The organism is Rhizobium sp. SAFR-030, assembly GCF_059415005.1.
This window is the reverse complement of record NZ_JBPFDO010000004.1, coordinates 504,069-560,756: the sequence shown is the minus strand read 5'-3', so window position 1 is coordinate 560,756 and position 56,688 is coordinate 504,069. Positions and strand designations below refer to the sequence as shown.

Below are 56,688 nucleotides of genomic sequence, written 5' to 3'. Positions count from 1 at the left end.
CCTTCGGTGTGTTGCGGTTCTTCAGACCGTAGGAGAGGTTCTGACGGACGCTCATATGCGGGTAGAGCGCATAGTTCTGGAAGACCATGGCGATGTCGCGTTCGGCCGGCTCCAGATTGTTGACGACCTTGTCGCCGATGCGGATTTCGCCGCCCGAGATGCTCTCGAGCCCCGCCACCATGCGCAGCAGCGTCGATTTTCCGCAGCCGGACGGCCCGACAAGGACGATCATCTCGCCGTCGTCGATCGGCAGCGAGACGCCCTTGATTGCCTCGACGTTGCCGGCATAGACCTTGCGGACGTCCCTGAGTTCGATTGTTGCCATTACTTTTCAGTCTCCACCAAGCCTTTGACGAACCAGCGCTGCATGAGCACGACGACGAGCACCGGGGGAATGATCGCCAGGATCGCGGTGACCATGACGTAGTTCCACGGGGTCGACGCGTCGGTGAAATCCACCATGCGGCGCAGGCCGATAATGATTGTGTTCATCTCGGCCCGATCGGTGACGAGCAGCGGCCACAGGTACTGGGTCCAGCCGTAGATGAACAAGATGACGAACAGAGCCGCGATGTTGGTCGCGGAGAGCGGTAGCAGGATGTCGCGCATGAAGCGGAACGGTCCGGCATTGTCGATGCGTGCCGCCTCGACCATCTCGCCGGGGATGGTCAGGAAGAACTGCCGGAACAGGAAGGTCGCCGTGGCCGAGGCCATCAGCGGCAGCGTCAGGCCCGCATAGGTATTGAGCAGGCCCAAATCGACGATCACCTTGTAGGTCGGAAGGATACGCACCTCGACCGGCAGCATCAGGGTGACGAAGATCAGCCAGAAGAAGCCCATGCGGAACGGGAAGCGGAAAAAGACGATCGCGAATGCCGACAGGAAGGAGATGATGATCTTGCCGACGGCGATCGCCACGGCAACGACGAAGCTGTTGAACAGCAGTCTTTCCAGGCTCACGCCAACGACGCGTTCGACGCCGCCGTTGAGGGCCTCTCCGTAGTTCTCGAGGAAATGTCCGCCGGGCAGCAGCGACAGCGGCGGACGGATGATGGCACCCGACGTCGCGGTCGAGGCGATGAACGTATAGTAGATCGGGAACGCGACGATCACGATGCCGAGGATCAGCATCAGATGCGCCATGAGCTTGGCGATGGGGCGATTTTCAATCATGACGCGGCCTCAACCATAATGAACACGCCGCTCGACGAAGCGGAACTGGAATGCGGTCAACGCGATGACGATGACCATCAGCACGACGGATTGTGCCGCCGAAGAGCCGAGATTGAGGTTCACGAAGCCGTCGTTGTAGACCTTATAGACCAAGGTTTCGGTCGCCTTTGCCGGGCCGCCGCCGGTCACGGCATGGATGATGCCGAAGGTGTCGAAGAAGGCGTAGACGGTGTTGACCACGAGCAGGAAGAAGGTTGTCGGCGCCAGCAGCGGGAAGACGATCGTCCAGAAGCGGCGGGCACCACGGGCGCCGTCGATCGATGCCGCTTCCAGCAACGACTTCGGAATTGCCTGCAGTCCGGCGACGAAGAACAGGAAATTGTAGCTGATCTGCTTCCAGGCGGCGGCAACGATGACCAGAGCCATTGCCTGGTTGCCGTCGAGCAGCGGATCCCAGTTCACGCCGGCGCGGCGCACCAGATAGGCGAGCGTGCCCATCGCCGGGTTGAACATGAACAGCCACAGCATACCGGCGACGGCCGGTGCGACCGCGTAAGGGATGATCATCATGGTGCGGTAAAAGCCCTTGCCGCGCACCACGAGATCGGCGGCGCAGGCGAGCGCCAGCGCGACGGCCATGGCCAGAAGCGCCGTTGCGATGCTGAAGATCGCCGTCACCTTGAGGGCGTTCAGATAGCTTTCATCCGCAAGGATGGCCGAGAAATTGGCAAGCCCGACGAATGTGCTCTGGAGCCCGAACGGATCCTCGCGCATGGCGGACTGGTAGAGGGCCTGGCTTGCCGGCCAGAAGAAAAACACGACCGTCAGGATGATCTGCGGCGCGACCAGGAAGTACGGCAAGATCCTGTTCGGAAAGACGACGCTTTGCAACGGGGAGCTCCTTGTCTGCGAGTTGGCCGCCCACCGTCAGCGACGACGGGCGGCCAGGAGGATCACTTGCCGATGGCTTGCTTGATCGCTGCATTGCCACGGGTGACGGCCTTGTCGAGTGCGGCCTTGGCGTCCTGCTTTCCGGCCAGCATCGACTCGAACTCCTCGTTCATGATGTCGCGGACCTGCGGCAGGTTGACGAGACGCACGCCCTTGGAGTTTTCCGTCGGCGCCTTGCCCATCATCTGCTGGATCGGCGTCTCGCGGCCGGGGTTCTTGTCGTAGAAGCCCGACTTCTTGGTCTCCTCGTAGGCTGCCGTGGTGACCGGCAGGTAGCCCGAGACCTGGTGCAGGCGCGCCTGGATCTTGGTCTGCGAGAGGAAGTTGAAGAACTCGGCAACACCCTTGTATTCGGCGTCGGTCTTGCCGCCGAAGACCCAGAGGCTGGCGCCGCCGGGGATGGTGTTCTGCGGGCCGCCCGCACCATCCGCATAGGGAAGCTGGCCGATGCCGTAGTTCATGCCGCTCTTAACGATGTCGCCGAGGCCGCCGGAGCTTTCGGTCAGAATGGCGCATTCGCCGGAGGTGAACAGCTGCTTGGCCTCGGAAGTCCGCCCGCCGTAGCGGAAGGTGCCGTCCTTCGCGAGGTCGGCGATCGCCTGGAAGTGCTTGACGAACGGCTCGGCATTGAACTTCAGCGTGACATCGGTGCCGCCAAGCCCGTTCTCGTTGGTGCCGTAGGAGAGGTTGTTCCAGGCGGCGAAGTTCTCAGTCTGGATCCAGGTCAGCCAAGTCGAGGTGAAGCCGCAATTGGCGGCACCGCTCGACTTGATCTTCTTGGCCGCTTCGAACACTTCGCCCCACGTTTTCGGCGGGGCATCGGCATTCAGGCCGGCCTTCGTGAAGATGTCCTTGTTGTAGTAGAGGATCGGTGAGGACGAGTTGTAGGGGAAGGACAGCATCGTGCCGTCCGGCTTCGAGTAGTAGGAAACGATGCCCGGCAGATAAGCCCCCTTGTCGAACTTGAAGCCGCCCTTGGTAAGGACGTCGGCAACAGGAACCACGGCGCCCTGAGCGCCCATCATCACGCCGGTTCCGACGTCGAAGACCTGGATGATCGCCGGTGGCTGCTTGGCGCGGAACGCGGCGATGCCGGCGTTCAGCGTTTCGGGATAGGTGCCCTTGAACACCGGCATGATCTTGTAGTCCGGATGGGCTTCGTTGAATTCCTTGGCGAGCTGCTCGACGACCTCGTTGTTGGCGCCGGTCATCGCATGCCACCAGGCGATCTCGGTCGCCGCCAGAGCGCTCGACGCCATCAGCATCGAAGCGCCAGCCCCGATCACAGATTTGACGATAATTTTCATGGTGATATTCCTCCCTTTCCATGAACCTTCGGATCTTGTCGATCCGTTCGCAGCTGCATCGCACTGCCGTGCAGCCTGCGTTTCCTCGACCGGTCGGCTGTCAGGCCACCCCGGCAATCTCCTTCAGATCTCCCATGCCGCCCGGACCGGCTGCCAGCACTGGCGCCCCCTTGGTCAGCCGCTCTCCCTCGGTGGGGAAGGGCAGGTACCATCCGCCTGCTTCCTTGACCAGGCAATATCCCGCCAGGCAATCCCAGGCGTGCATGTGCGGTTCGAAGTAGCCGACCAGGCGTCCCGCAGCGACATAGGCGAGCATCAGCGCACCGGATCCCAGCCGGATGAAGTTGCCGCCGCGCGACAGGAGATCGGTGACGATCCGGCCTACGGCTTCCGGAGAAGCGTGATGATTGGCGCCGATGCCGGTGACCGCATTGCGCACCGTCTTCCGGTCGTCGAGCAGCAGCACGCGGCCGTTCAGGCGGGCACCGTGACCCTCTGCGGCGGAGTACAGCTCTTCATGGCACGGCACGTAGATGACGCCGATCACCGGCCGGCCGTCGTAGAGAACGGCAACCGAGATGCACCAGTTCGGCATGCCGTGGACGAACGGGCTCGTGCCGTCGATCGGGTCGACCACCCAGGTAAAGCCCGAACTTCCTTCGGCCAGGCCAGTTTCCTCGCCAAGGAAGCCGTCTTCGGCAAACCGTTCGGCGATGCGGTCGCGCAGCAGCGCTTCGACATCGCGATCGGCGATCGACACGACGTCATGCGGGTCGGCCTTGATCTCGATCTCCAGGCTTTCGCGCCGATTAAAGTAGTCGAGCGCCAGCGCACCCGCAGCGCGGGCGACCTCTTCGGCAAGCTGGTGTCGATCGCTGAGCGACCGTTCGTCGAGTGTCATGGAGAAGCAATCCTTCGTAAAGCGGCGGCTATTCGTCGATGATGGCAATGCCCCGGCTCTTCAGGCCGATGGAGACCTGCGTGCCGGGCGGGAGAGGGCGTTCGACGGAGGGGTCGACGATGAACAGCGTTCCGTCGCGCGTCTCCGCTTCGTATTCGATGTGATCGCCCAGATAGGCGGTGTGGCTGATGCGACCGGGATAGGCGGCGGTCTCCGCCGGTTCGAGGGTGATGGCGCTCGGACGGACGGCGAGTTTGGCGCGTCCAGGCCTTGCGCCACGCGCCGGAACCTGATGGCGCAGGCCCTCGATGCTGATCGTCGCCTCGCTGCCGTTGATCTCGATGATGTCGCAGGGCACGACATTCGCCTCGCCGATAAAGTCGGCGATGAAGGTGGAGGCCGGCGCTTCGTAAAGCTCGCGCGGAGTTCCCTGCTGGGCGATCACCCCATCCTTCATGACGATGATGCGGTCCGAGACAGCGAGTGCCTCGTCCTGATCGTGCGTCACGTAGACGGCGGTGAACTGCAGCCGCTGCTGCAACTCGCGGATCTCGGTGCGAACCCGCCGCCGCAGTCTGGCATCAAGGTTAGAAAGGGGCTCGTCGAGCAGCAGCACCTGCGGCTCGAGAACCAGGGCGCGGGCGACCGCGACGCGCTGCTGCTGACCGCCGGACAGTTCCGCCGGCAGGCGCGCACCCATGCCGGCCAGCCCGACGAGTTCAAGTCCGTGCTCGGCCTTTTCGCGTGCTTCGTTGCGCTTCAGTCCCGACGACTGCAGGCCGTAGGCGACATTATCGAGCGAGGTCATGTGGGGAAACAGCGCGTAGGACTGGAAGACCATCGATACGTCGCGCTCGTTGGCCGGCAGCATGGTGACGTCCCTGCCGCCAATCAGGATGCGGCCAGAGGTCGGATGCTCAAGGCCAGCCAGCATGCGCAATGTCGTCGTCTTGCCGCAGCCGGATGGGCCGAGCAAGGTGACGAGCGTCCCAGGCTCGACGGTGAGGGACAGGTCGGGGATGGCGGTGAAGGCCCCGAAGCTCTTGCGGACGTTCTCGAAGACGACGGATCCGGCGTGTGCACTCATGCGAGGTTCTCCTTGGCCAGAGCGGCTGCAGTCGGCGCGGAAAGCCCGGCGACACGGTTTTCGCGGCGCAGGCGGCGTTCTCCGACAAGCAGCTGGAAGGCGACGATCACCGAGATCATCACGACGATCAGCATCGAGGAATAGGCGATGGCGACACCGTATTCGCCATTCTCGACGAGGCCGACGATGTAGGAGGTCGCCATGTTGTACTGGGCGCTGACGAGGAAGACGACGGCGCTGACGGAGGTGATGGCGCGCACGAACGAGTAGACGAGGGCAGCGGTGATCGCCGGCCGCAGCAGCGGCAGGATGACCTTGCGCAGCGTGCGGAAACTGTTTGCCCGCAGCGTCAGCGAGGCCTCGTCGAGGCTCTTGTCGAGCTGGCTCATGGCGGCCACGCCGCCACGCACGCCGACCGGCATGTTGCGGAAGACGAAGCAGGCGACGAGGATCAGCGCCGTACCGGTCATCTCCAGCGGCGGCAGGTTGAAGGCCATGATGTAGCTGATGCCGATGACAGTGCCTGGAATGGCAAAGCTCATCATCAGCGCAAACTCGAAGAACTGCCCGCCGGCGAATTTCTGCCGGACGATGATGTAGGCCGTGGCGAGACCGACGATGGCCGTCAGCGGCGCCGAGATCAGGGCGATCTTCATCGTCGTCCAGAACGAGTTCCAGGCGACGCCCGTCCAGGCAAGCCCGCCATCGCGGACGGTCACCGAGAATGCGCGGGCGTAGTGCTCGAGCGTCAGGGTGTTGTCGAGGCCCCAGGTTTTCACGAAGCCGCCGATGAGGATCATGCCGTAGACGACGAGCGTGAAGATGATCCACGGGATGACCATGGCATGGACCGCAATCGACAGCGACTTCGGCAGCGCGATATGGGCGCCGCTGTCGCCCTTGCCGGTCACCGTCGCGTAGTTCTTGCCCGACAGCCAGAGCCGCTGGGCGAGGAAGGCCGACAGGGTGAACGTCAGCAGGATCATGGCCAGAACCGCGGCGCGTGTCGGGTCGTTCTGGGCGCCGACGACGGCAAAGAAGATCTCGGTCGACAGCACGCCGTGGCTGCCCCCCAGCACCAGCGGATTGCCGAAGTCGGCCATGCTTTCGATGAAGCCGATGAGGAAGGCATTGGCGAGGCCAGGCTTCATCAGCGGCAGAGAGATGTGCCAGAACGTCCGCCAGCGGTTGGCCCGCAAGGTCTGGGACGCTTCTTCCATCGACGGGCTGACGCCTTCGACGACGCCGATCAGCACCAGGAACGAGATCGGCGTGAACGATAGAACCTGCGCGATCCAGATGCCGGTGAGGCCGTAGAGCCAGCGGCTGGGCTCCATGCCGAAGAGGGTCGAGAGCGTCTGGGTGACGACGCCGGAGCGGCCGAACAGCAGGGTCAGCGCCAGGCCGATGACGAAGGGCGGCGTGATGATCGGCAGCACGGTCAAAAGCCGCAGGCCGCGCCTGAAGGGGAACCGCGTGCGCGTCGCCACCAGCGCGAAGGCGAGGCCGAGGATGGTCGAGCCGGCGGCCGTCATGATCGCCAGCCAAAGGGTGCGCCAGGCAATGCCGCAGCGCCCGCCGCCGATCACGCAATCGAGGCTCCAGATCGACGTGTTGACGAAGTTGCGGGAAAAGCCGGAGAGGTTGATCGAGCCGTCGAAGTCCTGGAAGGCGCCGGCGAACATGCTACCGATCGGGTAGAAGACGAAGACTGCTACGAGAAAGATCAGCAACGACACGGTCGAGACGACGAAGGCGTCGCCGCGCATTACGCCACGTTCCGCCAGCCCGAGTGAGAAGATCAGCACAAAGACGAAAGCTGAAAGCACGGCGCCGGCGCCCATCGGCGGCTGCCCGTCAGACAGCTGGCCAAACAGCGTCTCGCTGATCGTCCAGTTCCAGCCGCCGATGCCGATCGTCAGTCCCTGCAGCGCCAGAAAGGCCAGACCGCAGGCGCCGGCCACCGTCAGCAGCCGCGCCCGCAGCAACGGGTCGGCGATGAAGCGGGCCGCGATCGCAAAGGCCAGCGCCACGATGGCACCAAGAATCCAGGGGCGGCCAAACAGGCTGACCTGCAGGATCGCCGGTGCGGTGGACGCGGAGGGATAGTCAGCAAGCCAGCCGAAGGCATAGAAACCCTGCTCGATCCGGTACCAGGGCAGGACGATCATCGCCAGCAGCCCGAGCGCCAGGACGATGTCGATCCTGCGGTTTCGTTTGTCTCTGATCACTGGCGCTCCCGCGGATGAGAAGGGTGAGGAAGGGAGGCCGCCGATCCCGATCCGGAGCGGCGGCCATCAGCGTCGATCAGTTGGCGATCGCACTGATCTCCCGGTCCCAGCGCTCCAGCAGCGCCTTGCGCTTGTCAGCGGCGCCATAGGTCGCGAAGTCGTAGTCGATCATCTTGATGTCTTCGAACCGCGGCGCTTCCTTGGGAATTTCGGCGCTCTTGTTCGACGGCAGCTGGAAGGACTTGGCGTCCTTCATCTTCGACTGCACCGCGGCGGTCAGCGCCCAGTCGTACCAGGCCTTGGCGCTGTCGAGATTGCGGGCGCCCTTGATGATCGACATGGAGCCGATCTCGTAACCCGTGCCTTCGCAGGGCGAGACGGATTTCACCGGAAAGCCCTCGACCGTCTGCGCGACTGCGTCGTGCAGGAAGACGACGCCGATGGCTGTCTCGCCGCGGGCTGCGGCCTTCACCGGTGCCGAGCCGGACTTGGTGTATTGCGAGATGTTGGCATTGAGCTTCTTCAGGTAGTCGAAGGCCTGATCCTCGCCCATCATCTGCACGAGTGTCGCCAGCGCCGTGTAGGCGGTGCCGGAGGAGTTGGGGTTGGCGATCTGGATCTCGCCCTTGTAGGAGGCGTCCAACAGATCGGCCCAGCACTTGGGCTCCCTGAGGCCCTTCTGTTTCAGAAGGTCGGTATTGTAACCCCAGCCGAGCGCGCCGGCGTAGACACCGACCGTTCGGTAGCCGGAGGTTTCCGCCTGCTTCTTCGCCCAGTCCGTCAGTTCGTCGAGCTTCGGCGACTTGTATTCGAGCGTCAGCCCATCGGAGGCTGCCTGGAGATGGGGGTCGCCGGTGCCGGCCCACCAGATGTCCGTTTTCGGATTGCGGGCTTCGGCGCGGATCTTTGCATAGGTCTCGCCTGACGACAGGCGCACCATGTTGACCTGGATGCCGGATTCCTTCTGGAAATTCTGCTGCATCTGCTCGCAGATGACGACGTCGGCCGAGCAGATGAGATTGAGCTCGCCGGCCGCATAGGTCGCCGTTGCATTCGTCGTAAGGCCGGCCGCCAATGCGGTCGCCGCCCAGAGAGCCAAGCGCATGATAATCCTCCCAGGTTATAGCGATGCCTCCACATCGCCCGCTTTGCAAGCGTGTGCAATCGTTTCATGATGGGAGTGGCTTTGTCAACCTCGCCGGCGTCGCCGGGCTTCTCCGGACGCTGTGTGACTGTCATCTTGTTGTTGCACGCGTTTGCAAAACTCGTCATGTCTATGCGCAGGGGAGGACAGGATGAGCCGCAGGGTGTTCGTCAGTGCCAAGGAAGTCGCCGAGCGGGCCGGAGTATCGCGGTCTGCGGTATCGCGGACGTTTACACCTGGCGCCAGCGTCTCGGACGACACGCGCCAGCGGGTCGTCGAAGCCGCCGAGGCGCTTGGCTACCACGTCAATCATCTGGCGCGGGGGCTGATGCGCAACGAGAGCGGCATCGTCTGCCTGATCGTTTCCGAGCTTGCCACCCCCTACCGGTCCAGCCTCATCCAGGCGCTGACCCAGCAGCTGCAGAGCGTCGGGAAGATCGCCATGCTGATCGATACGGATCGCTCCGACGGCAGCGTCGACCAGGCGCTGCGCCAGGCGATCAGCTACAGGGCGGATGCCTCGATCATCCTGTCCGGCATGCCGGACAAGTCGATCACCGACCTCTGTCTGAAAAGCGGCCAGCGACTGGTGCTGATCAACCGCGACGAGGATCGCCCGGGCGCTCTGATGATCAACCTCAATGATGCCGATGCCGCGCGGCGCAGCTTCATCAGCCTGTGGCGGGCCGGCTGCCGGACCTTTGCCTTTGCCAATTCGGCGGCCATGACGCCGAGCCTGATGGCACGCGAAGAGGGCTTCGTTGAAGCCGGCCGCGAACATGGCATCGAGGTGATCATCGAGCGGCTTGGTTCGACATCCTATCGCAGCGGCACGCTGCTGGCGCAGCGCCTGCTGACCGGCGAGCGACGACCGGACGCGATCTTCTGCGCCACCGATCTTCTGGCCTGCGGGGTGATGGATGCCGCCCGCGACCAGTTCAACCTCACCGTTCCCGAAGAGCTCTGCATCATCGGCTTCGACGACATCGAGCAGGCATCCTGGTCTTCCTACAACCTCACCACCTTCGCACAGCCCGTCGGTCGCATCGCTGCGGAGGCGGTCTCCTGGCTCAGCCAGCCGGCACAGGTGAGAACGGATCTTCGCCGCATGGAGGCCGAACTCGTCTGGCGCGGGTCGGTGCGGGGCGGCTGACGCATCAGCGCCCTTCCGTGCCCCGGAGCCCTTTGCCACCCTTCGCTTGAGGGATGATGCTGACGTGATGATCGGCAGACCCGGCAAACATTCAAACCAGGCGGGGAATGAACAAGAAGCAGACCGGAGAGACCGTTACGCAGGAGGTCAAGACCGGCGAAAGCATGATTGCCGTTCTTCGGAAAGGTGCAAAGATGCCAAACGAATTCGACCTCCCCCTCTCGCGCCGCCAGACGCTTCTGGCCGGCGTCGTCGCATCCGCAGCGATGGCCCTCCCGTCGCAGGCGTTCTCGCAAACCCAAGACCCACAGGCACAGAGCCATTCGAAAGGACTTCCGGACATGACCGACAGCTTCGTTCAGACCAAAGACGGCGTGATGATCTTCTTCAAGGACTGGGGTCCGAAGGACGCACAGCCGATCGTCTTCCATCACGGCTGGCCTCTGTCGTCCGACGACTGGGACGCGCAGATGCTGTTCTTCGTTCAGAACGGTTTTCGCGTCGTTGCGCATGACCGCCGCGGCCACGGCCGCTCATCACAGGTGTCGGAAGGTCACGACATGGATCACTACGCGGCGGATGCTTTCGCCGTCGTCGAGCATCTCGACCTGAAGAATGCCGTGCATATCGGTCACTCGACCGGCGGCGGCGAAGTTGCCCGCTATGTTGCCAAGCACGGCGAGCCGTCCGGCCGTGTTGCAAAGGCCGTGCTGGTCAGCGCCGTGCCGCCGCTGATGCTGAAGACCGCCGCAAATCCCGAAGGCCTGCCGCTCGAGGTCTTCGACGGCTTCCGCACGGCAACGGCCGGCAATCGTGCCCAGTTCTTCCTCGACGTGGCAGGTGGGCCTTTCTACGGCTTCAACCGCGACGGTGCGAAGGTCTATCCGGGTGTCGTCCAGAATTGGTGGCGCCAGGGCATGATGGGCAGTGCCAAGGCTCACTATGAAGGCATCAAGGCGTTCTCCGAAACCGACCAGACGGAAGACCTGAAGGCCATCAGCGTTCCGACGCTGGTGATGCATGGTGACGACGACCAGATCGTACCGATCGCCGACGCGGCGATGAAGGCGATCAAGCTGCTGAAGAACGGCACCCTCAAGGTCTACAAGGGCTTCCCGCACGGCATGCTGACCACCCATGCCGACGTCATCAACCCCGACCTCCTGGCCTTCATCAAGTCCTGAGCCCGGCCACCTGCCGCCAGCCTATCGGGCGGCAGGTCTTCTCGCGTCCGCGAGTAATCTCGATGAACCTGCCAGATGTCTTGAAAGCCCGTGCGCTCCGGCGACGCGGGCTTTCGGCTGTCTGTCTACCGCCAAAGGGTTTGATCGCTTCGATCACCGGCCGGGACTGCGCCGACACGTTGTTTTCGCATGACCATCATACAAAGGTATGTCTGCCTAGGCCAGATGATTGGGCAGCCCTCGCTCATCGGACAATTTGCGATTGCCAGCGGACGTTGCAAGATGCGTGTGTCAGGAAGATCAAAGGAGACAGGTCATGGCGACGAGCGCAGCTGCCTACACCCAGGATGCTTTCCAATTGCAGTTTGCAGTACAACCGGCGGCCTCGAATGAGATCTCGCGCCTGCTGATGAAGGCGATCGATACCATCGAGCACGATGAGACTGTGGCGATCGACTTCATCAGGAAGGCCTCGGCACTCCTCCGCCCGGCAACGCGCGAAAGCAGGCCCGAGAGCAGGAGGCCGATCTCGCTCGGCGGGCTTGCGCCGTGGCAGGTGAACCGGGTGACCCGCCTGATCGAGGAGCGGATCGGCGGCTCGATCTCGCTCGATGAACTGGCCCAGGCGGCAAAGCTGTCGACCAGCTACTTCTCCGCCGCCTTCAAGGTCAGCTTCGGCATCTCGCCGCACAGCTATATCCTGTCGCGCCGCGTAGAACATGCCAAGCACCGGATGCTGCACAGCAACTCTCCGCTCTGCGAGATTGCGCTCGATTGCGGAATGGCAGACCAGGCGCACCTGTCGCGGGTGTTTCGGCGCGTGACGGGCACCACCCCGAGCGCCTGGCGGCGATACCGCGTCAACCCGGATGCCGCGATCGCCCAGGCCGGCTGAGGCTGTTTGCGGGCTTATCCCGAAGAACGTCGGAAAGCTGCGCTGTGCGACGGATCGCAAGCGCCCCACGAAACAGGTCGAGGGGTGAGACCCGTTGCTAATCAAACCGTGACGACGGTGCCTGTCGTTGCCGATTTCAACGCCGCGTCGGCAAGCTGCAGAGCCCGCAGGCCGTCCTCGACCGATGGCGAAGGCACTGTGCCGTTTTCCACGCAGTCGATGAAGGCGGAGATTTCCGCCGCATAGGCTGCCGTATAGCGTGTCATGAAGAAATCATGCAGTGGCGGGCGGGTGTAGCCGTCCTTGGTGGCCACTTCGATCGACACCGGACGCTGGTTTTCCGCCGCAACCGACCCCAGCGAACCATGCACTTCGATGCGCTGGTCGTAGCCGTAAGTTGCGCGGCGCGAATTGGAGATGATCGCCTGGCGGCCGCTTGCCGTCGTCAGGATCAGGCTGGCGCTATCGAAATCGCCGGCCTCGCCGATCTTCGGATCGACCAGAACGGCCGCGGACGCCATGACCGTTTTGATTTCTTCGCCGAGCAGATAGCGGGCCATGTCGAAATCGTGGATGGTCATGTCGCGGAAAATGCCGCCGGAAACCTTGATATAGTCGACCGGCGGGGCGCCCGGATCGCGGCTGGTGATCGTCACCATCTCCACCGTGCCGATCGTGCCCTTGTCGATTTCGGCGCGCACCGCCTGGAAATGCGGATCGAAACGGCGGTTGAAGCCGAGCATCACCTTGGCGCCGGTTTCCTTCACCACGTCGATGCACCCTTGAGCCCGGGCAACATCCAGGTCGATCGGCTTCTCGCAGAAGATCGCCTTGCCGGCGCGGGCGAAGCGCTCGATCAGGTCCGCATGCGTGTTGGTCGGGGTGCAGATGATGACGGCGTCGATGTCCTTATCCGCAATCACCGCGTCGATGGTGCTGACCGCGCAGCCTGCCGCGTCGGCTATCGCTGCGGCTGCATCCGCCATCGCATCCACCACAGCGACCAGTTGGGCGCGCGGGTCGGATGCGATCGCGCGGGCATGCACCTTGCCGATACGCCCTGCGCCCAGCAGAGCCAATCTCGTCACCATGGGTTTCTCCTCCCCTCATGAACTGACAGCGGGACCGGATACCTGCCGATCCATTTGGAATATCTGTTCCATTTTGCTAGTGTGCGGTCATGGTCGTGTCAAGCACGGAAAGGACCGATGGATGAACCAGGCAGGGGCGCCGGCAAGCGTCACCGAATTCGAGGAGCGGCTGCTGGATGTGTCGCGGTCTCTTCCCAAGCGCCTCAAGCAGTGCGCCGATTATGTCGCGACAAACACCGACCGCATTGCCGTCTCGACGGTGGCGGAGTTGGCAGAGGCTGCCGGCGTCCAGCCGTCGGCCTTCATGCGCTTCTGCCAGATCATGGGATTTTCGGGCTATTCGGAAATGCAGCGGCTGTTCCGCGACAGCTATGTCGGCGGCTGGCCTGATTATGCGACACGCCTGGATCACTTGCGCGGCATGGGCGAGCAGAGCGGCCCGAGGCTTCTGGCTGAATTCGTCGAAGCGGGTCGTGCATCGCTGGAAAGTCTGCTGAAATCCGTTGATCCGCAGGCGCTCGAGCAGGCGGTTGAGGTTCTGGCGGCAGCGGACCTTGTCCATATCATCGGGCTTCGCCGGTCCTTCCCGGTCGCCAGCTATCTTGCCTATGCGCTTGAGAAGATGCAGGTGCCGGCCATGCTGCATGGTGCGGCCGGGCGGTTGGAGAATGCCAGCGCCATCCGTCCCGGCGACGCGCTGCTGGCCATCACCTTTTCCCCCTATTCTGCCGAGACGCTGGACCTGGTCGAAGCGGTGCGGGCAAACGGCGTTCCCGTCGTCGCCCTGACGGACATGGCGGTCAATCCGTTGAAGAAGTCGGGCGCCACCGTCCTCAGCATCTCGGAAGTGGATTTCGGTGCCTTCCGGTCGCTGTCGGCAACGCTCTGCGTCGCCATCGCCCTGTCCACGGCGGTCGGGGCGCGGCGGCGTGCCTGAATATCCGTGTTGAAACCCGAGAAAATAGAATTTATAGTCCAAAACTGAAAGCTGGCACGGGAGAGCCGGCGGGCGCTTGCAAACGCCGTGCTACCTGCGGCCAGAGGAGGGCCTCTTGAAGCCACTCGACCTGATCACGATCGGACGTTCGTCCGTCGATCTCTACGGCGCGCAGATCGGCGGCCGTCTGGAGGACATGTCGTCCTTCAACAAGTACATCGGCGGTTCGCCCACCAACATTGCCGCGGGAGCCGCGCGGCTGGGCCTGAAAAGTGCGCTGGTCACCCGCGTCGGTGCCGAGCACATGGGACGCTTCATCCGCGAGCAGCTGGTGCGCGAAGGCGTCGACGTGCGCGGCGTGGTCACCGATCCGGAGCGGTTGACGGCGCTGGTGCTGCTCGGCATCCGCGACGAGCACCAGTTTCCGCTGATCTTCTACCGCGAGAACTGCGCCGACATGGCGCTCTGCGAAGACGACATTGATCCGGCCTTCGTGGCGGAAGCGCGCTGCGTCACTGTCACCGGCACGCATCTGTCGCATCCGCGCACGGAAGCCGCCGTGCTGAAGGCGCTGCGGATTGCAAGAGAGAGCGGAGCGCAGACGGCGCTCGACATCGACTACAGGCCGAACCTCTGGGGTCTGGCGGGTCACGAGGCGGGCGAAAGCCGCTTCATCGAGTCGGCACAGGTCACGGCCAAGCTGCAGGCGACGCTGCACCTGTTCGACCTCATCGTCGGTACCGAAGAGGAATTCCACATTGCCGGCGGCTCCACCGACACGCTGGAGGCGTTGCGGGCGGTGCGCCGAGTGTCGAAGGCGGCGCTGGTCTGCAAGCGCGGACCGATGGGCGCTTCGGTGTTCGAGGGCGAGGTCTCCGACAGCCTCGACAAGGGTCAGACCGGACCGGGGTTTCCGATCGAGGTGTTCAACGTGCTGGGCGCCGGCGACGGCTTCATGGCCGGCCTGCTGAAAGGCTGGCTGACCGGCGAGAATTGGCCGACGGCGCTGAAATACGCCAATGCCTGCGGCGCCTTCGCCGTGTCGCGGCACGGCTGTACGCCCGCCTATCCAAGCTGGGAAGAGCTGCAGTATTTCTTCAGGACGGGCATCCAGAACAAGGCGCTGCGCAAGGACCAGGCGCTCGAGCAGGTTCACTGGTCGACGAACCGCAAGGGTGACTGGTCGACGATGCGGGTGTTCGCCTTCGATCATCGCATGCAGCTGGAGGCGATGGCCGAAGAGGCGGGCGTGCCGACGGAAAAGATCGGCGCGTTCAAGACGCTGTGCCTCAACGCCGCAACCAGCGTTGCCCATGGAGGACGTGGATACGGGATTCTCTGCGACGGGCGGCTTGGCAGGGAGGCGCTCTATGCGACTGCCGGCACAGGTCTCTGGATCGGCCGTCCGGCGGAATGGCCGGGTTCGCGGCCGCTGACGCTGGAGCCGGAACTCGGACTGGATTTCGGTGGGCTGAACGAGTGGCCGGCCGAGCAGGTGGTGAAGGTGTTGTGCTTCTACCATCCGGATGATGCGGTCGAGATGCGCACCGAACAGGAGGCGACGGTGAAGCGCCTGTTCACGGCAGCGCGGCGCATTGGCCTGGAATTCCTGCTCGAGGTTATTCCGTCCAAGGTCCGACCGGTGGATGATCAGACGGTAGCCACGATCATCGATCGCTTCTACGAGATCGGGGTCTATCCCGACTGGTGGAAGCTTGAGCCGATGAGAACGCACGCGTCTTGGGCCAATGCCTGTGCCGCCGTGGAGCGGCACGATCCCTATACGCGCGGCATCGTCGTTCTGGGGCTGGATGCCCCCCAGGCCGAGCTTCAGGAGAGCTTCGCGCTTGCCGCGGGTTTCGATCTGGTGAAGGGTTTCGCCGTCGGTCGGACGATCTTCGGGGAGGCGGCGCGCCAGTGGTTCGCCGGGCGCATGTCGGATGCCGAGGCCGTGGAGGACATGGCGGCGCGGTACCGAACGCTGTGCCGCATCTGGGACGAGGCGCGTGCCAAAAAGGGAGAGGCAGCGTGAAGACGATACGGTTGACGGCAGCGCAGGCGATGATGCGATATCTCGCCAACCAGCTGAACGAGGACGGCGACGCTTACATTGCCGGCGTCTGGGCGATTTTCGGCCATGGCAACGTCGCTGGCATCGGTGAGGCCTTGTACGGTATCCGCGACGAGCTGCCGACCTATCGCGGCCAGAACGAGCAGTCGATGGCGCATGCGGCCATCGCCTATGCAAAGCAGCTTGGACGGCGGCGGGCGATGGCGGTCACGTCGTCGATCGGCCCCGGCGCCTTGAACATGGTGACGGCGGCGGCCTTGGCGCATGTCAACCGCCTGCCGGTGCTGTTCATTCCGGGCGACGTGTTTGCCAATCGCGGTCCCGATCCCGTCCTCCAGCAGATCGAGGATTTCGGCGACGGCACGGTGTCCGTCAACGACTGCTTCAAGCCGGTCAGCCGCTATTTCGATCGCATCATGCGGCCGGAGCACCTGCTGACGGCACTGCCGCGCGCCATGCGCACGCTGACGGATCCGGCCGATTGCGGGCCGGTGACGCTCGCCTTCTGTCAGGATGTGCAGGCCGAGGCCTATGATTACCCGGAGAGCTTTTTCCACAAGAAGACCTGGCGCTTCCGCCGTCCGGAGCCGGATGCTTTCGAATTCGAAGCCGCCGTTGACGCACTCAAGGCGGCGAAGAACCCGGTGATCGTTGCCGGCGGCGGCGTGCACTTTTCCGGTGCAACGGAGACGCTGAGGGCCTTCGTCGAGAAGCACAGGATCCCCGTCGTCGAAACGCAGGCCGGCAAGTCGGCGCTCGCCTGGGATCATGAATTCAACTTCGGTCCTGTCGGCGTCACCGGCTGCGAAAGCGCCAATATCGTCTCGGGGAAGGCGGATCTGGTGCTGGGCATCGGCACGCGTTTCCAGGACTTCACCACCGGCTCGTGGGCGCTGTTCAAGAACCCAGCGCGCAAGATCCTGGCGCTCAATGTCCAGGCCTATGACAGTGCCAAGCACGATGCCATTCCGCTGGTGGCCGATGCCAAAGTGGGGCTCGAAAAGCTTTCGGCAGCGCTGGGGGATCATGCCTTTGCGAGCCCGGATGCGGGCCTCAAGGCCAGCTGGTTTGCCAAGGCCGATGCGGTGACGGCAGCACCTGTCGACGCCAACACGCTGCCGACCGACATGCAGGTTATCGGCGCCGTTCAGCGGGCCTCGCGCGACAATACGGTCGTCATGTGCGCGGCCGGCACCATGCCCGGTGAGTTGCACCAGCTGTGGAAGGCCAAGCTGCCGCTCTCCTACCACATGGAATACGGCTTCTCCTGCATGGGCTACGAGATCGCCGGAGGGCTGGGCATCAAGATGGCCGAGCCGGACCGCGACGTGATCGTCATGGTCGGCGACGGCTCCTACATGATGATGAATTCGGAGCTGGCGACGGCCGTCGGCATGGGCGTCAAGCTGACGCTCGTCATCACCGATAACAGGGGCTACGGCTGCATCAACCGGCTGCAGATGGGCACCGGCGGCGCCGAGTTCAACAATCTCTACGCCCATTCAAATGTCAGCCCGATCGGCATCGATTTCGCCGCCCATGCGGCCTCGATGGGGGCGAAATCGCACAAGGTTTCCTCCATCGCCGAGCTGGAGACGGCGCTTGATGCCGCCCGGGAAGCAACCGAGACGACGGTGATTGTCATCGATACGGATCCCTATCCGACGCCGGAGGCCGGGGGGCACTGGTGGGATGTGGCGGTGCCGGAAGTTTCCGGCCGCCCAGAGGTCAATACGGCGCGCGCCGCCTACGAAGCCGCGCTCAAGGAAAGAAGCTGAGCATGATCCTGTTTGGTACAAACCCTATCGCCTGGTCGAACGATGACGACCGCACTCTCGGGGCCCATATCAGCCTCGAGCAGTGCCTGGACGAGACAGCCAGGATCGGCTTCGACGGCATCGAGAAAGGCCACAAGCTGCCGACCGATCCGGCCGGCCTCAAGGGCGTGCTCGAACCGCGCGGGCTGAAATTCGTCTCCGGCTGGCATTCGCTGAACCTGCTCACGAACTCGGTCGAGGACGAGAAGGCTGCCATGCAGCCTTTCCTCGACGTGCTGAAGGCGATGGGCTCAAAAGTCATCATCGTCTGCGAGACCTCCAACGCCATCCACGGCGCCGACAATATGGCCGTCAACGACCGCCCGAAGCTTGCGGCCGCCGACTGGCAAAAGTTCGGTGCCGGCGTCGAGGCACTGGCGGAATTTGCCGCCGGCCAAGGCATTTCGCTCGTTTACCATCACCACATGGGAACGGTGGTTGAGAGCGAAGACGAGATCGACCTTCTGATGCAGCACACCGGTCCGCATGCCAAGCTGCTGCTCGATACCGGTCATTGCTTCTTCGGTGGCGGCAATCCGGAGGCGGTTGCCAACAAATACATGCACCGCGTCGGGCATATTCATGCGAAGAACGTGCGTCCGGTGATTGCCGACCAGGTCCGTCGCGAAAAGCTCTCCTTCCTCGAGGGCGTGCGGCGCGGCGTGTTCACCGTTCCGGGCGATGCAGAAGGCGGCGTCGATTTCGTGCCGGTCCTCAAAATCGCTGCCGAGCATGGCTATGACGGCTGGGTGGTGATCGAGGCCGAACAGGATCCAGACCTGCGCAACCCGTTCGAATATCAGAGCCTCGGGTTGAAGTCGCTGAAGGCGATGGCCGCCGAAGCCGGGTTGATCAAAGCCTGACCCCGGCTTAACCAGGGGTTTCGTCCCCGGTCCCAGCCAAGGAGCTCCCGTTGAAACTTCTCGATCCGATGCACCCGTTCTTCCGGCCTCTCTGGCGGCGCATCCTGACGGCGCTGCTGCCTGCTGCGTGGGGTGCGGTCGAGCTCTACAACGGTTCGGTCGGTTGGGGCATCGCCTTCATCGCAGCGGGCGCCTACGCGGCCTACGAGCTGTTGATCATGTACGATCGGACCATGGCAAAGGCTGCGGCCGAGGAGGCCGCGAGACGAGCTCGGCTGGAGACCGACAAGGGAGACGACGAATGACGGACCTTCTGCGCAAGCCGACCGGAACCACCGGCAAGGTGCACGACCTCACGCCGGAAACCGCCGGCTGGGGCTATGTGGGCTTCGGGCTCTATCGCTTGAAACAGGGCGAGAAGGCTGCCGAACAGACGGGTGAGACGGAGGTCATTCTCGTTCTCGTCGAGGGCAAGGCCGAATTCTCCGGCGGCGGCAAGGTGTTCGGCGAACTTGGCGATCGGATGAGCGTGTTCGAAAAGACGCCGCCGCACTGCGTCTATGTGCCAGCCGGCACCGACTGGTTGGCAACCGCAACGACCGACTGCACGCTTGCCGTCTGCACGGCGCCTGCCAAGCCCGGTCGCGAGGCAGAAGTCATCGGCCCGGCTGGGATTGCGCTCACCGAACGCGGCAAGGGTGCCAACACCCGCTACATCTTCCCGATCGCCATGGAGGATCGCGACGTCGCCGACAGCCTGCTGGTCACCGAGGTGTTTACCCCCTCCGGCAACTGGTCATCCTATCCGCCGCACCGGCACGACGAGGACAATTTTCCGGAGATGACCTATCTGGAAGAGACCTATTACCACCGGCTGAACCCGAGCCAAGGCTTCGGCTTCCAGCGCGTCTTTACGGACGACGGTTCGCTGGATCAAACGATGGCGGTCTCGGATGGCGACCTGGTTCTGGTGCCGAAGGGACATCATCCGTGCGGGGTGCCTTACGGATACGAGATGTACTACCTCAACGTCATGGCCGGGCCGCTGCGCAAATGGCGCTTCCAGAACCACCCGGACCATGACTGGATCTTTCAGCGCGACAAGGCGTGAGTGGGTCTCAGCCAACCTGTGACATCGCGGCGCGGCAGGCTTCCTCGCAGCGCTGGCATGCCTCGCCGCAGATGCGGCAGTGTTCGTGCATTTCGGCGTGACTGCGGCATTCTTCGCCGCACACCCTGCAGGCCTCGGCGCATGCCTGGATAACGGCGCGCATGACCTCGGTATTCGAGCCGGTGCGGCGCGAGGCGATGGCGCCGGTGGCAGCGCAGATATCGGCGCAATCGAGATTACGGCGGATACACTGGATGAGCATGCCGTTGTTCTCTTCACCGAGGCAGGCATCGGCGCAGCTGGTACAGGTTTGCGCGCAGTCGTAGCAGGCCTCGATGCAGGCAAGCAGCGCATCATTGGTCTGGCCCTGGACATGCGGATGCGTGGAAATCATCTCGCGAACGTGCATGGATCTTCCTCCTGATGTTCCGTGCTGTTGTTGGGGCGGTAGGAGCGAAACACGCTTTCCTCCCCGGAGTTCCACGCGCCCACGTTCCGCGACTTTTCGGCGTGCTGGGTTCTAGACGACGCTCGGCGAGGGCCCGTTGCCGACCGGTTGCTGCTGCTCCGGCGTCCGGCTGCGGGCAGCCGGCTGTTCGGCGGGCTCCATTGGCTGGCTGGTGAAGCCTTCGGTGCCGGAAGAGATTTCTTCCACGTCGCGGACGATGTTGACCGGGCTTACGGCAAACGCCGACACGAGCTTGGCGACCGACACCAGTGCGTGCTTGTGGATACGCTCGTAGCCGTGCGAGGCATCTATGCCGAAGGCAACGAGGGCCGTCCGGATGTCGTGGCCTGCCTCAAGGGCCGACGCCGAATCGGAGCGGTAATAGCGGAACACGTCCTTCTGGTAGGGGATGCGGTTTTCATCGCAAAGATCGACCAGCTTCTTCGTCAGGTGATAGTCGAAGGGACCGGTCTGATCGGCCATGGCGATTGTTACGCCAAACTCGGAAGAGTTTTGTCCGGGCGCAGTCGTGCCGTTGTCCACCGTCAGCATCGACGCGATCTCGGCCGATACGACGGACGAGGCGCCGACACCGATCTCTTCGGCGATGGTGAAAAGCCAATGGGTATCGACGGGTGTGCGGGCGCTGGTGCGCTCCAGAGCCTCGATGGCGGCGAGGCAGATCGCGACGCCGGCCTTGTCATCCAAGTGGCGCGAGTTGATGAAGCCGTTGTCGTGGAATTCGGTGCCGGTATCGATTGCCACGGTATCGCCGATGTCGATGCCGAGTGCCCGGGTTTCGGCGGCCGAGCGGGTCATGGCGTCGATCCGCAGTTCCACATAGGCCCATCCCACGGGAAGCGTATCCACCTCCTCGTTGAAGGTATGGCCGGAAGCCTTGAGCGGCAGGATCGTGCCGCGGAAGGCGCCGCTATAGGTGTAGATGGTGACCTTGGCGCCTTCGGCGAAGCGCGCCGACCAATGGCCGATCGGCACCAGCTCCAGGCGTCCGTTCTCCTTGATTGCCTTCACCTGCGCGCCGAGCGTATCGACATGCGACACGATGGCGCGCGCTCCCTTGCGCCGGCTGCCCTGGCGCACGGCACGAATGGCGCCGCGCCGGGTGAGTTCCGGCGTCAGGCCGAGCCTCTCGAGCTCGCGCGAGCAATAGCGCACGACCTCGTCCGTATAGCCCGTCGGGCTGTCGATGGAGAGCAGCGCCTTCAACTGCGCGAGCAGGTAGCTTTCGTCGATATCGATCGTCATCGCTTACATCTTGCCGAGGGAATTGAGGGCGGCGCGGCGTCCGGACAGCGGAAACAGCAGATCGAGAAAGCGCTCGGCCGTCGGCTGCGGATCGTGATTGGCAAGTCCCGGGCGCTCGTTGGCCTCGATGAAGACGTAGTCCGGCTGCGTCGGGTTCTTGACCATGACATCGATACCGACCACCGGGATATCGATGGCCCGTGCGGCGCGGATGGCAGCCTCCACTAGCCGCGGATGGACGATCTCGGTCACGTCGTGGATCGAGCCGCCGGTGTGAAGGTTGGCGGCCTTGCGCACCACCACTTCGCGGCTATCCTCCAGCACGTCGTCCAGCGTAAGCCCGGACAGCTGGAGGCAGCGCTCCGTCTCGGCGTCGATCGGGATGGTGCTTTCACCGCCGGTGGCAGCGGCCCGGCGGCGCGACAGCGTCTCGATCAGGTCACGGACGCTGTGCCGACCGTCGCCGATCACATGCGGCGGCCGGCGGACGGCTGCGGCCACCAGCTTGAAGTCGATGACGACGAGCCGCAGGTCCTCCCCTTCGAAGCAGGATTCGATCAGCACGCGGTCGCAGACCTCGCGGGCGGCGGCGATCGCCTTCCGAACGTCTTCCAGGCTGTCGAGGCCGACCGCGACGGCGCGACCCTGTTCGCCACGCGCCGGCTTCACCACCACGCGGGCGTGCTTGTCGAGAAACGCCTGCAGGGCGGCATCATCGTCGGTTGCAGTCATCTGCTCCGGAACGATGATATCGGCCCTCTCGACCACCCGACGGGTCACCGCCTTGTCATCGCAGATCGACATCGCGACACCTGAGGTCAGTTCCGACAGGCTTTCGCGGCAGTGCACGGAGCGGCCGCCGTTCGACAGCCGAAAGAAGCCGCCCTCGGCATCGGTGATCTCCACATGCACGCCGCGCCGGCGCGCCTCGTCGACGATCAGCCGCGCGTATGGGTTCAGGGCGTCGTAGGCTTCGGTCGGCCGGGCAAACAGCCGCTCGTTGATGGAATTCTTGCGCTTGACCGAGAAGGCCGGAATGCGCCGGAAACCCAGCTTCTCGTAGAGGCCGATCGCCTGGCTGTTGTCGTGCAGCACCGACAGATCCATGAAGGCTGCACCGCGTGCCTTGAAATGTTCGCCGAGCCGGCGCACCAGGGCCTCGCCGATTCCGGGATGCCGCGCCTGCGGATCGACCGCAAGGCACCAGAGCGACGAGCCCTGTTCCGGATCGCCGAACGCCCGGACATGATCGATACCGGTCACGGTGCCGAGGATCTCGCCGGTGGTTTCGTCCTCCGCCACCAGATAGGTGATCGAACGGCTGTCACGGTTCGACCAGAAGAAGTCGGGCCGAACCTGCACCATGTTGCGGGCGCTGTAGATGCGGTTGACGGCGCGCGCATCGGCTTCCGAGGCAAGCCGGCGCACGCAGAAGCCACGCGGCTGCCTGCGGCCCGATCGGTAGGTCGGCAGATCCAGCCGGAAGGTGTGCGACGGATCAAGGAAGATCTCCTGCGGCGCCTCAGCAAGCAGCACATGCGGGTCGCTCACATAGATGGCAATGTCGCGGTGTTCCGGAGCTTCCTCGCGCAACGCCGATACCAGCCGCGCCGTGTCTTCGAAGGTCTGGGCGAAGATCAGCCGGCCCCATCCGCAGTCGAGGACCGCGGACTGTTCTCCGGACAGCCGATCACCACTGTTCTGGGTTTCGGGGCGCATGAACTCGTAACGCTTGCGCTTCAGCCGATGTGCGAGGGCCTTGGCGCTGCGGACCTTCTGCAGCCGCTCGCTCGTCTTGTCGTTCGCCATGATCTCAGACCCCCTGTGCCTGCAGCCACATTTCGAGCAATCCGACCTGCCAGAGCTCGGATCCCTGCAGCGGCGTGATGTGCTCGGACGGCTTGTCGAACAGCTGCTGCAGGTAGTCGTCGCGGAAGATGCCGCGGTCGCGGGCGGCCTGCGATGTCAGCGCGTCACGGACCATCTCCAGGTATGGCCCGTCGACATATTTCAGCTGTGGCACCGGGAAGTAGCCCTTCTTCCGATCGATCACCTCATGCGGCACGACCAGCCGGGCGGCATCCTTGAGCACGCCCTTGCCGCCATCGTTGAGCTTGAACTCCGGCGGGATCTTTGCCGCCAGCTCTACCAGTTCATGGTCGAGGAAGGGCACGCGGGCCTCCAGGCCCCAGGCCATGGTCATGTTGTCGACGCGCTTGACCGGATCGTCGACCAGCATCACCTGGCTGTCGAGGCGGAGCGCCGCATCGACGGGCGTCTCGGTGCCCGGCTGCGACAGATGGGCGGCCACCAGTGCACGGCTGACATCGCTGTCCGCCAGCCAGTCCGGATTGAGCTGCCGGCCGAGCGTCGCATGCGTACGATCGAAGAACACCCTGGCATAGTCGCTGACGACATCGCCGGATTGGGCGAGCGGCGGATACCAATGGTAGCCGGCGAACACCTCGTCGGCCCCCTGGCCGGACTGCACCACGCGGATGTGCTTGGAGACCTCCTTGGCAAGCAGGTAGAAGCCGACATTGTCGTAGGAGACCATGGGCTCCGACATGGCGCCGATGACGCCCGGAAGGGCTTCCATGAGCTGCGCCGAGGGCACGAAGATCTTGTGGTGGTCGGTGCCGAAATGCTTGGCGATCAGATCCGAATAGACGAATTCGTCGCCCTTTTCGCCGTTCGCCTCTTCGAAGCCGACGGAAAAGGTCATCAGGTCGTTCTGGCCCTGTTCGGCGAGCAGACCGGTGATGATGCTGGAATCGACCCCGCCCGACAGCAGCACGCCGACCGGCACGTCGGCGACGGTGCGGCGCTTCACGGCAAGCCGCAGCGCATCGAGCACCAGATCCCGCCATTCCTCGCGCGAAAGACCTGCCATGGAGACGTCGCGCTGATGCGGCGGGTTCCAGTAGCGGGTATCCTGTTCGGTGCCGTCGGCCTCGATAACGCGGATGGTCGCCGGCGGCAGCTTCTTGACGCCGTTGATGATCGTGCGTGGCGGCGGCACGACGGCGTGGAAGGTCATGTAATGGTGGAGCGCCTCGCGGTCGATCGAGGTGTCGATGTCACCGCCCTTCAGCAGCGCCGGAAGCGAGGAGGCAAAGCGCACCGCCTTGCCGATCTTGGCGAGATACAGCGGCTTGATACCGAACCGGTCGCGGGCCATCACCACGCGATCCGTATCGCGCTCATGAATGACGAAGGCGAACATGCCGTGGAAGCGTTCAACGCACTTGATGCCCCAGGCGTGCCACGCCTTGAGGATGACCTCGGTGTCGCCATGTGAGAAGAACCGGTAGCCCTTGGCCTCCAGTTCGCCCCGCAGTTCAGGATAGTTGTAGATGCAGCCGTTGAAGGCGATCGTCAGACCGAGTTCGCCATCCACCATCGGTTGGCGGGCCTTCTGCGACAGGTCGATGATCGACAGGCGCCGGTGCGACAGGGCCGTCGAACCGTGAATGACCATTCCGGAACCGTCCGGCCCGCGGGGCGCTATGGCCTCCATCATCCTGGCCTGTACCATGGGGGAAGGCTGTGCGCCGTCGAACCGTATCTCTCCGCAAATCCCACACACTGTGCTGCCTTGATCCTCTCTGTTTCCCGTCGGTCGCCGCCCCTGATTGGGCAAATAGCGAGCGATGCCCGCCCTTGCGGACGTGCAGCGCCAAGGCCAAACGAGATTGTTCCGGAAAGGTTGCGAGATTTTCTAGGGAGGATAGACGGCCGCCGGAAGGCGCGGCGCGAGACAAGACCTGAGTGGCAGCCGGACAATTGGAAGGGCCTGCAGAAGCTGCAGGCCCTTCCATCAATGCATTCAAATGATGCGATCAGGCCGCGTGCGCAGATCCGGGACGCTTCTCGCCGGTGCTGCCCTTGACGGGGGCGAAGGCGAACTGCTCCAGCGTTTCCGGCTTCATCTCGATGGAAAAGCCCGGCATCGCGGGCGGCATGTAGGCGGCGTTCTCGATGCGGCAGGGGTCTAGAAAATGCTCGTGCAGGTGATCGACGAACTCGATGACCCGGCCGTCCTTGGTGCCGGACACGGCGACGTAGTCGATCATCGACAGGTGCTGGACATACTCGCAGAGGCCGACGCCGCCGGCATGCGGCCAGACCGGCAGGCCATATTTGGCAGCGATCAGCAGAACGGACAGGACTTCGTTGAGGCCACCCATGCGGCAGCTGTCGATCTGCACCACGTCGATGGCGCCCTCGGCGATGAACTGCTTGAACATGATGCGGTTCTGGCACATCTCGCCGGTCGCGACCTTTACCGGGCCGATCGCCTGGCGGATCTTGCGGTGACCGGCCACATCGTCGGGGCTCGTCGGCTCCTCGATGAAGAAGGGTTTGGCAAAGGCAAGCTGCTTCACCCAGTCGATCGCCTGATCGACCTCCCAGACCTGGTTGGCATCGATCATCAGGTAGCGGTCGGGACCGATCACCTCGCGGGCGATCCGCAGGCGGCGGATATCGTCTTCCAGATCGCGGCCAACCTTCATCTTGACGTGGTTGAAGCCGGCATCGATGGCTTCCTGGCAGAGGCGGCGGAGCTTCTCGTCGTCATAGCCGAGCCATCCGGCGGACGTCGTGTAGCAGGCATAGCCCTCGCGTTCGAGCACGGCGATACGTTCGGCCTTGCCGGCTTCCGCTTGTCTCAGGATGCCGATCGCCTCGTCGCGCGTCAGCACGTCGGTGATGTAGCGATAGTCGACGATGTCGGCGATCTCTTCCGGTGACATGTCCGCAACCAGCCGCCAGACGGGTTTGCCGGCCTGCTTGGCAAGCAGATCCCAGAAGGCGTTGACCACGGCGCCGGTCGCCAGATGCATGGCGCCCTTTTCCGGGCCGATCCAGCGCAACTGGCTGTCACCCGTCAGGTGTCGCCAGAATTTCCCCGGGTGCGCCTTCACCTCGCTGAGATCGGTGCCGACGACCAGATGGCGCATGGCGTCGATCGCCATGCAGCAGATGTCGTTGCCACGGCCGATGGTGAAGGTGAGGCCGTGCCCAGCAAGTCCGGGCACGTCGGTTTCAAGAATGACATAGGCTGCCGAATAATCCGGATCCGGGTTCATCGCATCCGAACCGTCAAGGCTCTGCGATGTGGGAAACCGCAGATCGATGATCCGCATGTCGGTAATCTTGGCCATGCTTGGTGCTCCGGCAGGTCTGTCAGTCAAAGGGGAGGGTCAGGCGTCGGCGCGGAAGGTCTGCTTCTGCGTGCCGAGACCTTCGATGCCGAGCTCCACCACGTCGCCGTCCTTGAGATAGCGCGGCGGCTTCATGCCCATGCCGACGCCGGGCGGCGTGCCCGTGGAGATGACATCGCCCGGATGCAGCGACATGAACTGGCTGAGGTAGGAGACGAGGAAGGCGACTCCGTAGACCATGGTGGCGGTCGAGCCGTTCTGCATCGTCTGGCCATTCACCTTCAGCCACATCGGCAGGTTCTGCGGGTCGGCGATCTCGTCCTTGGTCACCAGCCACGGACCGATCGGACCAAAAGTGTCGCAGGATTTGCCCTTCGTCCACTGGCCGGCGCGTTCCGTCTGGAAAGCGCGTTCGGATACGTCATGGCTGACGCAGTAGCCGGCGACGTAATCCATGGCGTCGGCTTCCGACACGTATTTCGCCGTCTTGCCGATGACGATGCCGAGTTCGACTTCCCAGTCCGTCTTCTCCGAACCGCGCGGGATCCGCACCTCGTCATTGGGTCCGACGATGGCGGAGGTCGCCTTCATGAAGATCACCGGCTCCGGCGGCACGGTGGCACCGGTTTCGGCGGCATGGTCGGAATAGTTGAGACCGATGCAGATGAACTTGCCGGTGCCGGCCACGCAGGCACCGAGCCGCTCGGAGGCGGAGACTTCCGACAGCGACGCCGGATCGATGGCCGCCAGCTCTGCAAGCGCTGAGGGGTCGAGGGCAGCGCCCGACAGGTCCTTTATGTAGCCGGAGAGATCGCGGATCGTGCCGGTCTTGTCGACCAGGGCAGGGCGTTCTGCGCCGGGGGCGCCGTAGCGAAGCAGTTTCATGGATGTTGTCCTTCGTTCAATGCGTAATCAGATGGTCCAGCCGCCATCGATGGCGATGGCTTGCCCGCTCGTATAGGTCGCGCCGGCCAGATAAACGGCAAGGTCGGCGATTTCCTCCGGCGTGCCAAGCCGTCCGATGGGCTGGCGGGCGATGAAAGCAGCCCGGGCCGCCTCGTAGTCGCCCTGGGCGCGCAGCCGATCCTGCAGCGACGGGCTTTCGACCGTGCCCGGGCAGATGGCGTTGCAGCGGATGTTGTGACCGACGTAATCTGCCGCCACCGACTTGGTGAGGCCGATGACGGCCGCCTTGCTGACGCCGTAGGCGAAGCGGTTCGGCACGCCCTTGATGCTGGAGGCTACCGACGACATGTTGACGATGGCGCCGTCCTTGCGCTCGATCATGCCCGGCAGCACCGCCCGGATGGTTCGGATCATTGCCTTGACGTTGAGGTCGATGGCGAAATCCAGGTCGCTGTCCGGCATGTCGAGGATGGTCCCCCCATGCACGACGCCGGCGCAGTTGAACAGGATGTCGATCCGGCCGATCTGCGCGACGCAGGCCTTGACCGCCTCCTCGCTCAGAACGTCCAGACGGCGGGTGTGAAGGTTTTCCCGCTTCGGCAGTTCGGCGAGCGTCTGCGCGTTGATGTCGGTGGCATGGACGATTGCACCGGCATCGGCGAACGCGATCGCGCTGGCACGTCCGATGCCCTGTCCGGCTGCGGTGATCAGCACCGTCTTTCCCTGAAGATTTGCCATTCCGTTTCCTTCTCTTCCCTCTTCCTTGGGATCCTTGCCCGAGCCCCGGTCATTCGGTCCGGGCGAGCGCAGCCTTCAGCCTGAGCTGCGGGATTGCAAGGCCAAGATCGGCGGCGCGCGTCACCATCGGCAGGAGCCGGCGCCGTTTCTTCTCGTCATGATTGGCGGCGATGTCCGACAAACGGTGGCGCAGGAACGGATTACGAAAGCGATCGCGCACGCTGTCGATGTAGAGTGCGGCCTCATCTGCCATACCGTCGGCCTTAAAGACCGGCAGCACCTCCTCATGCCAGACGGCTTCCAGTTCATCCCGCATGGCCTGATCGTCCATCGCCTCCCGCACGGTTTCCTCGGGTGCGCGGCCGGTTGTCAGCCAGTGTTCGGCAAGCATCGTGTGGCCGAGATTGAGCAGATGCAGCTTCAACATCTCGTAGCGCTCGAGGTCATCGGTGACGACGATCGCCGGATGCTGGCAAGGCAGCACCAGGCCTTCCTGTGCCTGGATGGCCCAGAGAGCGTAAGGCTCGGCGACCGCACCAACGGGCGAGATCGGCTCGGCGACGATGCGGTCGACGAGGCTGTTGGCGAAGTGGCAGCCGGCGTGCAGCCAGTTGCGGAACTCAACAGGAAGATCCCACTCCATCGCCAGCTGCTCGATCAGCGTGCGCAGCCGCGAGCCGTTCTGCGGCACGAGCTCGCACGGAAAGATGGACAGCGGCGCCTGAGGGATTGCCTTGAACCGGTGGGCAAGCAGGATCGCCATCTTTGCCGGAAAGCTCTTGGGCACGCGCGCCGGGTCGCTCAGCAGCGCAGCGTCGTCCGAGGGATCGAGATCATAGCCCCGGTCGCCCGTGTTGGAGATGATCGCCTGCACGGTCGCGCCGAGCTCCAGGATTTCCTGCCAGTCCTCGGCGGCCGTCAGGGCCTGGACAATGGCGCTGCCCGTCCGCTCCTCGTCGATCGTCCTGCCCTGGTCGATGCCGCGGATGCGCACCGGATAGACCGGCGACTGCCGGAGCGCCGCGATACGGTCGGCGCTCTCGGCGCTGCTGGTTGTCTGGACGACGGCGATCGGCCCCAGTGCTTCACCGCGCTCCATCGCTTCCGAGATGAAGAGATCTGCATGCGCCAGCAGGAAACGGCTTGTGCCGAACTGCAGGATCGCCGGGGAACGGATCGGGGCGGGGTTCATGCGACCTCCACGAGGGCTTTGACAACGCCGGCTGCCGGATCGGTCAGGCCGGCAAAACTGTCCGGCACGTCGGCGAGATGCATGCGGTGCGTGACCAGTGCATCCGGCACCTTGCCGTCGCGCATCGCCTTCATCACGTGCTCGAAGTCCTCGATCGTCGCATTGCGGCTGCCGAGCAGGGTGGTCTCGCGCTTGTGGAATTCGGGATCGGAAAAACTGATGTTGCTGGCGACGATCGAGACCAGCACATAGGTGCCGGCATGCGCGACGAAACCGAAGCCGCGCTCTATCGCCTTCGGGTTGCCCGTCGCATCGAACACCGTGTCGAAGAAATTGCCGTCGGTGATCGCCGACAGCTGGTTCACGTCGCCGTCGCCGAGCAGCACGGTGGAGGCGATGCCGAGATGGCGCCTGGCAAAATCCAGCCGATCGGTGCGGCTGTCGATAAGTGTCACCTCCGCGCCTTCCAGCTTTGCGAAAAGCGCCACTGCGAGGCCAATCGGTCCGGCACCGGCGATCAGCACCTTATCGCCGGCGCGGCCGCGGGCCCGGGCCACGGCATGCGCGCCGATCGCCAGAAACTCTACCATGGCGGCCTGATCCACCGACAGACCATCGGCCTTCAGCAGGAATTCTTCGGGAAGGCACAGATATTCGGTCATGCCGCCATCGCGGTGCACGCCGAGTACGCCGATGTTGCGGCAGCAGTTGGTGCGGCCCTTCAGGCAGGCATCGCAGTGACCGCAGGAAATGTAGGGGATAATCGAAACCGTGTCGCCGGCGGCAAGCCGGCTGCCTTGCGGTGCCTCCTCGACGGTGGCGGAGAGTTCATGACCCATCACCCGCGGATAGGAAAGGTAGGGCTGGTTGCCGGTGAAGATGTGCAGGTCGGTGCCGCAGACGCCGACGCGGCGGATACGCACCAGCGCCTCACCCTCGGCCGGCACGGGTTTTGGCCGATCGATCGCCGTCAGGGTTCCGGGCGTGTCGCAGATAACTGTAAGCATAAACCTACCCTTTCAACCGGTAGAAGCTGCGCGCGGTGTCGCCGAAGACGGCGTCGTGCTGCGCAGGCGGAACGATGTCGCGGCACTGGGCAAGCCAGCTGTGATAGTCGCCGGCAAGCCGGAGGACCGGCCAGTCGCTGCCCCACAATACTCTTGAGGGGCCGAACAGCTCCAGCACGGTTTCCGCGTAGGGCCGCACGGCGGCCGGCTTCTGATCACCGGCTTCGGTCAGCAGGCCGGAGAGCTTGCAGAACAGGTTGGGAAGCGCAGCAAGCTCCGCCATGTCCGTGCGCCAGTCGACGAAGCTGCCCTCGGCAATCGGTGGCTTGGCAGCGTGGTCGATGACGACGCGCAGATCCGGGTGGCGCCTGGCAAAACGCGCCAGATGCGCGAGGTGGCGCTGGAAGACCAGCGCGTCGAAAGCGAGATCGTGGGCGATCATTGCGGCAATTGCCGGATCCAATGCCGGATCGTCGATCCAGCCGTCGTCGGTCAGACCCTGCAGCATCGGCCTTATGCCCTTCAGCTTCGGATGCGCGGCAAGACTTGCGATCGCTGCTGCGGCATCCGGTGCCTTGAGATCCGTCCAGCCGACAACGCCGAGGATGAACGGGTTCTCATCCGCAAGCCGCAGCATGTAGGCGGTGTCGGCCTCGCGCTCCATCGTCTGCACCAGCACGGTGCCATCGATCCCGCAGCCGTCCAGAAGCGGCTTCAGATCTGCGGGCTCGAACTCGCGATAGATGGCGCCGAGCTCTGCCGGCGGCCATTCGCCCTCGCGGTCGGCGAGACGCCAGAAATGCTGGTGGGCATCGACGCGCATTGATCAGCCTCCCGTGCCCGGAACGGCGGCACCCTCGGCAATGAGCCCGCGTTCCTTCAGTCGTGCCCAGAATGAGGCCGGGATCTGCTCCTCGAACCAGCCGACATTGGCGGTCAGCTGCTCGGCATTTCTGGCGCCGGACACGATGGTGAGTGACGCCGGGTGCGCGAGTGGGAACTGCAGGGCGGCCGCCTGCATCGTCACGCCTTCGGCCTCGCAAGCCTCGCGCAGGGCATCGACACGTGCCAGCATCTCGGCCGGCGCATCGGCATAGTTGAACTTCTTGTTGCCCGCGAGAATGCCGGAATTGAAGGCGCCGGCGATGACGATGCCCACCCCCTGACGGGCGCAATCGTCCATGAAGGCGAGACTTTGCTGCTCCAGCAGCGTATAGCGGCCGGCGAGCATGCAGATGTCGATGTCGAACACCTGCATCGCGTCGCGGATGACCTCCCACTCGTTGACGCCAAGGCCGACGGCGCGAGTCGAGCCTTCGTCACGCAGCTTGCCGAGCGCGCGGAACCCGCCGCCCTCGGTCAGCTGGCTCCAGTAGTGCGCGTTTCTCTCGCCATGCGTGGCGGTGCCGATGTCGTGGACGTAGAGGATGTCGGGCTTCAGGATGCCGAGGCGCTGCTGGCTTGCCTCGAACGAGCGCATAACGCCGTCATAGCTGTAGTCGTAGACCGGCCGGAAGGGCAGTGGCTCGACATAGCCTTCCTCTTCGGCGCCGACCGTCTCGTCCGGCGTCATCACCCGGCCGACCTTGGTGCTGAGCACGTACTGGTCGCGGGGAAAGTCCGTCAGCATCGTTCCGAGCCGGCGCTCCGAGCGGGTAAACCCGTAATAGGGGGCCGTGTCGAAGTAGCGGATGCCGCTGTCCCACGAGGCCCTGAAGGCACCTGCGGATTCGGCGTAGGGCGTGACGCGGTAGAGGTTGCCCATCTGGGCGCAGCCGAGGCCCATGCCGGTGATCGAAACGCCAGTTCGGGCGTGGGTGCGCTGTTCGGTGACCTTCATGACGTCCTGCCTTCTGATGGGAGTGACGCGCAGCGGCATGGCTGCGCGTCCTGTCTTGCGGTGAGGCTCAGTAAAGAACGTTTTTGGCTTCCGGCTTGTCGATGTTATCCTTGGTGACGACGACGACGCCGGTATCGACGAACTTGTCGACCTTTTCCTTCTTCAGAACCTTGCTCAGCGTCTTGACGCCGAGTTCGCCCATCTGGAACGAACCCTGGACGGCGATTGCAGACAGCGTGCCGTCCTTGACGAAGCCCTGCAGGTCCTGGTTGCCGTCGAAGCCGACGGCGACAACCTTGCCGGCCTTGCCCGATTCCTTGATGGCGCGGCCCATGCCGATGGCGGTCGGCTCATTGGCGCCGAACATACCCTTAAGGTCGGCGTTGGCGGCCAACACATCGGTCGTCTGGTTAAGCGCTGTCGCCATCTGCGACTGCGAATAATACGGACCGACGATGGTCAGCTTAGAGTTCGCCTTGATGTAGTCGGTGAAGCCGCCGACGCGGCCGATCTCGGAGCCGGCGCCTGCGACGTAGGACATCACGGCGATCTTGCCTTCGGTGCCGACCTTTTCGATCAGCGCCTTGGCCGCCAGTTCGCCGGCCTTGCGGTTATCGGTGGCGAGGAAGGACTGGTAGTACTGTTCCGATCCCTTCGACAGCATGGAGTCGACGATGATCACCGGGATGCGGGCTTCCCAGGCCTTCTTGACGGCCGGGATCAGCGCGTCCGGATCGGACGGGGCAAGCACGATGCCGGCAACGCCGCGGTTTACGGCATTCTCCACCATGTTCACCTGGTCGGCGATGGCCGATTCAGAGGCCGGACCCTGGAAGGTCATGGTGTTGCCGTCGCCGACTTCCTTGATCGCGGCATCGGCGCCCTTCTGGACGTTCTGCCAGAAGGTCGAATTGACCGTCTTGACGATGACCGCGATTTCCGCGGCCTGGGCGCCCACCGATGCGGCGCAAACCATGAATGCGGATGTGAGCAGTGCTGCCGTAAGTTTCTTCATGTCATTCATCCTCCTGAGGTGAAGCGGCCTGAGGGCTGCTCCGCGGGAGATCCTCACTCCCGATAACGCGGAAAGGGTCCGCACCCTTCGTCAGCGGCGGTTGCGCAATTGGTCGATCCAGACGGTGACCAGAATGACGAGGCCGATGATGATCTGCTGCGTGAAGGCGGAGACGCCGTTCATGTTGAGGCCGTTGCGCAGGATGCCGATGACGAAGGCGCCGATGGCCGTGCCGGAGATCGTCCCGACACCGCCGATTAGCGACGTGCCGCCGATGACGGCGCTGGCGATCGCATCCAGTTCATACATGACGCCTTCGTTCGGCTGGGCGGTGACGAGGCGCGACATGAGCACACAACCGGTCAGTCCCGCCAGCGTGCCGGACAGCACGTAGGTGAAGCTGGTCACGCGCGTGACGTTGACACCTGACAGCCGCGCCGCATCGATGTTGGAGCCGACCGCATAGATATGGCGGCCGAGCACCGAGCGGTTGAGCATGAAGGAGACGGCGACGGCTATGACGATCATCAGGATGACCGGGTAGGGGATGCCGGGGAAGACCACGGTCGGAAAGCCATCGTCACCAATGTTGACGACGCGAAACAGCGATCCGTTGCCGAGAACGCCGAAGCTCTCACCGAGACCGGACACGGCACGCGCGCCGGTGATCTGCAGCGCGAGGCCGCGGGCGATCAGCATCATGCCGAGCGTGGCGATGAACGGCGGCAGCTTCATGCGGGTGATGAGGATGCCGTTGACGAGACCGCAGGCCGACCCGGTGAGGATGCCGATCATCATGCCGAGCCAGACCGGCGTGTTCAGTTCCTTGACTGCCAGTGCTGCCACGACGCCGGCAAGCGCCAGCACCGAGCCTACGGAGAGGTCGATGCCGCCGGTGATGATGACGCAGGTGGCGCCGATGCCGAGCAGCGCGATCGAGGTGACCTGCAGCGCGATCGTCATGCCGTTGTTGACGGAGAAGAAGGCGTTGCTGGTGATCGAGAAGACGACGATCAGCACGAGCAGACTGCCGAGTGCGGCGAACTTCTGGATGATGTCCTTCTGACGGTCCGTCAGTCGGCCGCTTTTGGGTTCGATCGGTAGGCTCATCGTGGTCCTCTATCCGCCGCTCTTCAGCTGCTTGTCAGTGCGCCGTCCGGCCGTAGCCGGAGGCGTAGCGCATGATTTCTTCCTGGTTGGTGCGTGCCGTATCCAGGATCCCGGTGATCGTCCCGTTGTGGAAGACGGCCACCCGGTCGGTCATGCCGAGTATTTCGGGAAGCTCGGAGCTGATCAGGATGACCCCGATGCCGTCTCGGGCCAGTTCGTCCATGATCTTGTAGATGGCAAACTTGGCGCCGACATCGATGCCGCGCGTCGGCTCGTCAAAGAACAGCACGCGCGATTTGCGAAACAGCCACTTGCCGATGATGATTTTCTGCTGGTTGCCGCCCGAGAGCAGACGGACCGGCTGACGCACCGACGGCGTCTTGATGCTCAGCAGATCGACATATTTTTCCGCCGCCGACTGATGCTTGCGGAAGTCGATGAGCCCGAACCGGCTGGACACTTCTTCCATGTTGGCGAGCGTCATGTTGGCATCGACCGGCATCTTGATGGCGAGCCCCTGGGCCTTGCGATCCTCCGACAGGTAGGCGAGGCCGGCCGCGATGGCGTCGCGCGGCGAGGTGATCTTCAAGGTCGAGCCCGCAAGCGTGACGGTGCCGGAATCCAGCGGGTCGGCGCCGAAGATGGCACGGGCGACTTCCGTCCGCCCGGCGCCCATCAGGCCCGCAAAGCCGAGGATCTCGCCGCGTCGAAGGGTGAAGCTGACATTGCGGAAGACGCCATGACGCGACAGGTTCTCGGCGCTGAAGATCACCTCGTCGGTCGGCGTCGAGGTGCGTTCGGGGAACTTCTCTTCCAGCGATCGGCCGACCATTTTCGCGACAATCTCGTCGACATTCGTATCGCCGAACCGGGCCGTGGAGACGAAGCGGCCGTCGCGCAGCACGGTGACCCGGTCGACGATTTCCGCCATCTCGTCGAGGCGATGCGAGATGTAGATGATGCCGACGCCGGATGCCTTCAGGTCATGGATGACCTTGAAGAGCAGCCGCGTCTCCTGTTCGGTGAGCGACGAGGTGGGCTCATCCATGATCAGCACTTCGGCGTTCAGCGACAGCGCCTTGGCGATCTCGACCATCTGGCACTGGGCCACCGACAGCTCGCGCACCAGCCTGTCGGGTGCAATGACGACGCCGAGCCGGTCGAGACAGGCCTGTGCATCGGCCCGCAGCTTGCGGCGATCGACCAGGAAGCCACGCCGAGGCTCGCGCGCCAGATAGATGTTTTCCGCCACCGTCAGATGCGGCACCAGGTTGAGTTCCTGGTGAATGATTGCGATGCCGAGCTGTTCGGCTTCAAGGGGCGAGGAGAAATTGCGCTCGACGCCCTTGTAGGTGATGGTCCCGGACGTTGGCGTGTAGACGCCGCTGATGATTTTCATGAGGGTGGATTTGCCGGCGCCGTTCTCGCCGCAGACCGCATGGACTTCGCCGCGCTTCAAATCGAAGCTGACGTCGGCCAATGCCACGACGCTTGGAAATTCCTTGCGGATATCCTGCAGGCTGAGGAGAGCCTCGCCCATTGCGGCATCGTTCGTCATCGACGGCGGTGCCACGGACGCGCCGGAATCGATCTGGCCGCTTTGCATGATGTTCCCTCCTCGCGCAGTTGCGCCGGCCGCTCCAGCTCCACCCGGCGACCGTTGCCTATTGGTAATCGGCCTTACCAAACTGGTCAAGCCAGTTTGTTCGGTAGCGATCAATGCAGCCCCATCGGCAGTATAAATCAACGAATACAAATGATTAACGTTGGTCTTGCCAGTGTGTCGCGTTCTTCGTATGGTAAGGCCAACTTGGGATGGAAGTGCATGAACGGGATACGCAGCACGGAGCGCAGGCTCTATCAGCAGGTCGCGGACCAGATCCGCGCGCTGATCCAGGACGGCGACTTCAAGCTGGGCCAGCGCCTGCCGGCAGAGCGCGATCTCGCACAGCAACTCGGCGTGTCGCGTCCTTCCCTGCGCGAGGCGCTGATTGCACTGGAAATCGACGGGACGGTCGAGATCCGCATGGGTTCCGGCGTCTACGTCATCAACGTGCAGGAACGCCGGCAGCTGACGTCGGCCTCGATCGGCGAAAGCCCGGCGGAGCTGATGCAGGCGCGGGCAGCGGTAGAGGGTGCGGTGGTCGTGCTGGCGGCAACCCGGATGACGCCGGATGACCTGGCAGGCCTTCGTCAGACGCTCGATGCGATGCGCGCGGAGATCGCTGCCGGCCGCAAGCCGATCGAGCACGACCGGCAGTTCCATACGGCGATTGCCGCCCTGTCTGCCAACAGCGTTCTGGCGCGACTGGTCTGCGATCTCTTCGACGAGCGCCACAGCCCGATCTCCACGCAGCTGCGTGAGCGGTTCGAAACGCCGGACACCTGGAGCCGGGCGCTGGAGGAGCACGAGGCGATCCTGGCGGCGTTGGAAGCACGCGATGCCTTGCTGGCGCAGTCGATGATGCATGCGCATCTGGAGGAATCCAAGCGTCGCTGGCTGGACAGCGAACCCCGTTAACCGCAGCGTGCGAGCGCTGTTGCAAAGCGATTGAACCTCCTGGGAGGAGGATAGGCATGAATGAAGCTTTCTCACCGGTCATCGTTCTCAACGCGATCGACGACGTTGCCGTGGCGCGCCGGTCGATCCCGGTCGGCAATCCGACCGGCTACGGCGATCTCGTGGCGGCTGATCTGATCGGCCGCGGCCACAAGGTGGCGTTGCGGGCCATCGCGTCGGGCCAGGAAGTGCGCAAGTACGGGCAGATCATCGGCATCGCGACGCAGGACATTTCGCCCGGCCAGGCCGTCCATCTGCACAACCTCGCCATGTTGCCCTCCGAGCACGAACACCAGTTCTGCGTCGACATCGAGGAGAAGGGCATGCTGCCGCTCGCCGAGCGTCGCACCTTCATGGGCTTCGACCGTGGCATCGGCGGCGCCGGTACCCGCAACTATATCGGCATCATCTCGTCGGTGAACTGTTCCGCCACCGTGTCCGGCTATATCGCCGACTATTTCAACCGCATGGGTGGCCTCGACGGGTTCGGCAACATCGATGGCGTGGTGGCGCTGACGCACGGTACGGGGTGCGCGCTCAACAACAAGTCGGAGGGCTACCGGCTGCTGATCCGCACCATCCAGGGCTATGCGCGCCATCCGAATTTCGGCGGTATCCTGATGATCGGGCTTGGTTGCGAGACAAACCAGATCGGCCCCATCCTCGAGCACTACCGGATGGAGGAGGGTAGCCGCCTGCGGACCATGACGATCCAGCAATACGGCGGCACCAAGAAGACGATCGACGCGGCAATCGCCATCGTCAAGGAAATGCTGCCGACGGTGAATGCGGCCGAGCGGACGCCGCAGCCGCTGTCGAAGCTGAAGCTGGCGCTCGAATGCGGCGGGTCGGACGGCTATTCCGGCATTTCGGCCAATCCGGCGCTCGGCCACGCGTCGGACCTCATCGTCCGCCACGGCGGCACGACCGTTCTTGCGGAAACGCCGGAGATCTACGGTGCCGAGCATCTGCTGACGCGGCGAGCCGTCACGCCGGCGGTGGCGCAGAAACTCCTCGACCGGATCGACTGGTGGCGAGACTATACGGCCCGCAACGGCGACGAACTCAACAACAATCCGTCGCACGGCAATAAGCTGGGCGGGCTGACGACGATCCTCGAAAAGTCCCTGGGCGCCGTGGCCAAGGGCGGTTCGATGCCGCTGAAGGCCGTCTACGAATTCGCCGAGACGGTGACCGAGCCGGGCTTCGTGTTCATGGATACGCCCGGCTACGATCCCGTGGCGGTGACCGGCCAGGTGGCCGGCGGATGCAACGTCATCTGCTTCACCACCGGCCGCGGTTCGGTCTCCGGCTTCAAGCCGTCGCCGTGCATCAAGATCGCCACCAATACCGACATGTACGAGCACATGAAGGACGACATGGATCTGAACTGCGGCGGCATCGTTACCGGCGACGAGACGATCGAGCAGTCAGGCGAACGGATCTTCGAGCACATCCTGGCGGTCGCATCCGGGCAGCAGACGCTGAGCGAGATCTACGACTACGGCGACAACGAGTTCGTGCCCTGGCAGGTCGGTGCCGTCACCTGAGACGGCGCTCGGATGCCTGCCGTCCGTCAGTCCGCGGCGCGTCTGCCCGGAATGCGGAAGACGATGCGCCGGTGCTTGATCAGGTGATGCAGCGGCCGCTCGACGCCCTCGTAGCAGACGATGCCGAGCAGCGTGCCGAGGAGGGCTCCGACCCAGACGATCGCCGCGGTCGGAAGCCCGGCGATCATGCCGGCCTTGACGACCACTGAAATCGCCAGAGTGTGCCAGAGGTAGATCGAGTAGGACGCATCACCGATATAGCTCAGGGCAGGGATGCGCGGTAGCGCACCACCTTTCTCCACAGCCAGCATCCCCGAGACGAGGCATATGGCGAGCGGCGCGCACAGCCAGGTGTTGAAGTTGAACTGCAGCAGGTAGATCGCCGCGAACGACAGGATGGCAAAGGCGATCAGCATCAGCCCGGTATCCGGATGCGGCGCATGCCCGGCAAGCCACAGCCTGCCGATCACCGCTCCGGCGATAAATTCGAGCACGATCGGCCGCGTGTAGAAATCCATGATCGAGCCCGTCGGCGCCGCAAACTGGCCAACCAGAACCAGGGTGCCGAAGACCAGGGCGAGGGCAGCAATACGCAAGGGACGCGCCAGCAGCAGGCTCGCGGCAAACACCAGGTAGAAGAACATCTCGTAATTCAGTGTCCAACCCTGCACGAGGATCGGCCACATCTCGCCGGTGCTCGGCGAGGCAACGGGTATGAACAGGTAGGAGGCGATCAGGTGCACCGGGTCGAGCACCAGGTTGGGAAACAGGCCAGCCAGCGAACCCAAAACCATGATCGAGGTGACGATCCAGTAGCTGGGCGCGATCCGCAGCAGGCGATCCTTGAGGAAGCCGCGCGGCGTCAGGTGGCGATCTTCGCTGATGACGATCATGATGAACCCGCTGACGACGAAGAACACGTCTACGCCTGCGGCACCGATGGCGAAATGTTCGCCGCTGCGTTCGGCCGCGTGGAACAGCACGACGGCAAGCGCCGCGACTGCCCGCAGATACTGGATGCCGTAAAGCGTCTTCATGCGGCTCTCCATGCGTGGATTGTGAAACGGGATCTAGGCGGCATAAGGCGACACCGGACGCAGGCGAACCAGTTGCCGACGGGCAGGGGCCGGCTCCGGGTTCCTCAGCGTCAGCTTTCCTGCGGCAAAGTAGAACAGGAACGAACCGACGTGATAAGGATGCATGACGTCGATCTCGACGAATGAGCGGACCAGCAGCAGGGCAAAGACGCCGAACAGCACCAGGGATGCCGGATTGCGCCGGTCGTGCAGCACGCGCTTCAAATGGCCGAAGAAGCCGGTCAGCAGGATGAGGCAGAGCAGCAGCGTTCCGACCACGCCGGTCTCGACCATCGTCTCGATATAGGTGTTGTGGAAGTGGAAGCCGCTGCGCGAGCCGATGTAGAATTCCTCCCACAGCCGTTCGGCTTCCGGAAAGCCCTGGACCCAGTAGCCCTGGTAGCCGAGGCCGAGCAGCGGGTGCTGGCGGGCGGCCTCGATCCCCTGCTGCCAGAGATAGGTGCGGCCGGTGAGTGTCGAATCCTTGCCGAAGATGCCGAGTACCGCATCCATGGCGCCGAACGCCATTGCCGCACTCGCACCCATCACGAGCACGATCAGGCCGCCGGCAAACAGCATCTTGCGGGCCGACGGCGCCAGCCGGCCAAGCACCTGCAGACCGGCAAGCACCGCAAGAATGACGACGGTGGTCAGTACCGAAGTCGCCGACTGCGAGGCAAACAGGCTGTAGGCGGAGAGGAGCGCGGTTCCGGCGCCGGCCAGCAGCCAGAGGCGGCGAAGGCCAAGGATCATGATGCCGGCATAGCTGAAGAACAGGCCAAGCGAGGCATAGAAGCCGAGCTGGTTCTTCGATGCAAAGGCGCCGACGAAACTGTAGGTGCCGTCGAGCGGATCGAAGAAATACACGCCGAACAACAGCGAGTAGAGGAGCACGACGGCGCAGCCGATGATCGCGCCGCGCGCCAGCGTGACGACGCTCACGGTGCGCATGGCGATAAGCGCGCAGACGATATGGGTCAGATACTGGATCGCGGTGCGCATCGAGATGCCCGGTGCGGGTGACCAGAAAACCGACACGAAGCAGAGGATGGCGAAGGACAGGATCCATAGATAGCGCAGGTAGTTGCCGAGTACCTTGCGGTAATCGAGCAGGGCGAGCGGCAGCCAGGCACCATAGTAGGCGAGGATGGAAATCTGGCCGAAGCGGCCCGAATAGGCGAAGACGAACAGCGACAGTGCAACTGCCGCCATGCCGTACAGGGCGTTTTGTTCGGGATCGACGAAGGCAGCTTTGGCCAGCTTCATGAAAACCTCACTGCATCAGCAGTTCGGAGGTCACCTTCACCACATCGCCAGGTTCGAGAGACGTGCCCTCGTTGGCGGCGATCTCCTTCGGGCCGGTGCCGTCGTCACGGACGATCGAGTAGCGCAGCGTCGTGGAACGACCGTTCGGGTCAAACTTCAACGCTTCCGCCGACTGAGCCATCGCTTCCGTCATCAGCTGGCGGCTGGTGCCGATCTGCAGGTTGAGCTTTTCCAGTTCCGCCTCGGTATCCTGCATGTCCTTGACGCGCTGGGCTTCCCAGTCGTTCTTGAGGTTGATCTCGTCCTGTTCCGCCTGGCTGATCTGCTGCTTGGCGCGCAGGATGTTGGTATCGATGTCGAGCAGGCTCGACTGCACCTCGGCCGTGCGCTCCTCGATCGACAGCAGGCGCGAACTGAGGGCGAGACCCTGCTCGCTGAGGCCCTTGATCTTGTCGCGGTCCTGCTGGGCGATCTCCAGCTGGCGGTTTTGCGTCTCGCTCTTGCGGTTCAGCGATTCCACCTCGCTCTGCAGCAGCGCCTTGAGGTTGGCCAGGGTCTTCAGCTGAAGCTCGTAGCGGTCGCGGCGCTGCTTCATCAGAGCCGTCTCGCTGTCGATCAGCTCCTTTGCCTTCGGAACCTTCTCAAGCTCCTGCGGCATGCTGATCTCGCTGCTGCCGCTCATTTCCGACGACAGCCGGGCATGGCGGGCGATCAACCGGGCCCGCTGCGTGTCATAGACGGAGACGTCCCCTTGCGCATTGATGAAGTCGCGGGCGAAACGCTGGCCGCTGTCGGAGCGCCGCAATCCGCCGCCGAGGCTGACGGCCTTGAGTACCGTGAGGTTGGGCGAGAATGCATATTCGCCGGGCGTCTGGACATCGCCGGTCAGGAAGACGGGGCGGAACTGCGACACCTCGACCGAGGCGGACGGCAGGTTGCGCAAGGCGAACTGCTGCTGCAGCCGCTTGCCGATCTCGTCGGCCACTTCCTCGGGCGTCTTGCCGGCGGCCTCGAGGCTGCCGATGAACGGCAGCGACAGGGCCCCGGCCGGGCCGATGCTGTAGTCGCCGCTGAGCGCGTCCCAGCTCTTGAAGGATCCGTCGGTCGGTTCCCATTGCGCGATGCGGACGCGGATCTTGTCCATGACGCCAAGATGGTAGCCGGAGCTTTCCGCGGCGACGGCCTGTCCTGAAAGCAGGACCAGCCCGGCCAGCATCAGGGCCATCCGGCGGGATCGTTGGCTCGATGTATCGAGAGCCGAAATGGTGAGCATCGATGCTCCTCGGTCTGTTGAACGGCAGCGGGCGCGGAATGCAAGATCCAACGCGTTTCTGCCGTCATTGGGTGAGGTTGCGGATGAGGCGTCCTGGCGCGCAGCCGCGCGACCTCATCCACCCGTTCAATAGCTGCCGCGCGACATGCAGACGGCAGGAATGGTCTTCACGATGATGGAGATGTCGCGAAGCAGCGACCAGTTCTGAACGTACTGCGTATCGAAAGCGATGCGGCTCTCGTACGAGACGTCGTTGCGGCCGCTGATCTGCCACAGTCCGGTGAGGCCTGGACGGGTCTGCAGATAGTAGACGGCAAAGCTGTCGTAGAGGGTCAATTCCTCGTCGACGACAGGGCGCGGGCCGACAATGCTCATGTCGCCACGCAGAATGTTGATCAGCTGCGGTAGTTCATCGAGGCTGAGCTTGCGCAAGACCGTACCGATGGTGGTGACCCGTGGATCGTGCTTGAGCTTACGCGTGGCACGCCATTCCTTGGCCGCCTCCGGATCGTTCTGCAGATAGCGGCGGAGGACTTCGTCCCCATTGACCACCATCGTCCTGAATTTCAGGCACTTGAAGTACCGGCCGTTGTGGCCGACACGCTTGTGTCCGTAGAAGATCGATCCCCCGTCGGAAAACTTGACGAGGGCCATGATCATCAAAAGTAGCGGCGAGAACACGACGATCGCAATCATTGCGGTCGTCACGTCGAAAGCGCGCTTCGCGACGCCGCCTGTCGGGAAGGACAGGTGCATCTCATCGGTCGGGCTTAGCGGCGAACCTGCCGATCGTGTCGCGGACTTCATAGAGAGGACTCCATTGCTGTTGCGAGTGGTCGGTGCCATTGCGGCGCATCATGGCCGGCGAATGGGACAATAATTGTGTGTTCTGAATTTGTTGCCAGTGATTTTTTGCAGGAGGGGGAGCAAACGCACCGTTGCGAACCGATTTAGGTCGCCCGGACACATGTCAATCCTGTGACGGCTTAAATGCAAGCTTACGTTAACCACAGAACTTGTTCTGTAGTTTCCTAAAAAACCTGCGGGTGATGTGCTTGTAGATTTACCAACCGGTAGTTTACAGGGGTACGGTTATTAGGGCGTGACTCAGCGTAAGTCACGAGCTTCCACGTCAGGAGGGCAGTTTGCACTTGGGTATGGCGCCGATTTGTGCACTGCAATATTCCCGCTGCGCCGCAAACAGTCAATTCGCCGGTCACGTTTCTGTGTAACAAATGTTGATCGCACAGACACCAGCGCTGGTGATTTTTGCCGGTCCTCAGCCTCCGGGTGCAGGCCGAAAGATGGCAAGAAGGCGGCGGTCGCATTTTTCGCCTCGCGTGAGATTACCAAATATTCATGGAGTTCTGCGCAAAAATGCGTGGTATTCTGGAACATCGCATTGCACTAATGGATCTGGTCTATCACTGCTCGGCAGAAATTCCGGGTCAACTCTTAGGAAATCGCGTTCGGGAGGATCACGATGTACGGACCGCGGGCTCTGATCAGCATGCTGGCAGTTCTCCTCGTATTCGCGGGCGCGAGCTATGTCCTCAACGGATCCTTGGCGACGACCTTGTGGCAGACGGTGGTCTGCGCGGTTATCCTCCAGGCTGGATACTTCGTTGCCGTCCTGGTGCTGGTGCACCGGGAAAAGGTCGAGCGGGACCGGATCTCGCCGGAGCGCGTCGCCATGCTGCGCGAAGCCGAGGCTCGCCGCAGCGAGGATCTCCAGCCCGGGCCGGCACCGAAGCTCAAGATCGGCGATCACTAAGGCTGCCCGCATCGCGCAAACAGCCTTCACTGGCGCTTTTCAGGCGCTGCGTCTGCCGTGCCTTCCATATCCTCGACATCTTCCTAGTTTCTGATCCGTTGGACGGTTAATCGCAACGGAGGCGGACATGAGCGCAGACAGCGGATCCGAAGTGTGTGTCATCATCGCTGCGAAGGATGCAGCGGACACTATCGGCAAGGCGATCGCCTCGGCACTGGCTGAAACTGCGGTCAGCGAAGTCGTCGTCATCGACGACGAATCTTCCGACGGCACCGATGCGGCGGCACGTTCTGCCGACGACGGCACCGGACGCCTGAAGGTTCTGCGCTTCGATGAGAACCAGGGGCCATCCGCCGCTCGCAATCGCGCCATCGAGGTTTCCACGGCTCCGCTCATCAGCATTCTCGATGCCGACGACTTCTTCTTCCCGCAGCGCTTCACGGCCATGCAGGCGGAGAAGGACTGGGATCTGATCGCCGATAATATCGGCTTCATCCATCATGACCCGAGCCTGCCGGTCGAGCCGGACCGCTTCCATGCCCGCACGCGCAGCCTGTCGCTTGTCGATTTCGTCGAAGGCAACATTTCCCAGCGCGGCGTCAAGCGAGGCGAGATCGGCTTCCTGAAGCCGGTCATTCGAAGGTCGTTCCTTACCGAGCACGGGCTGCGCTACAACGAAGACCTGAGGCTGGGGGAGGACTACGACCTCTACCTGCGGGCACTGGCAAAGGGTGCTCGCTACAAGGTCATCGATCACTGCGGTTATGCGGCAGTGGTGCGGGCGAATTCGCTGAGCGGCCGGCACGGGACGCAGGACCTGCGCCGGCTTTACGAGGCGGAGCAGGCAATTCGCCTGACGCCCGGCCTGCTGAGCGCCGAACAGGCACAGGCGGTGCGGCGGCACGAGCGGCAGATCAAGGCACGTCACGACCTTCGCCGAGCGCTCGACGTGAAGGCGGAAGGCGGCAAGGGAGCGGCCATCCGCCATCTGCTGGCGAACCCGGCAGCGGCCCCCGCGGTCATCGGCGGAGTGCTGGGCGACAAGCTCGAGGCGATGCGCACCAAGGGCGCCGCGCCGATGCCGGTGCCGGAGGGAAAGCTTCGATATCTCCTGCCGGGCGTGCCGGTCGCTCAGAGGTAGTCGCGGCGCACCGTGTCGATAACCGCCTGGAAGCGCGCCTGGCGTTCTTCCAGGCGACCGTCCGGGGATAGCTGCGGCTCGGCGCGACTTGCCTGCCACAGGGCGAGCATCGACGGAGCGGCCAGCATCTGCTTTGCCACCGTCTTCAGCCTTGATCCTTGCGAGGCCGGTGGCGAGAGCGTAGCAACGCCCGCCGGTTCGGTCGGGATCACGTCAGCGACCGGTTGCGGCTCGCCCGGCGGGATGCGGACACCCCAGAAGCGCGACTGCTTGTAGCCGGCCTCGGCACGGGTGGAGACCGGCACGTAACGCGGCCGATACTCGGCGCCGACAGTCTGCGCCCAGTCGTTCCACTTGAAGCTGTTGATCAGGCGCGACGTCGATACGGCAACCCACGGCACGCGGAAGGCATCGGCGAGGATTGCGCCGTGCATGGATTCGGCGACGATCATCTCCGACTGGGCGATGGCGGTAATCACCGACTTCGCCTCACCGCGCGGATCCAGATAGGTCAGGCCGGCCGGTTCGCAGACATCCTTCCAGATGCCGAATTCGGCCGATTCCCAATGCGGCACGAAGGTCTTCTTGTAACGCTTGGTGAGGTTCTGGAACTCCGGCATCCGGGTGACCATTACGGCCGGGTCGATGATCCCCATCTCGGGCGAGAGGCCGAGCTTTTCGGCCGTCAGCGGGCCACGCACGCAGCGGACGTCCCACTCGGCGGAATCGCTTACATCCGGTGGTGTGCCATAGCCGTAGCCGCTGCCGATCACCAGCTTGCGAATGCCGGAGGGCAGCAGCGTCGGATTGAGCACCGTTCCGACGCCAACCAGAAGCACCTCCGGGTGCACCTCCCGAAGGCCCGGCAGCAATGCGTCCCAGAGCCACAGATTGAGATCGTCGCCGAAATTGCCGTGGTGGGATTCCCAGTAATATGGCTTCATCTCAGGGTTCCTTGGAGGAGGGGACGGTTGATCGGGCAGGTGCAGGCAGCGTCAGCGGGATGTCTTGAATTTCCCCGTTCCGAGCTGGAAGGCAGTCATCAGCAGCGCCGGATCGCGCACGACCCAGCGCATCAGCATCCGCAGGTCGGGCACCTTGCGCCGACGCAGCATGCCCGCCTGGCTCCAGAGCGCCTGGCGCCTGGCGGTATTCTTGTAGGAGGTGATCGACGCAACCTCGTTCGGCCGCCGGCTGAAGCGCTGCTCCAACTGGTCGAGCGCCACCCAAGTATTGAACTGCTGCTTGAGGAACTGCGGCGACTGGTTGTCGGTCGCATGGAAGATATTGATGCCGCGGCCACGCTCGGCCCCCGGTTCGTCGCAGAGGAGCGCACGCCGGGCGGCGAGGATGCAGTCGCAGAAGAACAGCACGTCTTCGGCTGCCAGCCGCAGTTTCGGCTCAAAGCGGATGGTCTCGAAGATGGGCCGGCCGATCACCATGCAGGAGAGATGCAGGAAGCCCCAGTTCTTCAGCATGGCGCTCGCCAGGTCGCCAAGTTCCAGAACCAGAGGCTTTTCCATCACCCGGCGCGTGCCGGGTTCGTCGATCAGCTCGGACATGCCGAAGTGATAGTAGAAATCCTCATCCGCCTTCATCGACGCCCAGTAGCAGTCGCCGCCGAGTTCGGTCAGTGCCTTGTGGGCGTTCGCGAGATGCGTCGGCATCCAGATATCGTCGGAATCCAGGAAGGCCGCATAGGAAGTCTTTGGGGAAATGGCATCGAGGCCGGTATTGCGCGCACCTCCCGGGCCGGCATTCGGCTGGGTGATGAGCCGGATGCGCGAGCGCTCGGCGTCGCTCAAGCCCTGCAGTTCCCGTTCGGCAGGATAGGGCGAGGCATCGTCGACGATGATGATGTCGCTATCTTCGAAGGTCTGCGCAAAGATCGATCGCAGAGCGCGGGTCAGCACGCCCGGTTCTTTCTGGTAGTATGGAATGATGACTGTGAACGTCGCCATAGCTAGCCCCTCAGGTATCCGGGATGGCTCTCGACGGTGTCGACAACCTTCCATCAGCACATTTGCGGCGGTCTGCCGCCTGTTCCCGTCGTCGATACGGCACCGACGAACGATGTCCTTTGTAAGCCGTGACGAGAACCCTATCAGTCGAACGTGTCATTCCGGCTGAAATTTGTCCTGTTTTTGCGTTGCGGCAAGTTCTTTGCAGCGCAGCATGAGGAAGCAAGCGATTTCAGACATATGCGGGACGATGCATCTGCAAGACGAGCGCTCCTCGGCGATCAACCTTGCGTCATCGCCTCCCATCGCGACTGTGTCTGCCTTGTTTCTGCCTCAATATCGGTAGCCGACGCCCCTCTACCCCCGGTTTTCGAGGGTCATCTGAAGAAAAATACACGATCATCTGTCGGATAATTGATGCGCGCGTGTGCGGCCGCTCATCCTGGCAAAGTCGTTGGATTCGTTGACCGCAACCCTTTGGAGAGGACGCCGTCGATGATGACCGATGCTCGGCCGGATCGTCCCGAAGACGATCCTTCTCGACAGCCTGCGCTTGAGGAATTGCTGCAGCGCCACATTTTGTACGAAACAGGCCAGCATTCTTGGACCCTCACGGGCAAAGACTGCTCAGTCTGTCAATGGTTGCGAGGGGAGGCGCAGCCACACAAGGGGTGACTGATGACTGTCGATCAGAACATATCCTCCCGTATCGATCTGATGCGCATCGTCCTCATCTTCGGCATCGTGCTTGTGCATGTGCCTTACGATGCAGACGCAAGTCCGTTCGTCGAACCGAACGGCACCTTCGACTGGATCAGGGTCTATCTGGGGGAGAGCCTGTTTCGCATCGGCGTGCCGTGCCTGAGCGCGATCTCCGGCTATCTGCTGTTCCAGCGCGGCTATGCGCGCTTCGACTACCGCAAGACGCTGATGTCGAAGTCCCGGTCCGTGCTTCTGCCGTTCCTGTTGTGGAACCTGTCGCTGCTGGCCCTGGTGCTTGTCATAGAGCAGGTCGGCATGGGCATCGGTTACTTCCCGGACCTGCTGAATGCCGGCGCGGGCGACTGGCCGGACCACGCCTTCGGCCTGTCCAATTACCCCGTCAATCTGCCGCTGTATTTCCTGCGAGACCTGATCGTCTGCATCCTTCTGTCGCCGATCCTGGCTTTCCTGGTACGGCGTGCGCCGGCAATGACGCTCGGCGTGCTGTTCGCGCTTGCCGTCTTCCCGACGCTCGATGTCGGACTGGTGCTGAAAAAATCGATCCTGTTCAGCTTCACCTTCGGGATTTTTTTGGCGCTCTATCGTGTCGACCTGAAGAAGCTGGATCGCTATGCATGGCCGATGACCGCTGCCCTTGTGGCAACTTCGGCACTGCTCGCCCATGGTCTCTACATGACGGGGCCGGATTTTCCGCCGCTCCTCAACGTGCTGCGCAACGTCCTCTCGATTCTCGGCGCAACCGCCTTCTGGATGCTGTCGTCGCTGTTGATCCGCACCCGTCTCGGACAGCGTCTGTCACGCACCGGAAGCCTCAGCTTCTGGACCTTCTGCGGACATTACCCGCTGCTCGTCGTCTTCTGGATGATCTGGAACCGGTACGCCGGGGCGGAGCTCTATCCGATTTTTTACATCGGTGCCGTCCTCCTTACCTACAGCTTGCTTATTCTCAGCAATGGTCTGGTTCTGCGCTGGATGCCACGGGTCTACGCGGTCCTGACCGGCAATCGCCGACGCACGAATGCGGCGGGTGCCGTCACCCACGGCGCCAAACTGGTGGGGAACCAGCCGTCTCCTGCCATGCAAGAACAGAGGTAAAGAATGAACATGTCGCATTCCGCACGCAAATCCCTCCTGCGCGGCTTCGGCCTCATGGCCGCCGTCATCGCCAACAGCGCCGCCGCGCAGTCCACCGGTGCGTCCTTTGTCGAGAACTTCGACAGGCTGGACAGCTCCTTCTGGTATGTCTCGGACGGCTGGAACAACGGATCGCATCAGAACTGCACCTGGTCGAAGCAACAGGTGGGTATCGACGGCGGACGTCTGCAGCTGCGCTTCGAGGCAAAGCCTTCGGGCGAACGTCAGTATGCCTGCGGCGAGATCCAGACCCGCCAGCGCTACGGCTACGGAACGTTCGAGGTCCGCATGAAGGCCGCCAGCGGCTCGGGCCTCAACTCGGCGTTCTTCAGCTATATCGGCCCAACCGACAAGAAGCCGCACGACGAGATCGATTTCGAGGTGCTCGGCAAGAATACCGGCGAAGTGCAGGTCAACCAGTACATCTCGGCGAAGGGCGGCAACGAGAAGCTCGTGCCGGTGGCCGGCGGCGCGGACAAGGCGTTCAACGACTATGCCTTCATATGGGCGAAGGATCGGCTGCGCTATTACGTCAACGGCAAACTGGTTCAGGAGGTCACGGATCCGGCGAAGATCCCATCCAATCCGCAGAAGATCTTCGTCAGCCTGTGGGGGTCCGATACGCTGAAGAACTGGATGGGGGCGTTTGCCTATGCCGGCGGTGCCCGCATGGAAGTCGACCGCATCGCATTCACGGCCCCGGGCGAAAAATGCCGCTTCCCGGAGTCCATCTCCTGCACGATCGACTGAGGCGTCCGCGCCTCAGCAACTGCCTCGCATCTCGAACCATAAGAAAATGGAGCCGCACCACGTGACGTTGAACCTACTCTACCTTGCTCATGATCTTTCGGATCCTGCGATCCGCAGGCGTGTCATGATGCTGAAGGCAGGCGGTGCTCGGATCGCGGTGGCGGGCTTTCAGCGGGATGCCAACCTGCTGGCGGGCGATCCGGAGGTTCCGGTCGTGACGATCGGCCGGACCGCCGACGGTCGGCTGGGCCAGCGCCTGTCTTCGGTGTTGAAGGCGCGGCTGTCGCTGAGGCGGCAGCTGGCCGGCCTGCCGAGGCCCGACGTGATCCTCGCCCGCAACCTGGAAATGCTGGCGCTGGCTGGGCCGGCGGCGTCCGTCTTTGGCGGCGCCCGGGTGCCAATCGTCTACGAGGCGCTGGACATCCACCGCCTGATGCTGGACGGCGGGATCAAGGGGCGCCTGCTGCGCGCTGCCGAAGGGTATCTCGCCCGCGACAGCCGGCTGCTGGCGACCAGTTCGCCGGCCTTCGTGCAGCACTACTTCGAACGACGCTCAAGCGTCCGGCTGCCGGTGCTGATGCTTGAAAACAAGGTTCTCGACCTCGAGCCGGATCCCGGCCTCTGGCCGCCGATCCCGCGTCCGGGCCGGCAGGGCGAGCCTTGGCGGATCGGCTGGTTCGGCGCGATCCGCTGCCGCAAGAGCTTCGACATCCTCAGCCGCTTTGCCCGGGCGATGGACGGTCAGGTAGAGATCATCATCCGCGGTCGGGTGTCGCCGCGCGAGTTTCCGAACTTCGACGCGCTGTTGGCCGATGCTCCGCATGTTTCGTTCGGCGGCAGTTACCGCAATCCGGAGGATCTCGCGACGATCTACGGCGAGGTGCAGTTCGTCTGGGCCATCGACTTCTTCGAGGAAGGCCTGAATTCCGAGTGGCTGCTGCCGAACCGGCTCTATGAAGGCGCGCTGCACGGCGCTGTGCCGATCGCCCTGTCGACGACGGAAACCGGCCGGTTCCTGGCTCAACGCAATCTCGGGCTGCTGCTTGCCTCGGTCGATCCGCAGTCGCTGCAGGAGCGCTTCAAGCAGCTCTCCTCCGACGATTACCTGCAGCTGTTTGCAAGGCTTGCCGACAGCAAGCGCAGCCAGTGGGCCATCGGCGAGGCGGAATGTCGGGCGCTCGTCGCCCGGCTTGCGGCGCTCGCCCCGCATGTCGCACCCGCTGCCGCTCTGCACATCCCGTCACCCCAGCAATCGGAAGGTTAGCGCATGTCGTCCCCGATCCAGCCTGAGATGCGAAGCCTGATCGTCATTCCGTGCCTCAACGAGGCGCGCCACATCGGAACGCTGCTGCGCGATCTGTCGGAGAGCCGCGGCAACAACGACATGCTGATTGTCGTTGCCGATGGTGGAAGCACGGACGGGACGCGTGAGATCGTCGCCGGCCTGACGCCTTCGATCGCTGATCTGGTGCTTCTCGAAAATCCGAAGCGCATCCAGAGTGCCGCCGTCAATCTGGCCATAGAGCGGTTCGGTTATGGCCGCCAGTACCTGATCCGCATCGACGCGCATGGCGACTACCCGGAGGATTACTGCCAGATCCTGCTGCAGGAGGCAGTCGATACGGGCGCGGATTCCGTTGTCGTCGGCATGAAGACGGTCGGCACGGGCACGTTCCAGCGGGCAACCGCGCTCGCCCAGAATTCAAAGCTCGGCAATGGCGGCTCCAAGCACCGGGAAGGTGCCGAGGGCCAGTGGATCGAACACGGTCACCACGCGCTGATGCGCATCGAAGCCTTTCGTGCCGTCGGCGGATATGACGAAAGCTTCACCCACAACGAGGATGCGGAGCTCGATCACCGACTGCGCAAGGCGGGCTACCGGATCTGGATGACGGCAAAAACCTTCATGACCTATTATCCGCGGTCCGCCCCGTACCCCCTGTTCCGCCAGTATCTTGGCTATGGTCGCGGGCGAGCCCGCAACCTCCTGAAGCACCGGTCTGTCCCGAAGCTGCGGCAGGCGCTGCCGCTGATGGTGATGCCGGTCATCGTCGGCGCCGGGCTTGCCGTGCTGCACTGGATCGCGGCGGTGCCGCTGCTGCTCTGGGCGGGGCTCTGCCTCGCCTACGGAGTCTGGATCGCCGTGTCGGAGCGCAATGCCTATGGGCCGCTGGCGGCGATATCGGCCATGATCATGCACGCCGCCTGGTCAGCCGGCTTCTGGCTCGAGCTGATCGGCGGGCGAAAGACGAGGGCAGCGATATGAGAATGGACCATGACCAGTCACACCTGCATGTCGACATCGGCATTTGCACCTTCCGCCGGCCGGAGCTTTCGGCGACCCTGCTGTCGCTGTTCAGCCTCGTGGTGCCGTCGGGCGTGCGGTTGAGACTGATCGTCGCCGATAACGACGAGACGCCCAGCGCATTCGAACTGGTCGAGAGCCTGCGCGGCCGGTCGCCGTTCGAACTCAGCTACATCCATTGCCCGAAGGCCAACATCTCGATTGCCCGCAACGCCTGCCTTGCCGCAAGCGATCGCGATTATCTGGCGTTCATCGACGATGACGAGACCGCATCGCCGGAGTGGCTGGCCGAACTGCTGGAGACCGCTGCTGCAACGACTGCGGATGTCGTGCTCGGTCCGGTGCGGGCGATCTACGCGGTCGGCGCGCCGGACTGGATGATGAGCGGCGATTTCCATTCGACGATGCCGGTCTGGGTCGAAGGCGAGATCCGCACCGGATATACCTGCAACGTCCTTCTCGACATGCGCTCGCCGAGTATCCACGGTCGCCGGTTTGCCCTGTCGCTCGGCCAGAGCGGCGGCGAGGACACCGAATTCTTCACCAAGGTGACGGATGCCGGCGGGCGCATCAGCTTTGCCGAAAAGGCCTGGCTGACGGAGCCGGTGCCGGCGCGCCGGGCAAGTCTCGGCTGGCTGCTGAAGCGCAGGTTTCGCTCGGGCCAGACGCACGGCCGGATCGTCGGTGCCAGGCATTCGGCGCTCGGACGCCTTCGTCAGTTCGGCACGGCGGCCGCGAAGGCCGGATACTGCGGACTGGCCGCCCTCTTGACGCTGTTCTCGCCGACGGCGCGTAACCGCAATCTGCTGCGCGGTGCGCTGCACCTCGGCGCCATGACCGGCATCCTCGGGGTGCGCGAGATCCGCCAATACGGATCGGTGGAGGCTGCATGAACCAGACCATGATGCCGGATGTCAGTTTCGTGGTGGCTGCCTACAACGCGAGGGACACCATCGGCCGCGCGATCGACAGCGCGCTGGCGCAGGTCGGCGTCGCCGTCGAAGTGGTGGTGGTCGACGACCGCTCGACCGATGGTACTGCCGAACTGGTGCGCTATTTCGGCGATCCGCGGGTGAGGCTGGTCGAGCTGCCGGTGAATGGCGGTCCCGGTGCGGCCCGCAATGCGGGTATCGCGGCGGCGGCCGGGCGCTGGATCGCGGTGCTCGATTCCGACGACGAGGTGCTGCCGGGTCGATCCGCTGCGATGATTTCCTGCGCCGGCCGGATGGATGCGGAAATCGTCGTCGACAATCTCAAGGTGATGAAGCCGGGCGAGCCGGCCGAGACGATGTTTTCGCCGGCGGAACTGGCCAAGCTCCCGGCGCTGACGCTTGCCGATTTCATCTCGTCCAACGTGATCTTCCGGTCGACCTTCAATTTCGGCTACATGAAGCCGATGTTCCTGCGCGACCTCCTGACGCGCAAGAGCCTGCGCTTCGACGAAAGCCTGCGGATCGGCGAGGACTACATCCTGCTTGCCTCGGCGCTGGCATCCGGCGGGCGCTGCGCCATCGAACCGTCCGCCGGCTACATCTACCATATCCGGCAAGGATCGATCTCACGCGTGCTGAAGCCGGAACACGTCGAAGCGATGATGGCAGCCGATGCCCGCTTCCTCAGCCAGTATCCGCTCGACGGTGCTGCGCGTGCGGCACAGACGCAACGCAGCCGAAGCCTCACTGAGGCGGCGGCGTTTCTGGCGCTGGTCGATGCGATAAAGCGGCGAGCCTTAGCTGACTGCTTCAAGCTTGCTGCCGCTCACCCAGGCGCGCTGCGCCATCTGAAAATGCCAATTGCCGAACGACTGAGACGCGTTGCCCGATCGGCGACGCAGGCTCGCCGGACGTTTCCGTAATTTCCCTTCCCTCCCGGCGGGAGGGTGCGAAAGGATCTGACCCATGGATCACATCAATCTCCGCTCGACCGGCTTTGCTGCGGCAAACCGCGATCAGGATGCGTTCATAGACCTCGACCGCCTGATGACGGCGGTGATGCGGCGCGCACGGCTGATCATCATCTGCGTGATCTGCTCGATGGTGCTTGCCGGCGTCTATCTGCTGCTGGCCTCGCCACGCTACACGGCAATGACGCAGATCCTCATCGACGAGAACCTCTCCCGCTATGCCGATGACGAGCAGACCAGCCAGAGCGCGCAGCTCATCGACAACCGGATGTCGAGCGCGGTCGAAATCGTCAAGTCCAAGGCGCTGGCGCTGCGCGTGGTGGACGACCTGAAGCTTGGTGACAACAATGCCTTCCTCAACCCGCCGGTGTCGCCGGTCGGTCTCGTCAAGGCGGGCGTCAAGAGCGTCGTAAGCCTCGTCAAGCCGGCCACCCCGCCGCCTGCCGAACAGGATGCGCAGAACGGTCGCCGGGAGAAGGCGGCGGCGATCCTGCAGCAGTCGGTCACAGCCGATCGCGTCGGCCGCAGTTCGGTCATCGCGGTGGCTCTGCAGTCGCCGGAACCGCAGCTCTCGGCTCAACTCGCCAAGGCCTATGCCGCTGCCTATGTCTCTGAACAGCTGAGCGCCAACTTCGACGCAACGGAGAAGGCATCAGGTTGGCTGCAGGAGCGTCTGAACGACCTCAACAAGCGGTCGCAGGAAGCCGCCATGGCCGTCGAACAGTACAAGATCAGCAATGACCTCATCTCGCCGCGCGGCGAACTTCTGTCGTCACAGCAGCTGGCCGACCTGACAAGCCAGCTGATCGTCGCGCAGGCCGATTCGGCCACCGCTGCGGCGCGCTACCAGCAGTACAAGGCAATCACCGACCAGGGACCGACCGTTGCCGTCGATAACGCGATCGTCTCTGTCGGTGGCGCTGAGAATTCGGTCATCCAGGATTTGCGCAAGCGTTACCAGGCCGCCGCCGAACGGGAGCGCTCGGTGCTCGAGCAGTTCGGTGCCGATCACCCGCAGGCCCGCATGCTGGCAACCGAAAAGAACGCTCTTGCCCAGCAGATTTTTGGCGAACTGCAGCAGCTGACGGCGGGCTTCAAGAACGAGTTCGAGGTTGCCACCTCGCGCGAGAAATCGCTGCGCGCGAGCATCGAGAAGGTTGCCGGCAGGAATTCGGATGCCAACGTCTCGCAGATCCAGCTGCGCGAACTTGAGCAGCGGGCGGCATCGCTGAAGACGCTTTACCAGTCCTACCTCGACCGCTTCGAACAGGCGTCGCAGCAGCAGTCCTTCCCGATCGCCCACGCGAGGGTGATCTCCAATCCGGGCGTGCCGGTGTCGCCGTCCAGCCCGCGCAAGACGCTGACGATGGCGCTGTCGATCGTTCTCGGGCTGTTTGCCGGCGGCGGCATTGCAACGGTGCTGGAACTCAGAGAACGCGGCTTCCGTCTCGGCCAGGATGTGCGCAGTCATCTGGGGCTGCGCTTCATAGGCTACCTGGCGCTGATCAAGCGAGCCGGCGGACAGACAGCCGCGACCGGCCAGACGCTGCCGCAGACTGCCGTCGACGAGGGGGCGACTGCCACAGATCCGTTCATCCGCAAGCTGACGCGGGTCGCCGTCGACTATCCCCGCTCGGCCTTTGCCGAAACGCTACGCAACGCCAAGCTTGCCTGCGACCAGGCGACACCCAACCGCAGCTGCCGGGTGATCGGAGTCGTTTCGGCACTCCCGGGGGAGGGGAAGTCGGTGGTCGCCGCAAACCTTGCCGTCATGCTCGGGGCGATGAACAAGCGAACCCTGCTTCTCGACGCGGATTCCTGCAATCGCGGCTCAAGCGGCATTCTGGGAGCCGAGCCGCCGAACGGCCTGATGGAAGTGCTGCGTGGCGAGGCGCCGTGGACCAGCGCCATCACCATCGATGCCAAGGCAAAGCTCGCCATCCTGCCGATCGCCTCGCGCAACCAGGCCATGCCGCATACTAGTGACCTCCTGGCCTCGGCCGACATGGACCGGCTGATGGAGACGGTGAACGGCCGCTTCGACTATGTAGTCGTCGATCTGGCGCCGATCGTCCCGGCAATCGATGCAAAGGCCTTCGCCCCGCATGTCGACAGCTATCTGATGGTCGTGGAATGGGGAACGACGCCGGTGAAGCTGCTGCAGACCGTGCTGGAGCAGGAAACCGCGATCGCGGCCAAGACCGTCGGCGTCATCCTCAACAAGACGGACATGGACGAGCTGCCGAAATATGCCGATCCGGGCGCTCCGGAACGTTTTCGCGGCCAGACTGGCAGCTACCGCTCGGAAGAGCCGGTAGCGGTCTGATCCGGCGCCTGCTTCATCATCATTCTGCTGCCGACGTCATTGCGAGGTCATCGAGCCGTAGAGCACGATGAACAGGTAAAGGCAGAAGGCTCCGGCGGCAAAGATGATGAAGAAGGTGATGATGCCGCGTCCGGCGCGCTGCTTCTGCTGGCGCTCCGGCGCGCTGTCCTCGGGACTGGCGATCGGGTCGTTGCGGATGTCCTTGATCATGCGGTCTGCCTTTTCTTCACCTTGGTCTGAGGTAACCGACGGCAGGCGCCGGCGGTTCCCGTCCGCGGTGAAGAATGCAGGCGCTCAGCGCCCTTGCCGGCGGCCCTGGCGGATCAGGTAGAGGCAAGCG

General features: G+C 63.6%; 51 protein-coding genes (2 of these 51 running past the window's edge). 20 read left to right on the top strand and 31 right to left on the bottom strand.

Going from position 1 to position 56,688, the window contains the following annotated elements; genetic code table 11:
- The 8 genes from ACR65N_RS15645 to ACR65N_RS15610 all read right to left on the bottom strand — a co-directional run.
- A protein-coding gene (locus ACR65N_RS15645) for a sn-glycerol-3-phosphate import ATP-binding protein UgpC (RefSeq protein WP_440457755.1) crosses the window boundary here: on the bottom strand, positions 1–325 show its 5' end (the start). Its footprint begins 719 nt before the window's first position; only the first 325 of its 1,044 coding nucleotides appear in the window; the start codon lies at positions 323–325; its stop codon lies off the left edge, out of view.
- Positions 325–1,173 (bottom strand): sn-glycerol-3-phosphate ABC transporter permease UgpE, encoded by an 849-nt coding sequence (gene ugpE, locus ACR65N_RS15640; RefSeq protein ID WP_440457754.1) that lies wholly within the window; start codon positions 1,171–1,173, stop codon positions 325–327. Before ugpE ends, ACR65N_RS15645 begins: the two co-directional genes overlap by 1 nt.
- A gap of 9 nt (positions 1,174–1,182) precedes the next feature.
- Positions 1,183–2,064 carry a sn-glycerol-3-phosphate ABC transporter permease UgpA gene (ugpA, locus tag ACR65N_RS15635; protein ID WP_440457753.1) on the bottom strand — a complete coding sequence of 294 codons (882 nt, stop codon included), beginning with the start codon at positions 2,062–2,064 and terminating at the stop codon, positions 1,183–1,185.
- 62 nt (positions 2,065–2,126) lie between these two features.
- On the bottom strand, positions 2,127–3,431 hold the full coding sequence (ugpB, locus tag ACR65N_RS15630) for a sn-glycerol-3-phosphate ABC transporter substrate-binding protein UgpB (RefSeq protein WP_440457752.1): 1,305 nt from the start codon (positions 3,429–3,431) through the stop codon (positions 2,127–2,129).
- A 100-nt stretch (positions 3,432–3,531) separates the two neighbouring features.
- Entirely contained in the window at positions 3,532–4,332 is an 801-nt protein-coding gene (locus ACR65N_RS15625) for an inositol monophosphatase family protein (RefSeq protein WP_440457751.1), read from the bottom strand.
- Between the two features lie 28 nt (positions 4,333–4,360).
- The gene (locus tag ACR65N_RS15620) at positions 4,361–5,419 is read right to left on the bottom strand and encodes an ABC transporter ATP-binding protein (protein ID WP_440457750.1); all 1,059 of its coding nucleotides are present in this window, start codon (positions 5,417–5,419) and stop codon (positions 4,361–4,363) included.
- Entirely contained in the window at positions 5,416–7,590 is a 2,175-nt protein-coding gene (locus ACR65N_RS15615) for an ABC transporter permease (protein ID WP_440457779.1), read from the bottom strand. Before ACR65N_RS15615 ends, ACR65N_RS15620 begins: the two co-directional genes overlap by 4 nt.
- A 136-nt stretch (positions 7,591–7,726) precedes the next feature.
- Positions 7,727–8,755 (bottom strand): ABC transporter substrate-binding protein, encoded by a 1,029-nt coding sequence (locus tag ACR65N_RS15610; protein WP_440457749.1) that lies wholly within the window; start codon positions 8,753–8,755, stop codon positions 7,727–7,729.
- A gap of 190 nt (positions 8,756–8,945) precedes the next feature.
- Here ACR65N_RS15610 and ACR65N_RS15605 point away from each other — a divergent pair, with 190 nt between their 5' ends.
- The 3 genes from ACR65N_RS15605 to ACR65N_RS15595 all read left to right on the top strand — a co-directional run bounded on the left by ACR65N_RS15605 (position 8,946) and on the right by ACR65N_RS15595 (position 12,026).
- Complete coding sequence (locus ACR65N_RS15605) at positions 8,946–9,947, top strand: LacI family DNA-binding transcriptional regulator (protein ID WP_440457748.1); 1,002 nt, start codon at positions 8,946–8,948, stop codon at positions 9,945–9,947.
- Positions 9,948–10,141: 194 nt separating this feature from the next.
- Entirely contained in the window at positions 10,142–11,131 is a 990-nt protein-coding gene (locus tag ACR65N_RS15600) for an alpha/beta fold hydrolase (RefSeq protein ID WP_430305020.1), read from the top strand.
- Between the two features lie 316 nt (positions 11,132–11,447).
- Positions 11,448–12,026 (top strand): helix-turn-helix domain-containing protein, encoded by a 579-nt coding sequence (locus tag ACR65N_RS15595; protein ID WP_440457747.1) that lies wholly within the window; start codon positions 11,448–11,450, stop codon positions 12,024–12,026.
- A 101-nt stretch (positions 12,027–12,127) separates the two neighbouring features.
- Here the strand turns inward: ACR65N_RS15595 and iolG are convergent, their stop codons facing one another.
- Positions 12,128–13,117 (bottom strand): inositol 2-dehydrogenase, encoded by a 990-nt coding sequence (gene iolG, locus ACR65N_RS15590; protein WP_440457746.1) that lies wholly within the window; start codon positions 13,115–13,117, stop codon positions 12,128–12,130.
- A gap of 121 nt (positions 13,118–13,238) precedes the next feature.
- Between iolG and ACR65N_RS15585 the strand changes: the two genes are divergently transcribed.
- The 6 genes from ACR65N_RS15585 (at position 13,239) to iolB (ending at position 19,916) form a co-directional block, all read left to right on the top strand.
- A complete protein-coding gene (locus ACR65N_RS15585; protein ID WP_440457745.1) occupies positions 13,239–14,054 on the top strand; it encodes a MurR/RpiR family transcriptional regulator in 816 nt (271 codons plus the stop codon).
- 115 nt (positions 14,055–14,169) lie between these two features.
- Positions 14,170–16,086, top strand: a complete 1,917-nt coding sequence (locus ACR65N_RS15580) for a bifunctional 5-dehydro-2-deoxygluconokinase/5-dehydro-2-deoxyphosphogluconate aldolase (protein WP_440457744.1) — start codon at positions 14,170–14,172, stop codon at positions 16,084–16,086.
- The gene (iolD, locus tag ACR65N_RS15575) at positions 16,083–17,903 is read left to right on the top strand and encodes a 3D-(3,5/4)-trihydroxycyclohexane-1,2-dione acylhydrolase (decyclizing) (protein WP_440457743.1); all 1,821 of its coding nucleotides are present in this window, start codon (positions 16,083–16,085) and stop codon (positions 17,901–17,903) included. Before ACR65N_RS15580 ends, iolD begins: the two co-directional genes overlap by 4 nt.
- 2 nt (positions 17,904–17,905) lie before the next feature.
- A complete protein-coding gene (gene iolE / locus ACR65N_RS15570) occupies positions 17,906–18,805 on the top strand; it encodes a myo-inosose-2 dehydratase (RefSeq protein ID WP_440457742.1) in 900 nt (299 codons plus the stop codon).
- Positions 18,806–18,855: 50 nt separating this feature from the next.
- A complete protein-coding gene (locus tag ACR65N_RS15565; protein ID WP_440457741.1) occupies positions 18,856–19,110 on the top strand; it encodes a hypothetical protein in 255 nt (84 codons plus the stop codon).
- Positions 19,107–19,916 (top strand): 5-deoxy-glucuronate isomerase, encoded by an 810-nt coding sequence (gene iolB / locus ACR65N_RS15560; protein ID WP_440457740.1) that lies wholly within the window; start codon positions 19,107–19,109, stop codon positions 19,914–19,916. Before ACR65N_RS15565 ends, iolB begins: the two co-directional genes overlap by 4 nt.
- 7 nt (positions 19,917–19,923) lie before the next feature.
- On the opposite strand, the gene ACR65N_RS15555 is transcribed toward iolB, so the two are convergent.
- The 14 genes from ACR65N_RS15555 to ACR65N_RS15490 form a co-directional block, all read right to left on the bottom strand.
- Positions 19,924–20,325 carry a four-helix bundle copper-binding protein gene (locus ACR65N_RS15555; RefSeq protein WP_440457739.1) on the bottom strand — a complete coding sequence of 134 codons (402 nt, stop codon included), beginning with the start codon at positions 20,323–20,325 and terminating at the stop codon, positions 19,924–19,926.
- A 111-nt stretch (positions 20,326–20,436) separates the two neighbouring features.
- Positions 20,437–21,630, bottom strand: a complete 1,194-nt coding sequence (locus ACR65N_RS15550) for an osmoprotectant NAGGN system M42 family peptidase (protein WP_440457738.1) — start codon at positions 21,628–21,630, stop codon at positions 20,437–20,439.
- Positions 21,631–21,633: 3 nt separating this feature from the next.
- The gene (ngg, locus tag ACR65N_RS15545; RefSeq protein WP_440457737.1) at positions 21,634–23,439 is read right to left on the bottom strand and encodes an N-acetylglutaminylglutamine synthetase; all 1,806 of its coding nucleotides are present in this window, start codon (positions 23,437–23,439) and stop codon (positions 21,634–21,636) included.
- A 4-nt stretch (positions 23,440–23,443) separates the two neighbouring features.
- On the bottom strand, positions 23,444–25,219 hold the full coding sequence (locus tag ACR65N_RS15540) for an N-acetylglutaminylglutamine amidotransferase (RefSeq protein ID WP_440457736.1): 1,776 nt from the start codon (positions 25,217–25,219) through the stop codon (positions 23,444–23,446).
- A gap of 253 nt (positions 25,220–25,472) precedes the next feature.
- The gene (locus ACR65N_RS15535) at positions 25,473–26,798 is read right to left on the bottom strand and encodes an L-fuconate dehydratase (protein WP_440457735.1); all 1,326 of its coding nucleotides are present in this window, start codon (positions 26,796–26,798) and stop codon (positions 25,473–25,475) included.
- Positions 26,799–26,837: 39 nt separating this feature from the next.
- On the bottom strand, positions 26,838–27,683 hold the full coding sequence (locus tag ACR65N_RS15530; RefSeq protein ID WP_440457734.1) for a fumarylacetoacetate hydrolase family protein: 846 nt from the start codon (positions 27,681–27,683) through the stop codon (positions 26,838–26,840).
- A gap of 27 nt (positions 27,684–27,710) precedes the next feature.
- Complete coding sequence (locus ACR65N_RS15525; RefSeq protein WP_440457733.1) at positions 27,711–28,442, bottom strand: SDR family oxidoreductase; 732 nt, start codon at positions 28,440–28,442, stop codon at positions 27,711–27,713.
- Positions 28,443–28,491: 49 nt separating this feature from the next.
- A complete protein-coding gene (locus ACR65N_RS15520) occupies positions 28,492–29,634 on the bottom strand; it encodes a mannitol dehydrogenase family protein (protein WP_440457732.1) in 1,143 nt (380 codons plus the stop codon).
- A complete protein-coding gene (locus tag ACR65N_RS15515; RefSeq protein ID WP_440457731.1) occupies positions 29,631–30,641 on the bottom strand; it encodes a zinc-binding alcohol dehydrogenase family protein in 1,011 nt (336 codons plus the stop codon). Before ACR65N_RS15515 ends, ACR65N_RS15520 begins: the two co-directional genes overlap by 4 nt.
- Before the next feature lie 4 nt (positions 30,642–30,645).
- Positions 30,646–31,464, bottom strand: coding sequence for an amidohydrolase family protein (locus ACR65N_RS15510; protein WP_440457730.1), 819 nt, complete (start codon positions 31,462–31,464; stop codon positions 30,646–30,648).
- 3 nt (positions 31,465–31,467) lie between these two features.
- On the bottom strand, positions 31,468–32,481 hold the full coding sequence (locus ACR65N_RS15505; protein ID WP_440457729.1) for an aldo/keto reductase: 1,014 nt from the start codon (positions 32,479–32,481) through the stop codon (positions 31,468–31,470).
- 67 nt (positions 32,482–32,548) lie between these two features.
- Positions 32,549–33,496 (bottom strand): ABC transporter substrate-binding protein, encoded by a 948-nt coding sequence (locus tag ACR65N_RS15500; protein ID WP_440457728.1) that lies wholly within the window; start codon positions 33,494–33,496, stop codon positions 32,549–32,551.
- A gap of 90 nt (positions 33,497–33,586) precedes the next feature.
- Positions 33,587–34,606 carry an ABC transporter permease gene (locus tag ACR65N_RS15495; protein ID WP_430304855.1) on the bottom strand — a complete coding sequence of 340 codons (1,020 nt, stop codon included), beginning with the start codon at positions 34,604–34,606 and terminating at the stop codon, positions 33,587–33,589.
- A 34-nt stretch (positions 34,607–34,640) separates the two neighbouring features.
- Complete coding sequence (locus tag ACR65N_RS15490) at positions 34,641–36,164, bottom strand: sugar ABC transporter ATP-binding protein (protein WP_440457778.1); 1,524 nt, start codon at positions 36,162–36,164, stop codon at positions 34,641–34,643.
- Between the two features lie 267 nt (positions 36,165–36,431).
- Between ACR65N_RS15490 and ACR65N_RS15485 the strand changes: the two genes are divergently transcribed.
- Both ACR65N_RS15485 and ACR65N_RS15480 read left to right on the top strand, forming a co-directional pair.
- Positions 36,432–37,127, top strand: coding sequence for a FadR/GntR family transcriptional regulator (locus tag ACR65N_RS15485; RefSeq protein WP_440457727.1), 696 nt, complete (start codon positions 36,432–36,434; stop codon positions 37,125–37,127).
- Between the two features lie 56 nt (positions 37,128–37,183).
- The gene (locus tag ACR65N_RS15480) at positions 37,184–38,716 is read left to right on the top strand and encodes a UxaA family hydrolase (protein WP_440457726.1); all 1,533 of its coding nucleotides are present in this window, start codon (positions 37,184–37,186) and stop codon (positions 38,714–38,716) included.
- Positions 38,717–38,742: 26 nt separating this feature from the next.
- Here ACR65N_RS15480 and ACR65N_RS15475 read toward each other — a convergent pair whose 3' ends face one another.
- The 4 genes from ACR65N_RS15475 to ACR65N_RS15460 all read right to left on the bottom strand — a co-directional run bounded on the left by ACR65N_RS15475 (position 38,743) and on the right by ACR65N_RS15460 (position 43,138).
- Positions 38,743–39,753 (bottom strand): acyltransferase family protein, encoded by a 1,011-nt coding sequence (locus ACR65N_RS15475; RefSeq protein WP_440457725.1) that lies wholly within the window; start codon positions 39,751–39,753, stop codon positions 38,743–38,745.
- Between the two features lie 33 nt (positions 39,754–39,786).
- Entirely contained in the window at positions 39,787–41,058 is a 1,272-nt protein-coding gene (locus tag ACR65N_RS15470; protein WP_440457724.1) for an O-antigen ligase family protein, read from the bottom strand.
- A gap of 7 nt (positions 41,059–41,065) precedes the next feature.
- Positions 41,066–42,331: a polysaccharide biosynthesis/export family protein gene (locus ACR65N_RS15465; protein ID WP_440457723.1), complete on the bottom strand. Its 1,266-nt coding sequence runs from the start codon at positions 42,329–42,331 to the stop codon at positions 41,066–41,068.
- A gap of 126 nt (positions 42,332–42,457) precedes the next feature.
- Positions 42,458–43,138, bottom strand: a complete 681-nt coding sequence (locus ACR65N_RS15460; protein WP_430304848.1) for a sugar transferase — start codon at positions 43,136–43,138, stop codon at positions 42,458–42,460.
- A 676-nt stretch (positions 43,139–43,814) separates the two neighbouring features.
- On the opposite strand from ACR65N_RS15460, the gene ACR65N_RS15455 reads away from it, so the two are divergent.
- Both ACR65N_RS15455 and ACR65N_RS15450 read left to right on the top strand, forming a co-directional pair.
- On the top strand, positions 43,815–44,105 hold the full coding sequence (locus ACR65N_RS15455; protein ID WP_430304847.1) for an exopolysaccharide production repressor protein: 291 nt from the start codon (positions 43,815–43,817) through the stop codon (positions 44,103–44,105).
- Between the two features lie 127 nt (positions 44,106–44,232).
- The gene (locus tag ACR65N_RS15450) at positions 44,233–45,246 is read left to right on the top strand and encodes a glycosyltransferase family 2 protein (protein ID WP_440457722.1); all 1,014 of its coding nucleotides are present in this window, start codon (positions 44,233–44,235) and stop codon (positions 45,244–45,246) included.
- Here the strand turns inward: ACR65N_RS15450 and ACR65N_RS15445 are convergent.
- Positions 45,237–46,190 (bottom strand): polysaccharide pyruvyl transferase family protein, encoded by a 954-nt coding sequence (locus ACR65N_RS15445; RefSeq protein ID WP_440457721.1) that lies wholly within the window; start codon positions 46,188–46,190, stop codon positions 45,237–45,239. The two genes, ACR65N_RS15450 and ACR65N_RS15445, sit on opposite strands and share 10 nt — an antisense overlap.
- Before the next feature lie 51 nt (positions 46,191–46,241).
- Complete coding sequence (locus tag ACR65N_RS15440) at positions 46,242–47,207, bottom strand: glycosyltransferase family 2 protein (RefSeq protein ID WP_440457720.1); 966 nt, start codon at positions 47,205–47,207, stop codon at positions 46,242–46,244.
- 678 nt (positions 47,208–47,885) lie between these two features.
- Between ACR65N_RS15440 and ACR65N_RS15435 the strand changes: the two genes are divergently transcribed.
- From ACR65N_RS15435 to ACR65N_RS15405, 7 genes are all read left to right on the top strand, one after another.
- The gene (locus tag ACR65N_RS15435) at positions 47,886–49,025 is read left to right on the top strand and encodes an acyltransferase family protein (protein ID WP_440457719.1); all 1,140 of its coding nucleotides are present in this window, start codon (positions 47,886–47,888) and stop codon (positions 49,023–49,025) included.
- Positions 49,026–49,034: 9 nt separating this feature from the next.
- On the top strand, positions 49,035–49,814 hold the full coding sequence (gene exoK / locus ACR65N_RS15430) for an endo-1,3-1,4-beta-glycanase ExoK (protein WP_440457718.1): 780 nt from the start codon (positions 49,035–49,037) through the stop codon (positions 49,812–49,814).
- 124 nt (positions 49,815–49,938) lie between these two features.
- Positions 49,939–51,078 carry a glycosyltransferase gene (locus ACR65N_RS15425; protein WP_440457777.1) on the top strand — a complete coding sequence of 380 codons (1,140 nt, stop codon included), beginning with the start codon at positions 49,939–49,941 and terminating at the stop codon, positions 51,076–51,078.
- A 3-nt stretch (positions 51,079–51,081) separates the two neighbouring features.
- A complete protein-coding gene (locus tag ACR65N_RS15420; protein WP_440457717.1) occupies positions 51,082–52,080 on the top strand; it encodes a glycosyltransferase family 2 protein in 999 nt (332 codons plus the stop codon).
- Entirely contained in the window at positions 52,077–53,012 is a 936-nt protein-coding gene (locus ACR65N_RS15415) for a glycosyltransferase family 2 protein (RefSeq protein ID WP_440457716.1), read from the top strand. Before ACR65N_RS15420 ends, ACR65N_RS15415 begins: the two co-directional genes overlap by 4 nt.
- A complete protein-coding gene (locus ACR65N_RS15410) occupies positions 53,009–53,974 on the top strand; it encodes a glycosyltransferase family 2 protein (RefSeq protein WP_440457715.1) in 966 nt (321 codons plus the stop codon). Before ACR65N_RS15415 ends, ACR65N_RS15410 begins: the two co-directional genes overlap by 4 nt.
- A 43-nt stretch (positions 53,975–54,017) precedes the next feature.
- On the top strand, positions 54,018–56,348 hold the full coding sequence (locus ACR65N_RS15405) for a Wzz/FepE/Etk N-terminal domain-containing protein (RefSeq protein ID WP_440457714.1): 2,331 nt from the start codon (positions 54,018–54,020) through the stop codon (positions 56,346–56,348).
- Between the two features lie 36 nt (positions 56,349–56,384).
- Here the strand turns inward: ACR65N_RS15405 and ACR65N_RS15400 are convergent, their stop codons facing one another.
- Both ACR65N_RS15400 and ACR65N_RS15395 read right to left on the bottom strand, forming a co-directional pair.
- Positions 56,385–56,558: a hypothetical protein gene (locus ACR65N_RS15400; RefSeq protein WP_430304836.1), complete on the bottom strand. Its 174-nt coding sequence runs from the start codon at positions 56,556–56,558 to the stop codon at positions 56,385–56,387.
- Between the two features lie 84 nt (positions 56,559–56,642).
- Positions 56,643–56,688 carry the 3' end of an SURF1 family protein gene (locus ACR65N_RS15395; protein ID WP_440457776.1) on the bottom strand. It continues 698 nt past the right edge of the window, so 46 of the gene's 744 nt are visible here — the last part of the coding sequence; its start codon lies beyond the right edge, outside the window; it ends in the stop codon at positions 56,643–56,645.

What these genes read in the sequence shown, in the direction of transcription:
- ugpE (WP_440457754.1), bottom strand. Translation starts at nt 1,173, where the DNA reads ATGATTGAAAATCGCCCCATCGCCAAGCTCATGGCGCATCTGATGCTG.
- ugpB (WP_440457752.1), bottom strand. Translation starts at nt 3,431, where the DNA reads ATGAAAATTATCGTCAAATCTGTGATCGGGGCTGGCGCTTCGATGCTG.
- ACR65N_RS15625 (WP_440457751.1), bottom strand. Translation starts at nt 4,332, where the DNA reads ATGACACTCGACGAACGGTCGCTCAGCGATCGACACCAGCTTGCCGAA.
- ACR65N_RS15620 (WP_440457750.1), bottom strand. Translation starts at nt 5,419, where the DNA reads ATGAGTGCACACGCCGGATCCGTCGTCTTCGAGAACGTCCGCAAGAGC.
- ACR65N_RS15615 (WP_440457779.1), bottom strand. Translation starts at nt 7,590, where the DNA reads ATGATCGTCCTGCCCTGGTACCGGATCGAGCAGGGTTTCTATGCCTTC.
- ACR65N_RS15610 (WP_440457749.1), bottom strand. Translation starts at nt 8,755, where the DNA reads ATGCGCTTGGCTCTCTGGGCGGCGACCGCATTGGCGGCCGGCCTTACG.
- ACR65N_RS15605 (WP_440457748.1), top strand. Translation starts at nt 8,946, where the DNA reads ATGAGCCGCAGGGTGTTCGTCAGTGCCAAGGAAGTCGCCGAGCGGGCC.
- ACR65N_RS15600 (WP_430305020.1), top strand. Translation starts at nt 10,142, where the DNA reads ATGCCAAACGAATTCGACCTCCCCCTCTCGCGCCGCCAGACGCTTCTG.
- ACR65N_RS15595 (WP_440457747.1), top strand. Translation starts at nt 11,448, where the DNA reads ATGGCGACGAGCGCAGCTGCCTACACCCAGGATGCTTTCCAATTGCAG.
- iolG (WP_440457746.1), bottom strand. Translation starts at nt 13,117, where the DNA reads ATGGTGACGAGATTGGCTCTGCTGGGCGCAGGGCGTATCGGCAAGGTG.
- ACR65N_RS15585 (WP_440457745.1), top strand. Translation starts at nt 13,239, where the DNA reads ATGAACCAGGCAGGGGCGCCGGCAAGCGTCACCGAATTCGAGGAGCGG.
- iolE (WP_440457742.1), top strand. Translation starts at nt 17,906, where the DNA reads ATGATCCTGTTTGGTACAAACCCTATCGCCTGGTCGAACGATGACGAC.
- iolB (WP_440457740.1), top strand. Translation starts at nt 19,107, where the DNA reads ATGACGGACCTTCTGCGCAAGCCGACCGGAACCACCGGCAAGGTGCAC.
- ACR65N_RS15555 (WP_440457739.1), bottom strand. Translation starts at nt 20,325, where the DNA reads ATGCACGTTCGCGAGATGATTTCCACGCATCCGCATGTCCAGGGCCAG.
- ACR65N_RS15550 (WP_440457738.1), bottom strand. Translation starts at nt 21,630, where the DNA reads ATGACGATCGATATCGACGAAAGCTACCTGCTCGCGCAGTTGAAGGCG.
- ngg (WP_440457737.1), bottom strand. Translation starts at nt 23,439, where the DNA reads ATGGCGAACGACAAGACGAGCGAGCGGCTGCAGAAGGTCCGCAGCGCC.
- ACR65N_RS15535 (WP_440457735.1), bottom strand. Translation starts at nt 26,798, where the DNA reads ATGGCCAAGATTACCGACATGCGGATCATCGATCTGCGGTTTCCCACA.
- ACR65N_RS15530 (WP_440457734.1), bottom strand. Translation starts at nt 27,683, where the DNA reads ATGAAACTGCTTCGCTACGGCGCCCCCGGCGCAGAACGCCCTGCCCTG.
- ACR65N_RS15525 (WP_440457733.1), bottom strand. Translation starts at nt 28,442, where the DNA reads ATGGCAAATCTTCAGGGAAAGACGGTGCTGATCACCGCAGCCGGACAG.
- ACR65N_RS15520 (WP_440457732.1), bottom strand. Translation starts at nt 29,634, where the DNA reads ATGAACCCCGCCCCGATCCGTTCCCCGGCGATCCTGCAGTTCGGCACA.
- ACR65N_RS15515 (WP_440457731.1), bottom strand. Translation starts at nt 30,641, where the DNA reads ATGCTTACAGTTATCTGCGACACGCCCGGAACCCTGACGGCGATCGAT.
- ACR65N_RS15510 (WP_440457730.1), bottom strand. Translation starts at nt 31,464, where the DNA reads ATGCGCGTCGATGCCCACCAGCATTTCTGGCGTCTCGCCGACCGCGAG.
- ACR65N_RS15505 (WP_440457729.1), bottom strand. Translation starts at nt 32,481, where the DNA reads ATGAAGGTCACCGAACAGCGCACCCACGCCCGAACTGGCGTTTCGATC.
- ACR65N_RS15500 (WP_440457728.1), bottom strand. Translation starts at nt 33,496, where the DNA reads ATGAAGAAACTTACGGCAGCACTGCTCACATCCGCATTCATGGTTTGC.
- ACR65N_RS15495 (WP_430304855.1), bottom strand. Translation starts at nt 34,606, where the DNA reads ATGAGCCTACCGATCGAACCCAAAAGCGGCCGACTGACGGACCGTCAG.
- ACR65N_RS15490 (WP_440457778.1), bottom strand. Translation starts at nt 36,164, where the DNA reads ATGACGAACGATGCCGCAATGGGCGAGGCTCTCCTCAGCCTGCAGGAT.
- ACR65N_RS15485 (WP_440457727.1), top strand. Translation starts at nt 36,432, where the DNA reads ATGAACGGGATACGCAGCACGGAGCGCAGGCTCTATCAGCAGGTCGCG.
- ACR65N_RS15480 (WP_440457726.1), top strand. Translation starts at nt 37,184, where the DNA reads ATGAATGAAGCTTTCTCACCGGTCATCGTTCTCAACGCGATCGACGAC.
- ACR65N_RS15475 (WP_440457725.1), bottom strand. Translation starts at nt 39,753, where the DNA reads ATGAAGACGCTTTACGGCATCCAGTATCTGCGGGCAGTCGCGGCGCTT.
- ACR65N_RS15470 (WP_440457724.1), bottom strand. Translation starts at nt 41,058, where the DNA reads ATGAAGCTGGCCAAAGCTGCCTTCGTCGATCCCGAACAAAACGCCCTG.
- ACR65N_RS15465 (WP_440457723.1), bottom strand. Translation starts at nt 42,331, where the DNA reads ATGCTCACCATTTCGGCTCTCGATACATCGAGCCAACGATCCCGCCGG.
- ACR65N_RS15460 (WP_430304848.1), bottom strand. Translation starts at nt 43,138, where the DNA reads ATGAAGTCCGCGACACGATCGGCAGGTTCGCCGCTAAGCCCGACCGAT.
- ACR65N_RS15455 (WP_430304847.1), top strand. Translation starts at nt 43,815, where the DNA reads ATGTACGGACCGCGGGCTCTGATCAGCATGCTGGCAGTTCTCCTCGTA.
- ACR65N_RS15450 (WP_440457722.1), top strand. Translation starts at nt 44,233, where the DNA reads ATGAGCGCAGACAGCGGATCCGAAGTGTGTGTCATCATCGCTGCGAAG.
- ACR65N_RS15445 (WP_440457721.1), bottom strand. Translation starts at nt 46,190, where the DNA reads ATGAAGCCATATTACTGGGAATCCCACCACGGCAATTTCGGCGACGAT.
- ACR65N_RS15440 (WP_440457720.1), bottom strand. Translation starts at nt 47,207, where the DNA reads ATGGCGACGTTCACAGTCATCATTCCATACTACCAGAAAGAACCGGGC.
- ACR65N_RS15435 (WP_440457719.1), top strand. Translation starts at nt 47,886, where the DNA reads ATGACTGTCGATCAGAACATATCCTCCCGTATCGATCTGATGCGCATC.
- exoK (WP_440457718.1), top strand. Translation starts at nt 49,035, where the DNA reads ATGTCGCATTCCGCACGCAAATCCCTCCTGCGCGGCTTCGGCCTCATG.
- ACR65N_RS15425 (WP_440457777.1), top strand. Translation starts at nt 49,939, where the DNA reads ATGATGCTGAAGGCAGGCGGTGCTCGGATCGCGGTGGCGGGCTTTCAG.
- ACR65N_RS15420 (WP_440457717.1), top strand. Translation starts at nt 51,082, where the DNA reads ATGTCGTCCCCGATCCAGCCTGAGATGCGAAGCCTGATCGTCATTCCG.
- ACR65N_RS15415 (WP_440457716.1), top strand. Translation starts at nt 52,077, where the DNA reads ATGAGAATGGACCATGACCAGTCACACCTGCATGTCGACATCGGCATT.
- ACR65N_RS15410 (WP_440457715.1), top strand. Translation starts at nt 53,009, where the DNA reads ATGAACCAGACCATGATGCCGGATGTCAGTTTCGTGGTGGCTGCCTAC.
- ACR65N_RS15405 (WP_440457714.1), top strand. Translation starts at nt 54,018, where the DNA reads ATGGATCACATCAATCTCCGCTCGACCGGCTTTGCTGCGGCAAACCGC.
- ACR65N_RS15400 (WP_430304836.1), bottom strand. Translation starts at nt 56,558, where the DNA reads ATGATCAAGGACATCCGCAACGACCCGATCGCCAGTCCCGAGGACAGC.